The 57,671-nt window shown below is 43.4% G+C and carries 37 protein-coding genes (1 of these 37 running past the window's edge); 33 read left to right on the top strand and 4 right to left on the bottom strand.

Annotation, left to right across the window (positions count from 1 at the left end):
* The first annotated feature begins 563 nt into the window (after window positions 1–563).
* On the top strand, window positions 564–701 hold the full coding sequence (locus GC098_RS08160; RefSeq protein ID WP_171642703.1) for a hypothetical protein: 138 nt from the start codon (window positions 564–566) through the stop codon (window positions 699–701).
* Window positions 702–822: 121 nt separating this feature from the next.
* A complete protein-coding gene (locus GC098_RS08165) occupies window positions 823–1,548 on the top strand; it encodes an MtnX-like HAD-IB family phosphatase (RefSeq protein ID WP_171642706.1) in 726 nt (241 codons plus the stop codon).
* 59 nt (window positions 1,549–1,607) lie between these two features.
* Here GC098_RS08165 and sspI read toward each other — a convergent pair whose 3' ends face one another.
* Window positions 1,608–1,811, bottom strand: coding sequence for a small acid-soluble spore protein SspI (gene sspI, locus GC098_RS08170; RefSeq protein WP_171642708.1), 204 nt, complete (start codon window positions 1,809–1,811; stop codon window positions 1,608–1,610).
* A 158-nt stretch (window positions 1,812–1,969) separates the two neighbouring features.
* Between sspI and GC098_RS08175 the strand changes: the two genes are divergently transcribed.
* The 12 genes from GC098_RS08175 (at window position 1,970) to GC098_RS08225 (ending at window position 25,930) form a co-directional block, all read left to right on the top strand.
* Window positions 1,970–2,629, top strand: coding sequence for a potassium channel family protein (locus tag GC098_RS08175; RefSeq protein WP_171642710.1), 660 nt, complete (start codon window positions 1,970–1,972; stop codon window positions 2,627–2,629).
* A gap of 34 nt (window positions 2,630–2,663) precedes the next feature.
* Window positions 2,664–3,437 (top strand): TrmH family RNA methyltransferase, encoded by a 774-nt coding sequence (locus tag GC098_RS08180; protein ID WP_246358497.1) that lies wholly within the window; start codon window positions 2,664–2,666, stop codon window positions 3,435–3,437.
* A 306-nt stretch (window positions 3,438–3,743) separates the two neighbouring features.
* The gene (locus GC098_RS08185; RefSeq protein ID WP_171642714.1) at window positions 3,744–6,086 is read left to right on the top strand and encodes an AraC family transcriptional regulator; all 2,343 of its coding nucleotides are present in this window, start codon (window positions 3,744–3,746) and stop codon (window positions 6,084–6,086) included.
* 215 nt (window positions 6,087–6,301) lie between these two features.
* Window positions 6,302–7,210 carry an ABC transporter permease gene (locus GC098_RS08190; protein ID WP_171642716.1) on the top strand — a complete coding sequence of 303 codons (909 nt, stop codon included), beginning with the start codon at window positions 6,302–6,304 and terminating at the stop codon, window positions 7,208–7,210.
* Between the two features lie 14 nt (window positions 7,211–7,224).
* A complete protein-coding gene (locus GC098_RS08195; protein WP_312880017.1) occupies window positions 7,225–8,100 on the top strand; it encodes a carbohydrate ABC transporter permease in 876 nt (291 codons plus the stop codon).
* A 64-nt stretch (window positions 8,101–8,164) separates the two neighbouring features.
* Window positions 8,165–9,709, top strand: a complete 1,545-nt coding sequence (locus GC098_RS08200) for an ABC transporter substrate-binding protein (protein ID WP_171642718.1) — start codon at window positions 8,165–8,167, stop codon at window positions 9,707–9,709.
* A 108-nt stretch (window positions 9,710–9,817) separates the two neighbouring features.
* Entirely contained in the window at window positions 9,818–15,397 is a 5,580-nt protein-coding gene (locus GC098_RS08205) for an OmpL47-type beta-barrel domain-containing protein (protein WP_171642720.1), read from the top strand.
* Between the two features lie 320 nt (window positions 15,398–15,717).
* The gene (gene galA / locus GC098_RS08210; RefSeq protein ID WP_171642722.1) at window positions 15,718–18,093 is read left to right on the top strand and encodes a beta-galactosidase GalA; all 2,376 of its coding nucleotides are present in this window, start codon (window positions 15,718–15,720) and stop codon (window positions 18,091–18,093) included.
* Between the two features lie 417 nt (window positions 18,094–18,510).
* On the top strand, window positions 18,511–18,684 hold the full coding sequence (locus tag GC098_RS08215; protein WP_171642724.1) for a hypothetical protein: 174 nt from the start codon (window positions 18,511–18,513) through the stop codon (window positions 18,682–18,684).
* Between the two features lie 24 nt (window positions 18,685–18,708).
* Window positions 18,709–24,264 (top strand): OmpL47-type beta-barrel domain-containing protein, encoded by a 5,556-nt coding sequence (locus GC098_RS08220; RefSeq protein WP_171642726.1) that lies wholly within the window; start codon window positions 18,709–18,711, stop codon window positions 24,262–24,264.
* Between the two features lie 655 nt (window positions 24,265–24,919).
* Window positions 24,920–25,036, top strand: coding sequence for a helix-turn-helix domain-containing protein (locus GC098_RS41490; protein ID WP_376773849.1), 117 nt, complete (start codon window positions 24,920–24,922; stop codon window positions 25,034–25,036).
* Window positions 25,037–25,324: 288 nt separating this feature from the next.
* Window positions 25,325–25,930: a DUF1003 domain-containing protein gene (locus tag GC098_RS08225; RefSeq protein WP_171642728.1), complete on the top strand. Its 606-nt coding sequence runs from the start codon at window positions 25,325–25,327 to the stop codon at window positions 25,928–25,930.
* A gap of 218 nt (window positions 25,931–26,148) precedes the next feature.
* On the opposite strand, the gene GC098_RS08230 is transcribed toward GC098_RS08225, so the two are convergent.
* Window positions 26,149–27,507 carry a phosphodiester glycosidase family protein gene (locus GC098_RS08230; RefSeq protein WP_246358498.1) on the bottom strand — a complete coding sequence of 453 codons (1,359 nt, stop codon included), beginning with the start codon at window positions 27,505–27,507 and terminating at the stop codon, window positions 26,149–26,151.
* A gap of 363 nt (window positions 27,508–27,870) precedes the next feature.
* Here GC098_RS08230 and GC098_RS08235 point away from each other — a divergent pair, with 363 nt between their 5' ends.
* The 10 genes from GC098_RS08235 (at window position 27,871) to GC098_RS08275 (ending at window position 42,389) form a co-directional block, all read left to right on the top strand.
* Window positions 27,871–29,547 (top strand): S-layer homology domain-containing protein, encoded by a 1,677-nt coding sequence (locus GC098_RS08235; RefSeq protein WP_171642731.1) that lies wholly within the window; start codon window positions 27,871–27,873, stop codon window positions 29,545–29,547.
* 84 nt (window positions 29,548–29,631) lie between these two features.
* Window positions 29,632–30,459: a polysaccharide deacetylase family protein gene (locus GC098_RS08240; protein WP_171642733.1), complete on the top strand. Its 828-nt coding sequence runs from the start codon at window positions 29,632–29,634 to the stop codon at window positions 30,457–30,459.
* A gap of 572 nt (window positions 30,460–31,031) precedes the next feature.
* Window positions 31,032–31,670 (top strand): Gfo/Idh/MocA family protein, encoded by a 639-nt coding sequence (locus tag GC098_RS39895; RefSeq protein WP_246358499.1) that lies wholly within the window; start codon window positions 31,032–31,034, stop codon window positions 31,668–31,670.
* 16 nt (window positions 31,671–31,686) lie between these two features.
* Window positions 31,687–32,100 (top strand): hypothetical protein, encoded by a 414-nt coding sequence (locus GC098_RS39900; RefSeq protein WP_246358500.1) that lies wholly within the window; start codon window positions 31,687–31,689, stop codon window positions 32,098–32,100.
* 169 nt (window positions 32,101–32,269) lie between these two features.
* Window positions 32,270–33,910, top strand: coding sequence for a response regulator (locus tag GC098_RS08250; RefSeq protein WP_171642735.1), 1,641 nt, complete (start codon window positions 32,270–32,272; stop codon window positions 33,908–33,910).
* Window positions 33,894–35,726 carry a cache domain-containing sensor histidine kinase gene (locus tag GC098_RS08255; RefSeq protein ID WP_171642737.1) on the top strand — a complete coding sequence of 611 codons (1,833 nt, stop codon included), beginning with the start codon at window positions 33,894–33,896 and terminating at the stop codon, window positions 35,724–35,726. The genes GC098_RS08250 and GC098_RS08255 overlap by 17 nt, the downstream gene beginning before the upstream one ends.
* Before the next feature lie 189 nt (window positions 35,727–35,915).
* Window positions 35,916–36,842, top strand: a complete 927-nt coding sequence (locus tag GC098_RS08260) for an ABC transporter permease subunit (protein WP_171642739.1) — start codon at window positions 35,916–35,918, stop codon at window positions 36,840–36,842.
* 31 nt (window positions 36,843–36,873) lie between these two features.
* Complete coding sequence (locus tag GC098_RS08265; protein ID WP_246358501.1) at window positions 36,874–37,770, top strand: carbohydrate ABC transporter permease; 897 nt, start codon at window positions 36,874–36,876, stop codon at window positions 37,768–37,770.
* A gap of 92 nt (window positions 37,771–37,862) precedes the next feature.
* On the top strand, window positions 37,863–39,647 hold the full coding sequence (locus GC098_RS08270; RefSeq protein WP_171642740.1) for a type 2 periplasmic-binding domain-containing protein: 1,785 nt from the start codon (window positions 37,863–37,865) through the stop codon (window positions 39,645–39,647).
* Between the two features lie 120 nt (window positions 39,648–39,767).
* A complete protein-coding gene (locus tag GC098_RS08275) occupies window positions 39,768–42,389 on the top strand; it encodes an OmpL47-type beta-barrel domain-containing protein (protein ID WP_171642742.1) in 2,622 nt (873 codons plus the stop codon).
* A gap of 112 nt (window positions 42,390–42,501) precedes the next feature.
* Here the strand turns inward: GC098_RS08275 and GC098_RS08280 are convergent, their stop codons facing one another.
* Complete coding sequence (locus GC098_RS08280) at window positions 42,502–43,386, bottom strand: helix-turn-helix domain-containing protein (RefSeq protein ID WP_171642744.1); 885 nt, start codon at window positions 43,384–43,386, stop codon at window positions 42,502–42,504.
* Window positions 43,387–43,503: 117 nt separating this feature from the next.
* Between GC098_RS08280 and GC098_RS08285 the strand changes: the two genes are divergently transcribed.
* The 3 genes from GC098_RS08285 (at window position 43,504) to GC098_RS08295 (ending at window position 47,428) form a co-directional block, all read left to right on the top strand.
* Window positions 43,504–45,396, top strand: a complete 1,893-nt coding sequence (locus tag GC098_RS08285) for an ADP-ribosylglycohydrolase family protein (protein ID WP_171642746.1) — start codon at window positions 43,504–43,506, stop codon at window positions 45,394–45,396.
* A 40-nt stretch (window positions 45,397–45,436) separates the two neighbouring features.
* Entirely contained in the window at window positions 45,437–46,507 is a 1,071-nt protein-coding gene (locus tag GC098_RS08290; RefSeq protein WP_171642748.1) for a Gfo/Idh/MocA family protein, read from the top strand.
* Between the two features lie 150 nt (window positions 46,508–46,657).
* On the top strand, window positions 46,658–47,428 hold the full coding sequence (locus tag GC098_RS08295) for a sugar phosphate isomerase/epimerase family protein (RefSeq protein ID WP_171642750.1): 771 nt from the start codon (window positions 46,658–46,660) through the stop codon (window positions 47,426–47,428).
* A gap of 414 nt (window positions 47,429–47,842) precedes the next feature.
* Here GC098_RS08295 and GC098_RS08300 read toward each other — a convergent pair whose 3' ends face one another.
* Window positions 47,843–48,631, bottom strand: coding sequence for an AraC family transcriptional regulator (locus tag GC098_RS08300; RefSeq protein WP_171642752.1), 789 nt, complete (start codon window positions 48,629–48,631; stop codon window positions 47,843–47,845).
* A gap of 170 nt (window positions 48,632–48,801) precedes the next feature.
* Here GC098_RS08300 and GC098_RS08305 point away from each other — a divergent pair, with 170 nt between their 5' ends.
* From GC098_RS08305 to GC098_RS08330, 6 genes are all read left to right on the top strand, one after another.
* Window positions 48,802–50,244 carry an L-fucose/L-arabinose isomerase family protein gene (locus tag GC098_RS08305; protein ID WP_171642754.1) on the top strand — a complete coding sequence of 481 codons (1,443 nt, stop codon included), beginning with the start codon at window positions 48,802–48,804 and terminating at the stop codon, window positions 50,242–50,244.
* Window positions 50,241–52,739, top strand: coding sequence for a hypothetical protein (locus GC098_RS08310; protein ID WP_171642756.1), 2,499 nt, complete (start codon window positions 50,241–50,243; stop codon window positions 52,737–52,739). The genes GC098_RS08305 and GC098_RS08310 overlap by 4 nt, the downstream gene beginning before the upstream one ends.
* Window positions 52,740–52,764: 25 nt before the next feature.
* Complete coding sequence (locus tag GC098_RS08315; RefSeq protein WP_171642758.1) at window positions 52,765–53,760, top strand: SGNH/GDSL hydrolase family protein; 996 nt, start codon at window positions 52,765–52,767, stop codon at window positions 53,758–53,760.
* A 19-nt stretch (window positions 53,761–53,779) separates the two neighbouring features.
* Window positions 53,780–55,588: a sensor histidine kinase gene (locus GC098_RS08320; protein ID WP_171642760.1), complete on the top strand. Its 1,809-nt coding sequence runs from the start codon at window positions 53,780–53,782 to the stop codon at window positions 55,586–55,588.
* Window positions 55,589–55,601: 13 nt separating this feature from the next.
* Window positions 55,602–57,278, top strand: a complete 1,677-nt coding sequence (locus GC098_RS08325; RefSeq protein WP_171642762.1) for a response regulator — start codon at window positions 55,602–55,604, stop codon at window positions 57,276–57,278.
* Between the two features lie 124 nt (window positions 57,279–57,402).
* On the top strand, window positions 57,403–57,671 hold the start of the coding sequence (locus GC098_RS08330) for an extracellular solute-binding protein (RefSeq protein ID WP_171642764.1). Its footprint extends 1,420 nt past the window's final position; 269 of the gene's 1,689 nt are visible here — the first part of the coding sequence; the start codon lies at window positions 57,403–57,405; the stop codon falls past the right edge of the window.

A 57,671-nucleotide genomic window follows, 5' to 3' on the forward strand; every position in this document is an offset into this window, starting at 1 on the left:
AGGCATCTGGCGAAGCAGAAGGGCGCGCTCGGTGTCTCCATTTTTCAACGTAAAAATGCTATTTATTTAGCCATCTGTCCATATTGGAGGAACAGGCGGTCTATGAAAACGCTTTTCTCGACAGTCTGAGTTACTCCAATAGAAGCACGAATTTCGAAACCTGAAGATCAGAGATTCTATTGGAAAAATCCAATGGAAGTATGAACTTCTTTTGAATACCGATTCGAATGTCCCAGAAGGTCAATGACCTTAAGGGGCTGTCCCAAGTAGATACATTTGGGACAGCCCCTTTTTTGTGTTGGCAAGGTGGTAAAAGTTTCGGGGTATGAGAATAACCCCAATATAGAGGCAACTTTTTTGAGAGATAGGTCGGCAGCGCAATGAGCGCAAAGCGCCTCATCCGATTATCGGTGAGGCGCTTAATTTTGTTGGACACAAATGCTAGCTTGCTGTTTTACATTTAGAACATCAACCCTTGACTGCACCTGCGGTAACACCTTTGGTAATCTGCTCATTAAAAATAGCGTAGATGAAATCCGTACACGCTTTATGAACTCCCGTCTATGCCTACGATGATTAATGCATATAACGCTACTTTGGCGGTACAGAAGGAAATTGTTAGATGTATGGTTGGCAAGCAGCCATTTCGTGGTGAGTCTCCAATTGATGCTTTTTGCGGTTTAGAATGGGCCAAGTTATAAGTAGAAGTGATGAAAGTAGAATAGTTAGCGTAGGAACCTGTCCTTTGGGCAGGTTTTTTTGTTGTTATATAGAAAACAATGATTATCGGATTCTGAGTTTAAAAGGGGGGACAAACAGGCCATGCAAAAAATTGCTGTCGTGACAGACTTTGACGGAACATTGATGGAGCAGGATGTTGGCGATGTGTTGATGGAAGGATTGGATGTGCTAGATGAACCGCAGGTAATTGAAGCCTCAAGACTTTTTCGAGAGAAAAAGGTCGGTTCTTTGGCTTGGATTGAAGCCGCATACCCCATGCTAGCAGATCGTCAGGAGCAGGTTGATAAGTTGATTGAGAGTGTTCATTTACGGGATGGTGCGAGGGAGTTCATTGATTTTTGCCAGCAGAAAGATGTGCCCGTTACGGTTTTAAGTGATGGGATGCTTTATTATATTGAGCAAATTTTAGGTCGTCACCAGGTGAAAGTGGACCGAATTATCGGGAATCCGATTACCTATTTGGAGGAGGGTCAATTTCAGTTCGGGGTCCAGAATACGAATCCAGTATGTAAATGGTGCGGGTGCTGCAAGGCAAGTGTTGTTAAGCAGCTAAAAGAGGAAGGATGGCTTGTCATTTACATTGGTGATGGCAGCAGTGACTATTATGGCTCCGGCTTTGCCGATTGGATTTTTGCGCGAGCGAGTCTTGCTAGATATTTGAAAGAGGAAGGAACGGTCTATTATCCATTTGAGACGTTTCATGATATTTTAAACATACTAAGAACAGATTGGGATTCATTTCTGAGTGGCACTGCGAATAGCCGTCTTCAAGGGAGATTTCCTGCTGCCTGTAAGTTCCCAGATTAGGATAAAACCAGCTAAGGGAATGCCACAGGCAACCCCCTAGCCAGCTAGATGTTGTAGAGTCATTCGAGATGATCTTTGAGTGTTTCTACAAGTTGGTTTTGAATATCTGCTTCACTATGCTGCCATATGATTTCGAAAAGCACACCAAGTCCGGGCAAAACCCTTTCTTCTCCGCCGATGGAATCCTCAATAACTTCCTGAAGCTCATTATTCGATTTATTCTGGACTCGCTGGACGATGGCCTGTCTTAAGGTGATGTTCATTCGTGGACCTCGCTTCCATTTCGTTATCGATATTAATATGCGCAAGTTTCAAGCGGTTCATCCTTCCATACTTCGCCACCTATCCATGCATAGTGAGTTGCGGCCCGTGAGTATGTTATAATTATAATCATCTTAGGAATTTGGAGGACACGCCAACAGTGAGAAAGCAATTTGCGATTATTGGAATGGGAAGATTCGGGTCTAGCGTCGCTAAAACATTGTCACAATTAGGGTTTGAGGTCCTTGCTATTGATCATCGTGAAGAGACGGTTCAAGAGGTTTCAGCTTTCGTCACACATGCCGTTCAAGCAGATTCTACGGATGAAGAAGCGCTGCGAGCTCTAGGTATTCGAAATTTTGACGTTGTGGTTGTGGCTATTGGAGAGGATATTCAAGCGAGTATTCTGACTACATTAATCCTCAAAGAAATGGGCATACCTACGACTGTAGTGAAAGCTGTAAATGATCTGCATGGAAAAGTGTTAAAAAAAATTGGCGCAGACAAAGTCGTTTATCCGGAAAGAGATATGGGACAGCGTGTGGCGCATCATCTGATCTCATCTAATATTATCGATTACATAGAACTATCTGCCGATTACAGTATCGTTGAGATTAAGGTTTCCAAACAAATGATTGGTAAAAGCCTCAAACAGTTGGATATCCGGGCTAAATATGGCTGCAATGTCATTGCGATCAAACAAAATGAACAGCTCATTATTCCGCCGAGTGCGGAAGAGCCGCTTAGAATGGACGATATTCTGGTTATTGTAGGAAAAAATTCAGATCTTCAAACTTTTGAAGTGACTTTCGCAGAGTAGGTAAAGATAAATGACAAGTGCACATACGGAAATTATGTCTGTTCAGAATGCCAGAGTCAAAGAATGGGCGCAGCTTTTAGAACGCAAGGGCAGGGACAAACAAGGGAAATATATCATTGAGGGTTACCATCTGGTTGAGGAAGCATTGCGTGCGGGAGCTCCGGTGGAGACCATTATTTATAGCTTGGAAAAAGGGGTTCCTGCTGGGTTAGCTGAGCAGGTCTCCCCATCTGTGGAATGGGTCGGCGTCAGCCAGGCTGTGCTGGAAAAATGCTCAGATACGCAGACGCCGCAGGGGGTTTTGGCCGTTGTGGCTCGGCCTCAGCTTGGCATGGACGAGCTGCTCGCCGGCGAGCATGATCTTGTAGTTGTCCTGGACGGCGTTCAGGACCCGGGCAATCTTGGCACGATCATCCGCAGCGCGGATGCTGTCGGGGCCAAGGCTGTTGTGCTCGGCCGCGGCACGGTCGATCTGTACAATCCCAAGACGATCCGCTCAACGATGGGATCGATGTATCATCTGCCGATTGTGGAGGCAGATCTGCTTGCGCTGCTGCCGCGTGCGCGTGAGCGCGGCGTGCGGCTTGTGACCACGAGCCTGCAGGCGCAGCGCTCGTGTTACGACACGGACCTGCGGCAGCCGACGTGGCTGATCCTCGGTAACGAAGCCAAGGGCGTGTCGCCGGAGGTCGCTGCACAGTCGGATGTGCAAGTGATTATTCCGATGCAGGGCAAAGCGGAATCGCTGAACGTCGCGATGGCTGCGACGGTGCTGCTGTTTGAGGCTTCACGGCAGCGGTTGGTTTAATCAAACAATAATTCCTGCCTTGTGTGAGTTGTAATTCAGTTTGTCACCGTTTGTAATTTATTTTGTCATCGATTTGGAACGTAGATTTGTCACAACTAAGACAGTCCCGATGTGGCTCAAAGCCTTGATACATCGGGATTTTTAATGCAATTCATAAAATAAGTTTTTGTTTTTTTACTGAATTTTGTAGATTAATTGGAGTTTCTCAAGGGAACTTGAGGAATCTTCGTCTATATACCTTGTCGATATCATCAGAATAGCATTATAATAGATCGAAATTACAACTTTGGGTGTGGTGGTATTCCTGTGAAATTGAAATCATTTCAAAAGAAGAAGTTTTTTAACGGCATTTACCTATGGATAACGGCAGCTATCTGTTTTCTTGTAATCGGTTTTTCGGCTACTATTTATTATAACGTTAGAAAAAATGTCGTAGAAAACAACTACGAATTGAATAAACAAATGCTTTATCAAATGAAATATAATATTACATATATGAATGAGACTGTCAGACATTTGATTTCCTCCATATATTTTAGCGCAGATGTGGATTATTTATTGCATGTCAAAGAGACAGACAGTAACATTTTTGATTTGAATCTTACTTTGAATAAAATGACTACTTCCGTCATTAACAATAATCCACTTATTCATTCTATCTATCTATATAATAATGAGGCTAAAACTTTTCTATCGACCTACAATGGCATGTTTTATCAAGATGAAGAACTGAAGGATACTTTAAATTCCTATAAGACCCTTCCTATTTTGCAGCCTATTTCGAGGGAAATGAAAATGGATGGTAAATCAACAGAGGTATTTACTTATGCAATGTATAAGTCTTCGAGCGTGAATGGGGTATATGACGGGGCTGTGTTTGTAAATGTGAATGCGGATTTGGTTATTAACAATATCAAAACCATTAATGCTACGGATACGAAAGGGGACTTATTTTTACTAAGCGATAAACGACAGGTTATGAACAGCGATTTGAACACAAAAAGTCTGAAGGAGCCTGTGAAACAACTATTTGTGAGCAAAATCGAGGAGAATATTAAACAGGGCCAACAATACGGGTATATGATTAATAAGATACTTGGAGAAAATTATTTTATCACCTATATGTACATTGAAGGCGCGGATTGGGTTTTAATAAAAACTCAACCCCTCTCAGACGTATTAAGATACATGAATAAGATACAATTAAGTATTCTTATTATGACTTTAATTTTCCTCGCACTAAGTATACTTATTTCGTTCGCGTTATCAAAACAGATCTATAGGCCGATTGGCAATTTAGTGCAGAGGATGAGTTCTGGAAGATTTGGTTCAAATGAAAACAACTCTACAATTCATCATGATGAGATTGGCTTCCTAAACCAAACGTACACAAGAATTGTTGAACTCGTTCAAACTGCCCAGAGCAAAGAGCACGAGAATGTAAATCAATTGAAAAATTATTACCTTAGAAACCTTTTGATTGACAGTGTGGCTATGCAAGAAAAAGAATTGCTTAGCTTAAAGGAACATAGTCAGCTTATGTTAAGTTCAGATGGAACGTTTATCGTTTGTGTTATGAAAATCGATAATTATCAGTTTTTTAAAGAAAATAATACGGCTAAAGATATCGAACTTTTTAAATATTCTATTATCAATATTACATCCGAGACTATATCAAAAGCGTTTACCACTGAATCATTGGATATGAAAAGGGATCATTTCACGATTATCATTCATTCGGAAGTTCAAGATAAAGATGAGATTTATCAGGGTCTCTATGATTGCTTATTGGAATTACAGGGTAATATCTCTAAATATTTAGGCTTGTCGTTATCTATATCTATAGGAATTGCTGTAGACAAAGTTAATCATTTATCCCAAAGCTATAACGTTGCTCTAAACAATGCAAACTATCGGTATGTATTCGGTAAAAGTTCAATTATCACTTTGGATATGATCGAGGAGCAAAATCAAATAAAGGAACTCCACTACTCGGTTAATCTGGAAAAAAAGCTAGTTGACGAAATGAAGTCTTTAAACGTAAACGCTGCCGAGGATATGATATTTGCTATTCTAAAAGAAATATCCCAGCAATCTGGCAGCCACATTCCTTTTTCGATTATGCAATTAATAAGAACAATAATGGCGACCGTGTTTGAAATTAACGAACCCAACATCAACCAACCTGTAATCGATTTTAATGAGATTTACGGTAGCGTTATGACGCTAGAAACCATTGATGAGATATACGATGAAATGAAGAGCTTGCTTCGTCGGTTGATAAGCACGGAGAAATATCAAAGTCATCAGAAACATATTGCTATTGTTCAAGCCATCAAAGATACGATTGAAAAAAATTATTCTGAACCCGATCTTTCGCTCCAAAAATTAGGTTCGATGTACAAAATGTCACCGGCCTACGCAGGACAAATATTTAAGGGTCAAATGGGAATGTCGGTAGCATCCTATATTAACGATGTGCGAATCCTAAGCGCTAAAGAATTGTTAGAGACATCCCAATTGACTGTGTCACAGGTCATGGAGAAGGTCGGGATTCCAAATGAAACGAGCTTCTATCGATTGTTCAAAAAGAAGTTCGGGAGTTCACCTAAGGAGTATGTTCTCATGCAAGCGATAAAAGAGAATTAATAATGAAAACAAGCGGATAACCGGGTGCAATATGCATCCGGTTATCCGCATTTTTTGTGATTTGTTAGAAAATCGTAAAATTGATAGCCCCATTATTCGCTAAATCGCAGGGAAATCTACACTTTTGCCAGTTTATTCGTGGGGAGCGAACAGTATATAGTAATGGCATCAGCAATGAAGAAATAATCACACAATGTAGAAGGTAGGAGGATAAAATGAAGGCATTGCGCACATTCCGCAAAAACTATGAATTGTTTCTTTTGACAGTTCCTGGCATGTTATTTTTATTCGTTTTTTGTTACATCCCTTTATATGGTCTGGTGCTTCCATTTAAAGATTACCGATACGATTTAGGTTTTTGGAAAAGCCCGTGGGTAGGCTTTAAAAACTTCCATTTTCTTTTTTCGAGTGAAGATGCTTTACGTATTACCCGAAATACAGTACTTCTCAATGCACTATTTATTGTTGTGTTACTAGTGCTCTCTATCATGTTTGCTTTGATGTTGTATGAAATGTCGCGCAAGTTTGTTAAGTTATATCAAACAATCATGTTTTTCCCTTTCTTTTTATCTTGGGTGGTCGTAAGTTATGTGTTTCTCGCTTTTCTTGATATGGAGCATGGATTTATTAATATGTTGCTGCAAAAAATGCATATTAGTCCGGTCTTATGGTATAACGAACCTTCCTATTGGCCGTCATTGCTTGTAAGTGCCAATACATGGAAGAACATAGGTTATTTCACGATTATTTATTACACGGGATTATTAGGAATCGATAGCGAACTATTCGATGCAGCTGACATTGATGGAGCAAGCAAGCTGCAAAAGATTAAGAATATATCAATTCCGATGTTAAAGCCGATGATCACGATGTTGCTTTTACTCCAAATTGGAAAAATATTTTACGGAAACTTTGATCTTTTCTATAATTTGACTCGTGATTCATCCTTGCTGTATTCAACAACTGACGTTATTGATACTTACGTCTACCGTTCATTAAAAGGTGTTGGTGATTTTGGGATGTCTTCTGCAGCGAGCGCTTACCAGTCCTTTGTCGGGTTTATCCTTGTTATTGTTTCTAACTGGATTATTAAAAAATATGACAGAGAAAACGCATTATTTTAAAGGGGGGAGAACGGGTGCGAGTTAGTCTTTTCAATACGATGATTCATATTGTGATGGCGGTTGTTTCCATTGTATGTATTGCGCCGATCATACTTGTATTTTCAATTTCGATATCTAGTGATATGGATATTCTAAAAAACGGATATTCGTTTATTCCAAAGCATATTGATTTGGCAGCCTATCGATTTATTTTTCAAAACCCAGGTCAACTATTTACGTCGTATATTGTTACAATATTCGTTTCGATTGTGGGTACAGTAATTGGACTGTTATTTACCTCAATGCTGGCTTTTGCAATATCTAGGAAAGATTATGCGTATGCCAATAAAACTTCGTTTTATGTGTTTTTCACAATGCTGATTAACGGCGGTTTGATTCCTTGGTATATCCTCGTGGTTAATCAATTGCACATGAAGGATTCTATATTCGCCTTAATTCTTCCGTATTTGGTCAGTGCATGGTTTGTTATGCTTATGAAAGGATTTTTCACGAACATTTCATCCGCGATTATTGAATCTGCAAAAATCGATGGAGCAAGCGAGCTCGGAATATTTTTTAAAATTGTTCTTCCGATAGCCAAGCCAGGCCTAGCTACGGTTGGATTGTTCTACCTGCTTACGTACTGGAATGACTACTACTTAAGCTTAATGTTTATTCAAAACAATACTGAAATAATTTCTTTACAATATATGCTATTTAAAATTCAGTCTAACATGGATTTTCTGAAAAGTGCTTTTGTTCCACCATGGATGATTAACAAAGTGTCATTGCCGGATTTATCGGCAAGAATGGCAATGGCTGTTTTAGCTGCAGGTCCGATGCTATTTGTTTTCCCGTTCTTCCAGAAGTACTTTGAAAAAGGTATTACTATTGGTTCGGTAAAAGGATAGGCCACGTAACTTGATTGTTACTGCGAAAGCAGTCTCAATATAAAACAACAGGAGGGTTTAAGAAATGATGAAAAAGAAGCTTTCACTTTGTACGACCTTGGTTATTGGGGCATCTTTGCTTCTCAGCGCATGCGGATCCAATGCAGCTAAGTCAACAAATGAAACGGCAAGTGCATCACCAACGTCTTCTGCATCTGCGGGAGCGTCTGCTTCACCAGCTGCATTAAAACCGGTTGAGTTGACTTGGTACACAGTCGGCACTCCACAAAAAGATCAACCTGCAGTTATGGAAGAAATAAACAAAATACTGAAGGAAAAAATCAATGCCACATTAAAGCTTAATGTCATCGACTGGGGGGCATACGATGATAAAATGAAAGTCATCACTTCTACAAATGAGAATTATGATTTGGCATTTACGTCTTCATGGGCAAATAACTATGCGGCCAATGTTTTGGCTGGAGCTTATGTGCCGTTGGACGATCTGCTTAAGAAGTATGGTCAAGATATTTTGAAGCAAGTTCCGGCAAAATATTGGGATGCAACAAAGGTAAGCGGCAAAATTTATGGTTCACTGAACTATCAAACTTACTACATATCTCGTGGACTAGCTTTTAATAAAGGACTTGTAGAGAAATATAATTTTGATGTAAAGAGCGTCAAAAAGCCGAGCGATTTAACTCCATTCCTGGAGAAGGTGAAAAGCGGTGAGCCAGGTACGACAGGTTATTTGCCTGCCGTGACCGGATTCCCTGAATTGTTCAATATGGAAACAGGATTTACAATAGATGCCGTGCAAGGAAATAGCTTGTTTCCGCTAATGATTAACGTTAACGACAAGAACATGAAAGTGTTTGACGGAGTGGAGAGCAAGGAGTTTATGGATTTGATGAAGGTTTATAGAGACTGGTATCAGAAGGGCTACATTCGAAAAGATGCAGTCTCATTAAAAGATTACAAAGCCGAGGCAAAATCCGGCAAGTATGCGGTATGGGCACGCGGCGGCGGTCCTGGTGCCAGCGAAACAGCAACTGCTGAACAAGGATATCCTGCTGTAGTTGTCGATAGTGTTCCTAGTTATATAAATACAGGCGGAGTCATTGCAACAATGACAGCAATTTCTAAAACGAGTAAAAATCCAGAGAGAGCGATGATGTTGCTTGATTTGCTTTACAGCGACAAACAATTGTATCGGTTATTGTCCGATGGGATCGAAGGCAAGCACTATAAGAAGGTTGATGACAATACAATGGAAGCTATTGCAGATAGTGGCTATGCTCCGGGCACGAACTGGGAGTTTGGAAACATGTTTAATGATTATGCGAGCAAAGGGTCACCGGTCACGCTCGATCAACTCAAACAATTGAATGATACATCGGCCACTTCACCATTACTAGGATTTTTGTACAATCCAGATTCCCTAAAACAAGAATATGCACAAGTAAATGCAATTATGGGAGAAATGATCCCTGCTCTAATGACAGGTACTGTAGATCCAGAAACGAGTATTCCTAAGTATGTGGATCGCATGAAGAAAGCAGGATTAGACAAGTTAACGGACGATGCTCAGAAACAAATCAATGATTGGAAAGCAGCAAACGGCAAGTAATTTGTGTAGAACCGCCTCAATCCAAATGACGGAGAAAGGTGGTTCTACTAAAATAGAAGGCCCTGCGAGTTTTCGAAAAAATACTTAATTATGTGAGGGGACGAGGAAATGAGTAAGTGTACTCCTAGAAAAATATTACGTGTATTTTTATATTTCACATTGATTATGTACTCTTTCTGTGGCGCTATTCCAAATGTAAGCGCTAACGCGGCAGGAAATATAATTTATAAAGAGTTTTTTGTATCTACAACAGGTAGCGACAATAATGATGGGACTTATGAGCAGCCGTTTCTGACCATTGCAAAAGCCCAACAAACTGTTCGTCAATTCAATCGAAATATGACTGGCGACATTTATGTTTTTATTGCACCGGGCAATTATTACATCCATGACCGGTTGAACTTCGATGAACAGGATTCAGGTTTTAATGGGCACCAGGTTTATTATAGAAACCTCGGAGCTCCCGGAAGCGCGCATTTAATTGGCGGCGACCCTATTTCAGGCGGTTGGATGCAGACAATGGCTTCCGATGCGGTGGGTACGGATTATTTAAGTGAATTGCCATCATCTGCGGTGGGCAAAGTTTATAAAGTTCAACTTGATCCCGCAAAATATAACTTTAACCAACTTTATATTGGCTTCCAAAAAGCCATCATGGCTCGTACGCCCAATAAGGTGGAGGATCCTAAATTCCAAGCGTCTAATGCCCCATATTTATTTTCAACAAGCGGTTCAAACAAAGATATGGGTTACAAAGCGGGTGACCTAACTCCGGCTCAAATAAAGGCTCTGAAAGATGCTCAGGCAAGCGGTCGGTCAGAAATTGCTCAACTTTTCGTCTTTGACGCCGGAGGAAGCGCTTTCGAGTCTAACATTCTTCCTATTAGCAGGATCGACACAACGAATAATAAATTGTATTCACCGTACGATTCTGCGCATCCTGAACTGTATATCACAAAATATAACATTAATTCCAACGCACGCTATTTCTTGCAAGGGAACATTTCTTTTTTGGATTCACCCGGTGAGTATTACTATGATAAACAGACAGGTTGGCTTTATTACTATCCGACAGACACTGATAATGTTGCAGGCGTCGATGGTATGAACAACTTGAATGTTGTGGTTCCGACAACGAACGAAATTATTCATTTGCAGGGAACTGATAAATCCGCAATTTCGGATTGGGGCAAAACACCGGATCCTGCAAAACAAGTTAGTAACATCACTTTTGACGGATTTACTCTCGAATGTACAGAATCAAGTAATTATATCGTAGATGGGTGGAGCTACGGTGAAACCTGGTATGCTGGCGGTACGGCAATTCCATACCCACCGCCAGAGGCAGCGGGTAGCACACAGCCATATTATTCTGACTATGCTGTTCGTCCGGCATATATGCATGGCGGGTTTACATTGATCAATACCAACCATATCACGATTCAAAACAGCCGCATTACCAATATGGGGATGTTTGGAATCATCGTTTGGCGTGATAACGCATACAATACTTTCCAAAATCTTGTTATAGATAACACCGGCATGGGCGGCATTAATACGGATGGCGGTTATCCGGGCGTTGGAAAATACAACAACAACCATACCTTCTATAATCTGTCCATTCACCATGTTGGACAAAGCGATGCTTTTGGTGCTGGATTGCAAGTTATGAATACAGGTTTTAGCAATTTTAAGAATCTCGAAATTTACTATGCTCCACGACGTGCGATTTCGTTTGTCGGCCAGGCACAGACTATGCCTAGTGCTAGTCCTAATTTTAACCCTGTGACAGACGTTTATAACTACGGCAACCATTTTGAATATATCTATGTGCATGATGCTGAACAAGATACAGCTGAGGATAGCGCCATATTCATTGGAGCCCTTTTCAAAGGCAGTGATGTGAATAAATTTTACGGCACAAACGACCCGACAAAAGTTACCAATCCAGCAACAGGTCAGCCATACGGTGACTTAAAGGCCAATTTCTTTAATCAAATTGTAACTTCGGATATCGGTAGTGCTCCCGACGTTCGCGATATGAATACGGTTCATGGTTTGGACTTGGCAATGGGCGCTTCGGGTACGCATCTTTCTAATATTGAAGGCATTAACAATCAAAGCGCTAATTTACGTGTCGAACCCACACAAAATAATGACAAGTTTTATGTGGATAACATAAACAGCGATTATCCATCGTCAGCTTATAATCCGAGCCTATATTATACGTTTGACAACTCGAAGATGGATTATGCCCGTATCGGCATCAACCGTCAAGAGTTTCCGTTCACTTCCGAATTGTATAATCCGACCTCGCCGAAATTGCAATCGGATAGCTATTTTTCGGATGACTTTGAGAGCGGAAAGATTGACTCAACAAAATGGTCTATTGAAAAAGGCAATCCTGTTATTTCCACCGCTTATACAGCCGAAGGTCCGTTTAACGGTCAATACTCTCTCTTCATCAACGGCGGCGCTGCAGGAAATTCAAGCGGCGTTGCATTAAGCAGAACATTCAGCAACAACTTAAACAAAATCGTAACTGGCTGGTTCTTTGATAAACGTCGTGATTATGCCAATCATGACTACAACGAAGGCTTGAACAATTCGGATGTTATGGTTCAATCTTTCATGAGGGTTGATGACCATACTTCTGCTAACCAAGTCGGGTTAGGAATTAACGGTCATACTAGCAAGGACTATTTCAGTTATCTTGAAGGTACTACTGAAAAGTTAACGACGATACCACGTAGTTTTGGTTGGCATCAGTTTAAGTTTGACTACTCGACTCCTGGCCAAGTCAATCTTTCTATTGATGGTCAGTTTGTAACAACCCTCAATAGAGCATCATTCAATTATATTGGCATGGGAAATTACAACAGCACTGGCGCTCCTGGTACGAACACGGGTATGTCATATTATGATGATATTGATGTTTACGGCGGTGTGGACGCTCCGGCAGTGCAGCCTGTTCAATCACATCCAGCCTCAATACCATCCTATACGCCACCGGCAGTACCTGCTTCGTTAATCAACTGGAATTTTGAAAACGGCAGTATGCCGGTAACTGAAATTGCAAGTACGAATAACGGACAGACTGCAGCATATAACATTAATGGTTTTACAACTTTCTGGGGATCTAATCCTAATTTAAAAGTTGTAGCAAACCCGAAGAAGGATCCGACAAACGGTAGCGATAAAATTATGCAAGTAAATAATGAGTCTTCGCAATATTATGTTTCTACGAATAATTGGAGCAATTACACCCTTACGTCTAAATTTACACTTGCAAGCGATTATACAGACACTGCACACCCTTTACGTTTCTTTATTTATACTCAGCCGATCATCAAATCCGGTACTTACGCAAATAAAATGACATACCAACCGGCCGGATACAATGTTGCTTTTAATAAAAGTACTAATAAAATGGAATTATACCGTGCTGATCAAAATTCTGATGCTACCCATACCAACACAATAATTCCTGGATCGACAAAAGCTAATTTGCCTGCTGGCCTATTCAATGCCGTCACTGGTAGTGGCAGTTGGCATACCTTGTCCATCACTGTAGGTGAAGGTACCATAACCGCAACACTTGACGGAACTACCACGATTACAGGGCAGGACTCAACATATACAAGCGGCTTCTTTGGTTTTATTCCTTGGGATGGCAGCAACGCAAAGTTTAACTTATGCTTAGACGATATTAGCATAAAGACAAATCCACCGAATATGGTGTACGACGCGAATCTCAAACTTGGTAACGCAACACTCAACGGAAATTTCAACCCTAGTTATACATCATATCAGGCGTCAATAACCGATACAACAGCGCAGGTCACACTTATTAAGCCTTCTTCAGAAAATGGCGCAACATACTCCATTTTACTGAACGGCACAGATATTACGAGCGATTTCGGGGATACGACAACGCCCCAAACACTGCCTTTAATATACGGTCCGAACACGCTTACAATCGCTCAGAAATCAAGTGACGGCGCAACCATTAACTATACTGTTGGCATTTACAAGCCCTATACAACTGCAACAATAAACACATTTTCACCGGTATCAACAACGGCCGGCACACCGCCAACACTTCCGGCAACGGTTGCTGTGACATTTGATGGCAGCAATACCCAACAAATTCCTGTTAAGTGGGATATGATGAACAATTATGTTCTTAATACTCCGGGAACATACACTGTAAATGGCTCATTGGTGGGAATGTACGGCAAAGCTAGCATCCCAGTCAATATTAACGGTGTAACATCAATAGACTCTTTATCACCTATATCAACAAGGAGTAAGGTAGCACCTGTATTACCAACATCAGTTTCGGCACAAACGATAGAAAATGGTGTGACCGGAAGCACAACATTACCGATTACTTATCTTGATCTTGATCCTTCTTTATATTCAAAAGCAGGAACAATTTTAGCTGTAGCTAATGTTAACGGACGTAGTGCTACAATACTGCAACATGTTGTTGTCTCAGAATCAAAAACCCTTGTAAGCATAACAACACCCGCAGCAATCACAGAGTTAGAAAACGGAGCAGCCAAGACGGCAGAAGCTCTTGGATTGCCTGCTACAGTAGAACTGGTTACCGATGCGGGCAGTGTGAATGCTAGTGTGACATGGGATGTACATGCTTCAAGCTATGATCCGTCCGCACAGACAGGACAGACGTTTACGGTTAGCGGAACGGTAACCCTGCCTGACGGGGTTGCGAATCCGAACAACGTGGCACTGACAACAAGCATTAATGTGACTGTTTTGGCTGCAATTCAAGTTCCTGATGCACCGACGGGATTAACAGCAGCGGCAAATGCGACCACTGATGTTACGCTGAACTGGTCGGCAGTGCCTGGGGCAGAGAGATATAACATTTACCGTGCTGATTCCAAGGGCGGAATCTTTGAGAAGGTAAACGATGCTGAAGTGCTTGCTGCGACATTTACAGATCTCAACTTGAATCCGGATATGGTATATGTTTATCAAGTGACTGCTGTTAACACTGCGGGCGAGTCGGGCTACAGTAACGCAGCCGAGATTAATTTAAACGTTCCTCCTGTAACTGTCGCAAAGCTGGATGGAACAAAGCTCGGTGAGTGGTATCGAACTCCAGTTACAATAACGCTTAATGCAACTGATAATTTTTCAGGGGTAGCTGATACCTTCTACACGGTCGACGGCGGTACTGAGCAAAAAGGTACTTCCGTTACCATTAAAGAAGAAGGCAGTCACACCATCTCTTATTGGAGCGTTGACAAGGCAGGCAATGTTGAAACGCCGCATACAGCAGTCGTGCAATTGGATAAGACGGCCCCAACACTTCATGTAGTTTTGGATAAAACTATTTTGTGGCCGGCAAACCACCAAATGATTACGGTAAGTGCGTCTGTGTATTCCGAAGATAGTCTTTCCGGTATCGAATCTGTCGTTCTTACATCCATAATAAGCAACGAGTCGGATAATGGATTAGGTGATGGTCAAACGTCAAACGACATTCAAGGTGCAGAGTTAGGCACTTTGGATACTAAATTTTTGCTTCGTGCCGAAAGATCTGGCAAAGGGAATGGACGCATATACACGATCACCTATACGGCTTTTGATCGTGCAGGTAATAAAATTTCTGCTTCATCAACCGTTACGGTTCCTCACGACATGAATGATAAATAATGTAATAAATTCGAATCGAAGTAAAAGAAATTGTTTACTATGTAAATTTTGGCCTCATGGATAGGTTGAATGAAGGAATCAAGCGGATAACCGGGCGCAAGTTGCATCCGGTTATCCGCATTTTTTTGTGATTTGTTAGAAAATCGTAAAATTGATAGCTCCATTATTCGCTAAATCGCAGGGAAATCTACACTTTTGTCAGTTTATTTGTGGGGAGCGAACAGTGTATATTAATGGCATCAAGCGAAGGAACTATCACACAAACTAGATCTGGGGCACATGACAGACTATATCAATGATCTGCGAAGCGAGGGATAACGATGAAGACAACGCCAAGAACGGTACAAAGCTTTGACTCCGATTGGCTCTTTCATTTAGGCGATTTGCCTGTTAGGCATGCTGTTAAAGGAGGTATGACAGGGGGATTAACCGACTGCGAGCAGATTGCTGAAGGGGAATGGCTGAAGATTGCCTATTTTGATGAAAGAGAGCAGGCTGCCTTAGATGAGCGGGATTGGAAGACAGTCAATCTTCCACATGACTGGTGTGTGGAAGGAAATTACGTTTATGACGGAGATATGGTTAAGCACCATAAGAGTCACGGATATCTCCCGGTTGGGATTGGCTGTTACCGTAAAGTGTTTGAGATTCCTGCGGGAGATTTAGGGAAAAAGATCATAATCGAATTCGATGGCGTAATGCGAAACAGTACAGTATGGGTAAATGGACATCTAATGGGAACTCACCAAAGCGGCTATACAGGCTTCTGTTATGACATTACTGATATTGCGCGCTATGGAGAAGAGGGACAAAATGTCATTTTCGTCAAAGTGGATGCCAGTGATTATGAAGGTTGGTGGTATGAAGGATGTGGTATTTATCGCCACGTGTGGCTGATTAAGACGGATAGACTTCATGTTGGCAGGCACGGAACGTATGTGACCACACCGGTTGTAAGAGAAGATGAAGCCCAGGTCAACATCAAAACTACGATATATAACGAATACGCTCAAACGATGAGTGGTATACTCAAGACTTCAATTATGGACAGAACAAAGCAAGTTGTTGCTTCCTTTTCAAATAAGATAACAATCGAAGGAGACAGAGATACCGAGGTTGAAATGGTAATGGCATTGATGGCACCTAATCTTTGGTCACCAGAGCAGCCTTATCTATATGAAGTGGTTACAGAAATCTATGATGCTAACGAAAATCAAATAATTGATATATATAAGACACCACTAGGTGTAAGAGCATTACAATTTACTGCAGATAATGGCTTCTATCTAAACGGCAAGCCGTATTTGATAAAAGGAACATGCAATCATCAGGATTTTGCAGGTGTTGGTGTTGCTCTACCCGATCAAGTAACGGAATATAAAATCAAACTTCTCAAAGAAATGGGATGTAATGCCTACAGGTGTGCTCACCATGCTCCGTCACCGGAGCTTCTGGATCTATGCGATAGACTCGGAATGCTCGTGATGGACGAGAACAGGAAGCTAGATATATCTCCGGATGGGATTGCAGACCTGAAAGAGATTCTCTATCGTGATCGAAATCACCCTTCCATTATTATGTGGAGCATGGAGAACGAGGAAATATTGGAAGGTACCATCATGGGTTCGCGCATGTTGGATACTTTGTCACGAATTACGCATGTCATCGATCCTACTCGTCCAACCATTGCTTGCATGAATCACGGCTGGAATGACGGCGGTTACAGCAATTCCGTAGATATTACCGGATATAACTATGGCCAAAGAGAGGATCAATATATTCACGATCACGAGCAATTTCCAGATCGGATCATGATTGGCAGTGAGAGCACCAGTTGTACGACCACTCGCGGAATTTATGAAAATGATACTGTGATGGGGTATTGTTCATCCTATGGAGATCAGATTCCAGAGTGGTCCTGTTCGCATGAAAAATCATGGCAAGATATCGTAAAGCATCCTCATTTGACCGGTATATTCGTTTGGACGGGTTTTGATTACAGAGGAGAACCGACACCTCATCAATGGCCATGTATTGGATCGCATTTCGGGATCATGGATAGCTGCGGATTTCCAAAGGATGCTTACTTTTACTATAAAGCGGCCTGGACGGATGAGCCGATGGTGCATGTGATGCCCCACTGGAATTGGTTGGATAAAGTAGGGCAAGAGATTAATGTATGGACGTACAGTAATTGCGAGACCATGGAGTTGGTTCTTAACGGTCAGAGTTTGGGTGAACAGGTTGTTGACCGGAACTCGCGTATGGAGTGGAAAGTCAAATATTCCCCTGGAGAACTAATAGCTATAGGAAAAACTGCTGATAAGGAGATCGTAAGAAAGGTTATGGTTACCGCAGGTCATCCATCCATTATTACGTTGAAATCGGATAAAATAACGCTTAATGCCAATGACACTGATGTAGCGATGGTTAAAGTATCCATCGTGGATCACGCGGGTATAATTGTACCGACCGCGGACAATGAAATCCTGTTCACGATTGAAGGTCCGGGTAAGATTCTCGGCGTTGGTAATGGAAACCCGAGCAGTCATGAGCCCGATAAAGCGACTCGCAGATGGGCGTTTAACGGACATTGCTTGGTCATTATTCAAGCAGCTATAGGGAAAGGAGAGATTATTTTAAGAGCATCTTCAACCTCTATTGAGTCTGCCGCTATTGTTATTGAAGCCATTTAAGCTTGTGCAGAGTGGGATTTCGGTGGACTTCCTTCGTGGCTGCAGTAGGGTTGTTTATTCTTAAGAGCTATCATTTAGATGGAAACATGTCTGAATACATTATTTGCATGGAGCTCCTGCCAATCAATCTTGGATAAGATCTAAAATTATGAAGTCATATCGTGAATAGTGCCACTTACTTTGAATTCCAACACCAAGTAACAAGCATCATCATTCGATGGTGCTCTTTCTTTTGCCCATTAAGGTAGTGATACTGGCAAGAATCTCAACCAAATCTCATTAAAGAATCACTTTTTAGAGATTTTTCAAATTTTGGAGTGATTCATTTCTTGGAAATGGTAGTTTTTTCTTATTTTTGTTTGTTTCCAAATGTGATGAATCCAACTTATGATTGGGGTACATTTAAAGGACTTCTACATGAAGGAGAATGCCGATAGATTGACACTGTTGAGTGATTTTGTTCCTCTATTGCGAAGCGATGGTGACGAGGCAGGACTTTCGGGCGCACGCGTCTCTGTACCAAGTCATTTGATCGCCTTTGCCGCCGAAAAATCACGATTGGAAAGTCGCGTCATATCAATGATTGACTAAATCAATTGAAAAGTGGGGAGAGCTATGAAGATAATAATCAACACTTTCAAGGTGGGCAGACTCAAGAAGAAAGCTTTAATAAGTGTCATGATGGCAGCCTGCATTTCTTTTACCGGTATTCCAAGCCTATTTCCGACAGGAATGGCGCATGCGGCAACTACTATCACTTACACGGACTCCGCACAGCCTCCGGCGCAATATTATGTCTCCACAACAGGTAGCGATTCTAATCCCGGAACGATTAGCAGTCCTTTTAAGACCATACAGAAAGCATCAAATCTCATGGTAGCGGGAGACACGGTGATCCTGCGCGGTGGGACTTATAACGAAACCATTACTCCGCAAACCGATGGTACATCCGGCAATCCAATTACTTATAAGGCATATCCGGGTGAGACGGTAACAATCAGCGGCAGTGCACCTGTCACAGGCTGGACACTGGATTCGGGAAGCATCTACAAGGCGCCGATGAACTGGGATCTAGGAGACGATAACCAGGTATTTGTAAGCGGTGAAATGATGCGTTTGGCTCAGTACCCAAATTGGACAAACGATTCAAATATTTTTGATGTTGGGTTCGCGTCAATGAACAGCGGCAATGCTACTTCAATTACGCATTCTGCCATCAACAAGCCTGCCAACTACTGGGCTGGAGCTACTGTAATCGTAAAAGGATGGTGGTCCACTCAATCAGCGAAAGTTACCAGTTCCAGTGGGTCGACAATAAATTTCAATAAACTTCCTTGGTCAGATCAATATACGAATCCAAGTGCTGGCGTGAAGTATATGATTTCTGGAGTAAAAGGGGAGCTTGATAGACAAAGAGAATGGTATTATGACAAAAATACTGCAACACTGTATCTTTGGGCGCCTGGCGGGGTTGATCCAAATACATTAATTGTAGAGGCGAAACAAAGAAAATACGCGGTAGATCTTACCGGACGTTCCTATATTAATATAGAGGGTGTCAACATAATTGGCGCTTCCATAACAACAAAAAATGCAAGCTTTAATACAATTAAAGGGATTAACGCACAATATCTGTCTCACACTATTGGTCTTCAAACTGCGTATTCATATGACGATACAGGGATTGATTTATCTGGAAGCTACAACACTATAAGAGACAGCCAAATTGCATACAGCTCAGGAAATGGCGTTGTCATAAGAGGAAATAATAACAATGTTATCAATAATTTAATTCATGAAACCGACTATCTTGGGACTTATAACGCAAGTGTTTCATTGGCAGGCGGGAAACAACACTTAGTCTCATATAATACGTTCTACAACACCGGTAGAAGTATTATTGGAGGGGAGAAATTCTCAGATTCTATTATTGAATTTAACGATATGTCGCGCACTGGGATATTAAGCTATGATCTTGGTGGTGTATATTTTGCCCGTGTAGATGGAGGCAGTACGGAGATAAGGAATAACTGGATTCATGACATGGACAGTCAGCATTGTAATGGTTGTGAGCTGGGGATTTACATTGATTCTAATACTCATAATTTTCTAATACATCACAATACGGTATGGAATGCTGCAACCAGCTACTACGTTGGCGGACGTGCTGATAATGTTCAAATCTATAATAATCAGGCGAAGCCAAAGATTATAGTAAACACTGGAGATTATAAGTACAACGATGAGGTTACAAATAATATATCTGAGGGAGGCGTATCATTACAAAATGGTGCTTCATCTATTAGCGCTTTCATAGCTGGCAATGTAACGACAGGTTATAACCAGTCTGCTTTTGGAACTGCCGGTCATAATTTTACAAACCCACCAAACCCTATATTTGCACATTCTTTTCCGGAATTCAGTAACCGATCCCTCAACTACGGCTTTGAAGCCGATCTTGAAGGATGGACCTTGACAGGAAACAGTAACGTCACTTATCATTTTGCCCCGATGCTTTCTCTTGGAGATCAATTTGCAACTACTAGAACTGCAGATGGCTCCGCTTTATTTGGCTCAGGACAAAATGGGATAGAGCAGGTTGTAACAGGATTGCAAGCCAATACGGTATATGAATTCTCAGGATGGGCTAAGGTTGCAACAGGTGAAGAAGCATGGCTGGGAGTAAAGAATTACGGCGCTTCTGATCGTCACTCTGTAGTAACCAATACCAGCAATGGTTGGAGACATGTACAAATTCAATTTACAACAGGTGCAAGTAATACAAGTGCAACTATTTATATGTTGAAAAATTCAACAGGTTCTGGTGCTGTTTATGGAGATGATATTGGCCTTAGAAAAGTCAGGTCTTCGGAGCTTCCTGACCCTAATAGGATTGAACAGTCTCAAATGACTGCAACAGCTTCCAGTCAGGAAACGGTTCAGGAAAATGATGCAGCATCCAAGGCCATAGATGGTGACACATCGACAATTTGGCATACAAAATGGAATGGTTCTGATGCTCTTCCGCAATCCATCACTTTAAATCTCGGTGGAACTTACAACATTAACAAGTTAACTTATCTACCAAGACAGTCGGGTACTGGTGGAATTATTACGGGATATAAAGTGTATGTAAGTACTGACGGCACAACCTTTACATCTGCTGGGAGCGGGACATGGTCATATGATAGTAGTCTGAAGACGGTAACTTTTCCAACAACAAGCGCATCGTATGTAAAACTTGAAGCTACTGCTAGCCCAACCTCATGGGCATCAGCTGCAGAGATTAATGTATTTAAAAGTACTACGCAAGTTGAAGTACCCACAGCGCCAACAGGATTGACGGCGACAGCGGGGGACGGCCAGGTGACTTTAAGCTGGAACGGTGTTACGGGAGCCGATACCTATAAGGTTTATCGAGGAACATCATCCGGCACGTATGATGCTACTGCAATTGCGACAGTAAGCGGGTCGACTACCAATTACACAGTAACGGGTCTGACTAACGCCACGATTTATTATTTCGCTGTTAAGGCAAGCAACACGGTAGGCGACAGCTCGTTTTCAACGGAAGCCAGTGCAGCTCCGCGAGCGATTTCAGGGAGCAGTAAAGTTGTAAATTCCGGATTTGAGACAGGTGACAAAACAGGATGGATTGGTTTTGGTACATGGTCTGTCGTAAACAGTAATCAGTATTCCGGAGCTTACAGCGCTCAGGTCAATGCTAATGCGTCTGCCGAACAATCTCTCACAGGATTAAGCCCCAATACAACTTATGTGCTTAAGGCACGGGTGAAAGTTAGTAATTCAAGCAATCCGGTATTTCTAGGCGTCAAGGGGTATGGCGGCACGGAGAAGAATGTGAATATTACAGGAACAACATTTCAGCAGTATACGGTTACGTTTACCACTGGGGCGAGCAATACCAGTGCGGCCATTTACCTGTGGCGGAATGGAACTGGCACCGGTTATGCCAATGGTGATGATTTTGAGGTGATTGGAGCACCCACAGCGCCAACAGGATTGACGGCGACAGCGGGGGACGGCCAGGTGACTTTAAGCTGGAACGGTATTACGGGAGCCGATAACTATAAGGTCTATCGAGGAACAACCTCCGGCACATATGATTCGACTGCAATAGCGACGGTAAGCGGGTCGACCACCAATTACACGGTAACGGGTCTGACTAACGCCACGATTTATTATTTCGCTGTTAAAGCAAGCAACACCGCAGGAGACAGCTCGTTCTCAACGGAAGCCAGTGCAGCTCCGAAAGCGGTATCATCCGTTACATCGATCTCAGTAAATGGCGCAGGTGGTGCAATCACGCTCTCCGTGAATGGTACGCTGCAAATGCAGGCCAACGTACTCCCTTCAGATTCAAACAGCAGAGTAACATGGAACGTCTTCGAGGCTGATGGTATCACAGCAACGGATAAAGCAACTATAAATGCCAATGGATTACTAACGGCAATAAGAGGAGGTACAGTAAAAGTAGTCGCAGCGGCTACTGACGGCAGTGGCGTACAAGGATCAACATCGATTAAGATTGAATCCGACCAGATGGACGTAGCATTGGATAAAGCGAATCTTGCAATCGGCTTCGAGGAGGGAGACAGCGAAGTAGGTGTAACGAAAAACATTCATTTGATAACGAGCGGTGCGAACGGGACAATAATTACTTGGAGCAGTGACACTACATCTGTCATCGACGCGAACGGTAAGGTAACCCGCCCGTTATCGTCCGAATCTGATGCGACTGTAAGGCTATCAGCAACGATCACCAAAGGTACTGTTTCGGACACAAGGACGTTCGTACTTAACGTATTAAAGGGGGTTCCTCCGGTCGACGCCGTGTTGTCTGCAGACATTACAGCACCAACCAATAGGGACGTTACCGTTACAATCAGCTATCCGTCCGATGCGACGGTGAAGGAATACAAAGTAGGCGGTAACGGCACATGGACAGCGTACACCAAACCGGTGGTTGTATCCGCCAACGATACCGTGTATGCACAGAGCAAGGACGCAGCAGGCAACGTATCGAATGTGACCAGCTATACGGTCAGCAACATCGACAAGACGCCTCCAGCTGACGCAACGTTATCAGCTGACGTTACAGCGCCAACCAATAGGGACGTTATTGTAACAATTAGCTATCCGGACGACGCAGCGGTAATGGAGTACAAGGTAGGAGATAACGGCGCATGGACGGCATACGGCGCTCCAGTGGTTATCTCCGAAAACAGCACGGTATATGCAAGAGGAACGGATGCTGCGGGCAATGTGTCGAATGAGACGAACTGCACGGTCAGCAATATCGATCACATAGCACCTATCGATGCAACCTTGGCTGTAGATACAACAGCGCCGACCAACCAAGGCGTCACCGTAATGATCAGCTACCCGGCAGACGCTTCGTTGATGGAATATAAAGTGGGAGTAAGCGGCGCGTGGACATCATACACCGCTCCAGTGGTTGTTTCTGACAATGACACCGTGTATGCAAGAGGAATTAATGCAGTAGGAAATGTATCGAATGTAACCGGCATTACGGTAAGCAACATTCATAAGATAGCTCCTGTAACCACCGCAACGTTAAGTCCGGCTGCGCCTAACGGCAAGAACAGCTGGTACACAACGGATGTGACCGTAAGCTTATCCGTAAGCGCCAGTGTTTATGGAGGCTCCGTAACAACGGAATACCAAGTGAATGACGGTCAATGGATCATATACACCGGCTCCATTCCAGCTTTCGGTGACGGAACTTATAAGCTCGGATACCGCAGCAAGGATCAGGCAGGCAATGTAGAACAACTCAAAACCGTCGAATTTAAAGTTGACAAGACAGCTTCAGCGCTTTCCGTCCAGTTGGATAAGACGTCGATTTGGCCAGCGAATCATAAAATGGTTACGATCAATACCACGCTGAATTCTAGTGATGCTACATCGGGCGTTGAATCCGTGGTATTAACGTCCATCACCAGCAATCAACTAGATAGCGGTCAAAGCGACATCCAGGCCAATTTCGGCACAGCGGCCACTTCCTTTAGCTTACGAGCCGAAAAATCACGCATCTATACCATCACGTATACAGCTACCGATAAAGCGGGGAACAAAACGGTTGAATCTGTGACCGTCACAGTACCTCATGATCAATCCAGCAATTAGTAAGAAAAAATAACATTACAGGAGGAAGGCATTAGCGCCTACCTCCTAGATGTTATCCTAATTAATCGATTATTAAATTTGTAGGTTCAAAAACAGAGAACACGGAACCCAATAGGGGATATCGTGTTTTTTGTTTTTAGGATTGGATGTGACCTTAGGATTCTACCCAGGATGGGATTTTGCGTAATGCATGCTTAGGCCCAGTTCTGCTATCATAGACGATTCCTCCGGTAAGGAAACTTGGAGCATTTAGGCTTGGGGTAAGGAACTATCGAATTGTGACAATAATAAGTACAGAGAAATACTGTTTGTGACAATTCTCATTACAAAGAGTGCCAAATAGACATTACAAAATACCCCAAAATGAGGTGTTTTCAATGACAAAGTGAATTACAACTCACACCTGTCATTGTTGTGAGTTGTAATTCAGTTTGTCACCGTTTGTAATTAATTTTGTCATAGAGTTGTAACGAAGATTTGTCACAACTAAGTCAGTCCCGATGTGGCACAAGCCTTGATACATCGGGATTTTTTATGACCATTTGTGGAGAGAGTTTTTAATAGCGTATTACCTTGTTGAAAATTACTTTAAAATTTGGCCTCTAAATCTCTGTAATAAACGTTGTCATAATTCGTATCGATTTGGAGGTTTTTTTTGAATGTCATTGGGGATAACGTAAGACGACTCAGAAAAATACATAACCTTAATCAAATAGAATTTGCTAAGTTAATTGGAGTTTCCCAAGGTAGTTTAAGTGAGCATGTCGGCTAGATTTTTATGTCGTACAAACAAGCCCCTAGGATATTCAACAAATATATTCTTTAATAAACAGTAGATATTAAACTAAAATGAAACCCTTAAAGTAATTCACTTTAAGGGTTTTTAGTTGTTAATTCGTACTAAGAAATTTTATTATTTTTCTTCCTACCCGGAACAACAGCATAGAAAAAGGCTGCTACTCGAGTCAAGCCTTTCGCTCACCGAGGGACGGGCAGTTTAGTGGAATAGATTGTGGTAAAATATTGTTGATAATATCCTTTTGGATTGGGTAGGGGGATAATGAGTGATTTGCATGAACAAATTCAAAAAGGACTATATTGCGACCTCTCAGTAAAGGATGAATTAAACAAATACAATGGGAACGGTGATAACATGGAGAAGGAAAACACAAAGGATTTAAAAGATTACGCAGGACGAATTCAACGATTGGTTGAAAATTTTCAAAGCAATATACATGAACATTTAAACGAAGATTATGCAAAATCAACAAAATGGTCAGATAAACTTGCTGATAATGTAGCGGAGTTTGTTGGAAGTTGGAAATTTATTAATATTTTCATTGTATTTTTGGTAGCATGGGTTATCTTAAACACATTGGCGATCACAAAGGTCATTCATTTTGATGAACCTCCTTTTATTTTGTTAAATCTTTTATTATCCTTTCTTGCTGGATTCCAAGCTCCAATTATCATGATGAGTCAGAATAGACAGTCAGCAAGAGACAAACAAGAAGCTATAATTGATTTTGCAATCAACTATAAAGCAGAGCAAGAAATTGATGATATGCAGGGTCATCTGCATAGACTTGAGGCAGATTTTGCTGAGTTTAGGAATGAAGTGAAGGAAGATTTGGCTGAGATTAAAAAGCTTTTACAGGGGAAATAATAAAACTTTTTAAGAGGAATACCGAGGAAGTAACGGGCAGAAATAGTGAGTTAAATATTGCAAGAAATTTACTCAGCAGATATTTCTCAGTACAAATTGCCCCATAAATTCAATGACTTTTGGATATACTGGATTTACAAGTGGTGTAATCCGAATGTTATCAATCTGTATATATAAAAAAAGGCCCAAGCTTATTTAAACAAGCTTGGGGCTTGATATTATTTATTTTTTCCCGACGGCGTACCTGTTGGCGTTTCCCCTGGAGTAGCGCCTGGTGTTGGCGATACGGAGGGCCTGCCAGTTGGAGTAACGGCTGGCGTTGGCGAAACGGTAGGTTTGACTGATGGTGTTACGCCAGGCGAAGGCGCCAAGCTTCCTTCTGGCGATGGAGACGGCGTCTCGATTACGCCAGGCGTTTGTGTGGGCTCAGGTGTTCTTGTAGCAGAAGCCTTGGCATTTGGAGTAGACGTTGTTTTGGGTTTATTGGAATGCTGCTTTTGCATGTCCGCAATATAACCCGGATTGTCGTAAGCACCGCCCGGATCAATCTTCGTCAAACCATCCCAGATATTCGGAACTTGAATCTTATCCGGATGTTCAAAGACGAGCAGGGCTGAAGGCAGTCTGCGTTCGCCATATTTACTGGACGGCTTAGTAATGAGTTGTCCGTTTACAACCATCTCGGAGGAAGCGCCACCGTCTAGGAAGCCAGCGTTAATACATCCCTCTGCCAGCAACAAATCCTGTACTTCCTTCAGCGTCGCTCCTATACTGTAAGGAGGTTGACGCCCGTCGATGACCACGAGAATGATGACGCCGTCAGCACGTTGACCAATGGCTGTCCGCGGGTTGAGACCATCTCCTTCGATCGGTAAAGCTTTACCGTTCGCAATCACGCGCGGATAGAACGACACTGCATCTGTAACGTGCATCTGCAATAGTTGGTCAATCGGATATTTACCTATAACGAGCTTTCCTTCTTTAGTGAAGGCAACTACGTGCTGTGGAACGGTTCCGTCCACGCCAGTGTACAGTATTTTGCCTCCTGACATTATGACGCCGACCGGAGCAAAACCGTTGCCAAGCCCTTGCGGATCGTCGAAGCCGCCGCCGTTCACTCCGGCAATCGCGCCCGTTCGCTGTACCATGGAAGTTATGCGTTCTCCTTGGCCTACCGTGTTGGGTACGACAACTCGCAGAGCTCGCGGGTCGTAGACATACATTTTTTTGCCAACCCAACCATGACCTGAGATGTCTTCGACTTTAGTTAATTCACCTTCATGTTTGCGGATCGTAATTGCGCTCAAATCCTGCGCTTCTTTGGCGTTTGCATCGCTCATTAAGCCTATCGCGTTGATCATTTCATCGCGTTTCTTGGCACCGACGAAGATCCAAGCCCAGTCGCGGTGTTGCGTTTCGATGACAGTATTAGCCAAAAACATGCGGATATTCGTCCCTAGTGGAGTCAAATATAGGAAGCTAGAGCTAAGGAATCCAAACAGCGCGACAGCGCCCAAAATTCGCTTCAGCCAGCTCCAGCCCTGTATTTGTTTATACGTAGTTGTTGCAATATTCATGGTAACTCCTCCTATTCTATCGATTTATGCCTCTTCTATCTTTCTAAAAAATCTCACTAATGAAATGTTAACTTCAGCAAGCCAAATTACATTTTAGCACTCCGTTATTTTAATGACATTGGTATTTTTTTGGAATAATAGTACTCGGGCTGCTGATGAAACGTTGAAAAGTATCGTGGCCATGCATATGAATAAGTAAAGGACAGACCGAATTTAATCATTCGTCTGTCCTTTTTATTTATCAATAAATTATTTGCGAAAATTAATTTAACTTTAATTCGAGTTTAATTTAGTTATGTTATGTTAGGGGTTAGGAGTGGGCTCATCTATGCGCTTATATAAGAAAATGAGGAGGGCTACAACATGAAGAAACTAGGTCTAATCGCATCTATGGTCAGCCTGATCTCTCTTTGGAACGTAACGGGAGCTTCCGCCAGTAGTTTTGCCGATGTCTCTAGTTCAAGTCCCTATATATCCTATATCAATGATCTTGGGCGGTTAGGTGTCACGGACGGTGTTGCGCCGGAGCAGTTCGGTCCGTCTAAGACGCTGACTCGCGCACAGTTCGCTAAGTTTGTGGCAGTTGCTTTTCAGTTGAAGGATGACGGTTCGTCTGTACCTTTTCAAGATATTCAAAGTCATTGGGCTGCTCCGTATGTACGCGCGGCTTATCAAGCAGGGATCATTGAGGGTACGAGCGCTAGCACCTTCACACCCGAACAGCCGGTGAAACGGGAAGAAGCTGCCACAATGATATGGCGGTTAGCCCAAAGTAGAGGCATCGCCGCACCCGCTGCTCTTAAGTTTCAAGACTCGCCCGATGCATGGGCGGTCCCTGCGGTTAGCGGTGTACTGTCTAAAGGCTGGTATGCTATTGATGCCCGTAAATCAGGGGAAAGTTGGTCTTACCGTCCGCGCGACAATATGACAAGACAGGAAATGGCTGCTTTGCTAGCCCAATCTATGAAGGATGTGCCGGATAGCACTTGGACGTCAATTGCTTCAGATACGGGGACAACACAGGAGGCTGCTTTACCATCATGGCAGCAATCGCTCAAGGACCATTTGCTGAATCAAGAAACTGATTTTCAAATTACATTAGACGATCCGAACGAATTCCAACAGATTAAAAGCTATGTCAATGCATTGCTAGCGGACAATGATTACTTGCATTATATTTATAATGGCCTGAATTATGAATATGACGGTGTAGCGACGGTTACGTTCAAACTCTCCTATTTGGAGTCTAAAGTGCAAACGGATTATGTTTCCGAACAGGCTAAGACTATAGTAGCTTCAATCATCCATGCCGGGATGAACGATTTCGAGAAGGAGAAGGCCGTGCATGATTACGTGATCTCCCACCTGGCTTATGATCAATCTTTGGTCGAACATACAGCATACGGCGGATTGACTAAAGGCACAACCGTCTGTCAAGGATATGCTTTGCTCACATATCGGTTGCTTACCGAGGCTGGCATCCCGAATAAAATTGTGGAAGGCCATGCCGGAGGCCAACTGCATACATGGAATTTGGTCAAGCTTGACGGTAATTGGTACCATCTGGATACGACATGGGATGATCCTGTTCCTGATGTGAAAGGTAGACTGATGTATCATTACTTTAATTTGACAGATGCTCAAATGAAGCACGATCATACATGGACAGGGACTTACCCGGCTGCGTCTCAAGATTTTATTCAAGCGCTGGGACAAGAAGTACAGTCGGGCGCTATGGATGCAGCCGCTTCTCAAGCATTGCTGAGTTCTACAGGACTCTCCGGAGAGACGGCTGAGAACACGGCCGATTCCATATCCGCGGTTCAGGCCTTACTTCAAGGAGGGATTTCAGCCCGGCAGAGCCAGATCACTTTTCGTTATAAAAGCTCTTTAGGGAGTGCGCAGTCCGTTATGAAAGCTGCGCTAACCAATGGTATAGTAATGAATAACAACGTTGGAAGAGTGACCTACGAATTTGGTGCTGATACTAGGTTAACAGGCTATACCACACTAACAGTAAATGTCACTTATGGATCATAGAATGGGCTTTTCTCAAATATAATTTACAGCCAATATTACATGGGTAGGTTGAATATGAAACTTTCTCGATGCTCAATAATTAGTATGCTTACTATCCTTTTGTTAACGGGGTGTGAGCAAGCTGCTACTCCCGGCGTTGCTAGTGCCCTTGCTTCAGTAAGTCCCGCGGCTTCGCCCGATCCCAATGTTGCACCTAAACCTGTATCCGATACTGGCGTGCTTCCTACGAACAATACATCAGCCGCTACCCCGATTAAGGAGCCGGTTGGATTTGAGAATGGTTCCCCAAAGGAAGAACCCGTGGTATCTGATGAGAAGAAGCAGACGAAGAAGTCAGCCTTAAAGCCCATTTATTCGGTTGGTAAAGGTCAAGTAGCCATAACCATTGATGACGGTCCGACGAAATATACGGAGGAACTACTCAAAGTTCTAAAGGAACAAAACACTCATGTCACTTTTTTCTTCATCGGACAAAATGCGGCTGCTTTTCCGCAGTCTGTGACCGAGGCTGTGTATGAGGGTCATGAGGTTGGTTATCATTCGGACACGCATCCTCACATGTCGCAAATGACCTATGACGCACAGGAAAATGAGTTTAATAGCGGTCTAAATAAACTTATAAAGTTCAATAAGCACCCGGTCACATTATTTCGTCCGCCCTACGGTGCCTATAACAACGATACCAAGCTCGTAACGGAAGAACACCACATGCAAATGGTACTGTGGAATGAAGATCCCAAAGATTGGGCAACAACGGACCCTTCCAAAGTCGTTAAAAGTGTGTTAGCCCAAGTTCAATCTGGCAGCATTATCGTTATGCATGATCATCCTTCTACCATAGCGGCTTTGCCGGATATTATTAAAGGCGTAAGAAAGAAGGGGTATACATTAGTAACGGTGCCTCATGGATAGGGAATCTGGGGCTAGTGTCTTTTTTGCATTTCTCGTGCTTAAGCCGGTGTAGGGATTTGACGACAAGGTGAGTATGCGCACTTATTGGGAGCTGCCGACCCATGATAGCAGGTGTGGAACCTATCAAACTGCGTCCTGTCGGAGGAAAAGGACTTTAGATAAAGGTGATCCCTCATATGATGATGTTCTTCCTGTGCTGAGTAGAGGGTGGACTGAGGATGAAATGATCAATCCGTAGGGGCGCTGAGAGAAAATAAAAACACCACCTACTGTGATTCAACGAAGGGCGGCATTGCCTCAACTCACATTAACACTTCAGGAATATGCTGTAGAGAAGAGAAAATTCTATATAAAAAAAGAGCTCAATCGGTCAATAAATGACCAATTGAGCTCTTTTTTTATTCTTTCCCCCCGAGTCAGAGTAAATATCGGATATAAAGGCATTAATTGAAGCTCATGTTCCTCAAGATTGTCATTATTCAAAGAAATCAACAAAGTTCGAAATATACATTTAAATCCTAACTATCTAAAGTAGGGGTATCACAGGTTGTGACGTCGGAGGAGATTGGATAATGACAAAGATTAAAGTAGGAATTATTGGTATAGGAGAAGTAGCGCAAATCATTCATTTGCCGATTCTGGAATCCCTGCCGGAGCTTTATGAGATGGTTGCTTTTTGTGATATTTCCCCAAAGCTTCTTGCGAAGATGGGGGAGAAATATCGCGTTCAACAACTATATCTGAACGCAACAGACATGTTTGAACAGTCTGAACTTGATGCTGTTTTTGTACTGAATAACATGGAATACCATACGGAGTGTACCGTTGCGGCGTTAAACAGGAACATACACGTTTTTGTAGAGAAGCCAATGTACGTCACCCAAGCTGAGGTTAAAGAGATTATCGATGCGCGAGATGCCACAAATGTACATGTGATGGTTGGTTATATGAGGCGATTTGCTCCCGCCTATCTTCGGGCATTAGAAGAGGTGAAGTCGCTTGGACCGATTATCTATGCACGAGTGCGTGATATCATCGGGCCAAACGGATTCTTCACGGGTCAATCCAGCAATGTTCATCGTTTCAATGACATTCCAATTGAAGCTGTACACGACCGAAAGGAGCGAAACACCAGATTAATGAAAGAAGCGGTCGGTGAAGCGCCTGATGACATCTATGGAGCCTATGGATTATTGCTTGGATTAAAATAGTCATGATATTTCGGCCATGCGGGAATTGATCGGAACGCCCATTCGTGTTAAGGCGGCTTCATCTTGGTTGGGTGGGAGATTCAAGAATGCGATATTTGAATTTGATGGCTTCAACGCCACATTTGAAACAGGGATGGACCAACAGGGACGATTTGACGCTCATATCGAGGTTTATGGTGAACATAAATTGGTTCTAATTCAGTATGACACACCCTATATCCGACAATTGCCAACGACGCTGCATATTAGTGAAACAATCGGGAATAGCTTTGAGGAATCGGTTATTCGCCCGACCTACAAGGATACTTATGTGTGTGAGCTTGAGTATTTCTATGAGGTAGTCACGAAAGGGATGCCGCCAAAGACGACACCGGAAGATTACCTGCAGGATCTAGTGATCTTCAAGATGATGATTGAAGCAATGAAGTAATAGAAACGGCAGGGAATTATCTTCCCTGTCGTTTTGTTGTTTTTACACCACTCATATCCTTAGGAGCTACTAGCAAAGAGAATATCTTGTGTTAAAGTAAAATCAAAGAGTTCCATTTTTCCAAATAATGACTATACAAAAGTCTTAACTGAGAAATGAGGTTTTGCTGTTGTTTAAAGTTTTGATAGTAGAAGATGAGATGTTGGTGCGGATTGGTCTGAAAAGCTCCATTGATTGGGGAGAATTGGGCATGGAAGTGATTGCGGATGTTTCGAATGGACAAGCAGCCTGGGAAGTTTATCATGACCAAAAACCAGATTTGATTTTAACGGATATTAAAATGCCAATCATGGATGGATTGCAGCTTATTTCTCAAATTAGAGAAAAAGACTCAAAAACGAAAATTATTATTTTGACAGCCTATGACGAATATAATTTATTGCGCAAAGCCGTACAATTGGGAATTTCCGATTATATTCTCAAACTAAAGATGTCCATTGTTGAAATGGAATCTGTTTTGAAAAAAGTACAAACTGAATTACTGGAAGAAAATATACATACTACTACCGCGCAAGAAGATTTGAAAGCGAACATCATTCATCTCAAAGAAAATGCCGTGAAGGATTATTTGTTCTACGGCCGATATTCGGAAGCGGAATTTGCTGAAGTGACGAATAAATTACATTTTCGAATAAGTCCGGAGCGGCTGGTCCTATGTGTACTTGCGATTGATAAATTTGAACAAATGGAGAGTAAATTAAAGGACAATCAAGGAAATCTGATCCGATTTAGTATTCTGAACATCATCAATGAATTGTTAGGCGGATACCTTCGAGGGGAAGTTCTACATGAGAAAGATGAGAAATATATGCTTCTTTTCAGCTTTCCAGATATGGTTAGCGAGCAAACGATTTACCAGAATGTCCAAGAAATTCTCTCGCATATTAACAATATTATTAAAAAATACCTAAATACATCCATTTCCTGTGGAATTAGCACAATTAATAACGGATACGCTTCGCTTAAACAAATGTATCGTGAATGTGTATCCGCGCTGGAGCAACGATTTATTTTGGGGAATGAGAGATTCATCCAATGGCAAGATATGGGGAGAGATAACTTACTGAAAGATATTAGCATGAAGCTCGAAAAAATGTGGCAAGATTCAGATCAATTTAATGAGAGGTACGCGAAAGAAATAGAAGCGGGAATAAAGACCCTTACCCAGTCAGCGAGTATCTCTAAAGCAGAAATCCAAATCATGGTGATCCGATGGATCCATTGGCCAACCGTTTATTTAAATGTATACATGGATGATATTTCCAATATGGCGCTTGATTTTGCGGGCCAAATTCATAAATGCACGACGTTAGATGAAACGATAGATATTTTTAAACAATTTCTCTCCGAGCTTAAAAGTAGTCATGCGAAGAAGAAATTCATCGACAAAGAGATCGCAGAAGCGGCGAAGTTTATTCAACTACATTACCATCAAGATATCTCGTTGCAGCAAGTAGCGTATCAGGTGAAATTGAGCCCTAATCATTTCAGCAGTTTATTCAAAAAAAATTTAGATTTGAGCTTTATTGAGTATTTGAACCGTTTCCGAATAGACATGGCCAAGGATATGTTGGTAAACACACATCTTAAATCCTATGAAATCGCCGAAAAGGTAGGGTATATGGATTACAGCTATTTTAGCCGCGTTTTCAAAAAGGTCACGGGTATGAGGCCGAATGAGTTTCAGAAACAATGGTTTGTGGAGAATCGGGCAGAAAGGATGGATGGGGACGATGAGAACGTTATTTAAAAGGAGATATCGAAATTCCTTGTCCAATCTCTTGTTTGTTTCTTTCTTGGTCATGTTCCTGCTTATCTTCACCATAAGCTCGATTTTTTCATATTCAGGGATATTAAATATATTAAAAAACAATGCGAAGGAAAATAGTCTGCAGCAGTTAAAACAATATGATTACAATTTATCTATTTTTGCGGGTGAGGTGGATCAGGCTTCCAGGCAGCTTGTTTTGGACAGCGAATTGCAAAATTTGATTGATTACAAGAATATGACAGAGATTGATCGTGTTCTTCAAATGGAGAAAGCATTCAAAGATTTTGCCCAGATGCTTTCTAATTATAAATTTATCGATTCCATTAGCTTTTATGGGGAAGACGGATTCGTCATTAGGGCTAGTTCGAATAGTAACGATATTCTTTATGAATCTTCGAGTAAACAGAATCAATTTTATAGGTCGGAAATTTATCCTGTGGTTAAATCGAAAGCGCTAACACTGACTTGGTTTGGTGGCTTTACGGCTCAGGATTTCAACATAGCGACAAGCAATACGCTCTCTAAAGAAGCAGCAGATTCAAGGCCGACTTATTACATATCTGCAGCCAGAAGCATATTTTCGAATAGTCAGACGGGTACCATCGTGATTAATGTGGATATGACGTATTTTACTGATATTTATAATCATGCAAGCGATAACAGGAACAGAGAAATGTACCTCGTGGATGGTTCGGGTAAAATAGTTTCTCACAGCGACGTAGCCAAAATAGGCAATCAAGGTACGATACCGCTGCAATTCCTATCTGCTGCTAACGGCGGCGATAAGTTTTCTAGCTATGAACACGATAAGAAACAAATCATGTCTTACAAAAGCAGCAGCTTTGATTGGATTTTAATTTATGAAATTCCCTTGAGTGAATTTACCAAGGATATTTTTACATTAAGACAGATCGTGACCATCATGTTTATATTTAGCTTGGTTTTTGCAGCTATCTTATCCAAGTACTGGATCCGTAAGGTTACGATGCCGCTGAACCGATTAACCACGGTCATGAAGAAAATGGAACTAGGGAATCTAGGTCTTACACTTGATCTGGATGTGAGAAATGAGTTTGGGATTCTGATTGTGCAATTTAATAAAATGTCGAAAAGTATCGTGGAACTGCTTAAGCAAAAGGAAACGATCGAGGAAGAGAAGAGAAGGATAGAAATTGGTGCTTTGCAGTCCCAGATTAATCCCCATTTCTTCTACAATACGTTAAATACCATCAAATGGATGGCCATCATGGTCAAAGCGGACAATATTGTGGAAAGTCTCACAACGTTAGGTGACATCTTGCATCCCATGTTCAAAAAAAATGATCTATTATGTTCCATCCGTGAAGAAATCGAATATCTCGAGAATTATATCAAAATTATGAATTATCGCTATGCTGGGGAGATTAAAGTCAAAATTAGCATACCCAATGATGTCATGGAATGCCAAATCCTTCGTTTTCTCCTCCAACCGTTGGTAGAAAATGCGATTTATCATGGTCTTAACAGTCGCAATGGAGGCGAAATCATCATCACAGCCGAAGAACAGAACCATGAAATTGTATTGTTTGTTTACGATAATGGCGAAGGCATGTCCAACATGAAGGTTCAAGAAATTAAACAAATTCTAATGAGCAAGGGTAGTGAAGATAGCCAACAAGAAACAGGAATCGGCTTAATGAATGTAAACCGAAGAATACTGCTTCATTTCGGCGATCCTTATGGCATTCAAATCGAAAGTGAACAGCATAGAGGGACTAAATTGAAAGTAACAATCCCAAAAGTCCAAAAATCGTAAAAAAGTACCACCTAATTGTAAACGCTTTTTTTATTGGGGCAAAGTGCTCATATTTGTTGTGTATTTCGTAAAATTGTTCATTTTTATTTCGTGTTTTTAACATTACTATTATGAATGTACCCAAGTATTGAATAGCACCTAATGAAAAAAAAACGCTTCGTGGAGGGAACTATGCAATCAGAAATATCCATGACTGTAGTAAAGCCGTTACATAGAACCAGAAAGAAAAATAGAGCAGGATTGAAATATTTTCTCATCGCGATTCCGTTTAGTATTTTTGTGTTTGCCTTCAGTTATGTGCCGCTATTCGGCTGGATCTTTTCTTTCTATGATTACAATCCGGCGTTGAAATTTTCGCAGCTGCATTTTTTAGGCTTTGATAATTTTGTGAAAATATATGCGGAACGAAGTGAGGTTTTCCGGATCTTAAGAAACACCTTAGCGATGAGCTTTCTGAATCTCATATTCGCGCCATTGCCGTTGATCGTGGCCATTATGCTCAATGAAATAAAAAGCAGCAAGTTTAGAAAAATGATTCAAACGAGCACTACACTTCCTCATTTTATTAGCTGGATTGTCGTATTCTCGCTCTCTTTTTCGATTTTTTCAACGAGTGGCCTCTACTATACACTGTTAAAAAACTTGCATTTAAGTGTTCCAGTGATCGGGCTTTTGGGCAATAATGATGCCGCATGGTTCTTTCATTTAGGGTTAGGAATATGGAAAAACTTGGGTTGGGGCGTGATTATTTATATTGCTACGATAGCAGGCATAGATGCGGGGCTTTATGAGGCCGCACGAATAGACGGCGCTAACAAATTTGGATTGATGCGGCATATTACATTGCCTGGACTCGCCCCAACATTCTTTGTTCTTCTCTTGTTATCGGTCAGCAATCTCTTGAATAATGGGTTTGATCAATATTTTGTTTTCTATAATTCACTTGTAGCGGATAAAGTGGAAGTTTTGGATTATTACGTTTATAAAACAGGATGGATCATCAACGATTATTCTTACGCTACGGTTCTTGGCATGCTGAAATCCATCATTAGTATTATTCTCTTGTTCTCTGTCAACTATCTTTCCAAGAAAACAAGGGGCGAATCGTTAGTGTAAACAATCTATTGAAGATAAGGAGGTCTAGGACATGATGGTACGCAAGCAACACAGTTCAATTTGGGAACGATTATTTGACCAATTTAATTATGTATTTATGACGCTATTTACACTTGTTTGCATGTATCCATTCTACTATGTCTTTATCTATTCGATCAGTGACCCAAGAACTGCGGCGAGGGGAATTTATTTCTTCCCGACTAAAATCAGTTTCGACAGCTATATCAACATACTTGCTCTAGGAACAGTACCTCAGGCATTTGTAGTGTCCGTCGTAAAAACAGTATTGTTCACCATGATATGCGTTTATTTCTCTTCTATGTTCGCCTATCTATTAACCAAGCGGGAGATGCTTTACCGTAAGGTCGTGTATCGATTTGTGATTTCGTCGATGTATCTGAGTGCCGGGTTGATCCCATGGTTCATTACTATGAAAACGTACGGATTACAAGACAATTTCCTTCTATATATCATCCCCGGAGCCATCAATGCTTTTTATATTATTCTCGTCAAAACGTATATCGAGCAAATCCCAGATTCACTCGAAGAATCGGCTCAAATAGATGGTGCTGGATTTATGGCTTTATTCAATAAAATTATTTTCCCTTTATCCAAACCCATTGTTGCAACCGTTGCCGTCTATGCGGCGGTCGGCTGCTGGAACACATGGATGGATAACTACTTTCTGGTTCACAAACCAGGTTTGCAAACGATTCAGATCATTTTATTCAATTATCTCAATGACTCAAAAGCCATAGCTGAGAACGCTGCGCGACAGACTGCAGGATCTGGTTTGGAAGTTCAAGTTTCAGAAGAGACGATTAAAATGGCCATTACCATGATTTCGGTTCTTCCGATTATGATGGTGTATCCATTCTTGCAGAAGCATTTCATCAAAGGCATTATGCTGGGTGCTGTCAAAGGCTAATATTAAAATGCAAGCATTTAACAGTGGATATAATGGTTTTTCTAGAAAGCCATTTATATTATAGATTTTACCTATAAATTAGGGGGTATAGAATGAAAAAGCTAAAAGGTAGATCAAGTCTGGTTCCGCTCACGCTAATCACGGCGCTTCTTGTACTGTCCGCATGTTCCGGCAAAAGCGGTACACCAGCTACAACGCCTGCTAATTCAGCTTCACCGAATGCAGTAGCTTCGAGTTCAACACCGGGCTCGGATCCGAAGCTTTCCATGGAACCTATCACTTTAAAAGTATTTGTCGCTCCGTCTTCTAAAGCTATACGTGAAGGTATTCAGAACAATGCTTTTGGGGATGCCATCAAGCAGAAATTCGGAATTTCGCTGGATATCATAACTGGTGACGATGTGAAACAAAAAACCATGATTGCAGGCGGAGATTTGCCGGATATCCTTGTTTTTGTTGGATCTACTTACACATTGGCTAATTCGATGATTAAAAGCGGCCAGGTCATCCCTCTGGATGATTTGATTGCTAAATATGGACCTAATATTACCAAATACAGTAAAACATCTTTAGATGTATTCAGAAAATCGTTCAGCAATAACACGAATAAGGTTTATTTCTTATCAGCGTCACAAGTGAAAGCGAATAATGATCTCATAAGCCAAACTGCTTTTGTCAATTTCAATACAAGATGGGATTTGTACAAAGAAGCCGGTTATCCGGAGATGAAAAATGAAGATGATTTCTTGAAGGTCATGAAGCAGATTCAAGATAAGAATCCGACAACGAAAGACGGGAAAAAAGTGTACTCGTTCTCCGCATGGACAGATTGGGGAACATGGCCTTACATTATTACCTATCCTTTCGTAAATGGCTATAATAATTTGGCAAACGGTCAAGAATTGAATCTGAAAACCGGAGAAGTGGAAGACCAATACACGAAGGAAGACGGAATATTCTGGAAAGGTATTTATTTTTACAACAAAGCTCATCGGATGGGTCTATTTGATCCGGAAGGCTTCACACAGAAGAGTCCGCAATATCAAGAAAAGCTTGTAACGGGGCAATTGCTGAATTCACATCTCTCTGTATGGTCAGGCGGCGCTGATTTAGTGAAATATACAGGTAAAGATGATGCGCAAATGCTCACAATTCCGGGTCCATTTCCCGTAATTTCCGGTTTGTACAATATCGAGACCCCTTTGGGCTGGGGTATAGGGATCGCTAAAGCAATCACCTCGCATAATAAGTATCCGGAACGGACCCTGCAGCTGTTGGATTACTTAAATTCTCCGGAAGGAGCAAGATTTATTTACAATGGGGTGAAAGGCAAGGATTGGGATATTGTGGATGACAAAGCGCAATTAATTGGAGAAATGGCAAAGCCGAATAATTCAGAGTATCTTCAAGCCAATGGTCTTGGAGGTGCGTTTAAAAGGTTGGCTGCATTTGAAGAGAGCTACCCGACGGAAGATGGTACGCCGGTTGACTTGCGCAAACAGGTGAATCCGGGACTTGTCTCAAACGCTGAAAAGGATTTCGCGAAACATTACAATAAGGACTTGTTATACCCAGGGCAGGTATATGACAAGTTGGTGAAAGAAGGAAAATTCGCAGCGCTAACGAAATTTTGGCCAGTTCCGGCGCTGGTGGCCCAACCTTCAGACGCAACTACGCAGATCTTTACGAAAGCAGACCAATATTTTATGGCGAATGTCGCGAAATTTATTATGGCCAAGGATGATGCGGAATTTGACGCTGCTAAGAAAAAGGCCATTTCAGACCTCAAAAACCTCGGCATAGATAAAGCCTATGATGAGTTACATCAACTGTTAGTCGACGCTCAACAAACCGCTAAGGATTTGAATCTAAAATAGCAATCAACTAATTTGAACTAATGTTTGCATCTGTTGCCGCTCAGTTTCCCGGGTGGGAAGCTGAACGGTAACTGTATATACTAGCGCAAAGAGTTATGATAAAACGAGGAGGAATTAATGATGTATTTTGTCAAATGGAAAAGGACATCCTTGCGCACGATTGTCACCCTTATGGCGACCCTACTATTTGTCTCTTCTGGCCTGTTTATTAGCGGAAGCGCAAACGCTTTCAATCAGGATGAACTCGGGCCGAATGTATTCGGTCCGACAGCCATCGGTGAGGCGCAGCCATATAATCTTCTTTCTCCCAGTTTTGATGACGCGTTACGATCGACTAGATGGATACCGGCTGGAAGCCAGCCGGGGTACAGCTTTACCTTCAACGATACAGCTGGAATCAATAATAGCGGAGCGGCTGTTATCGAAATCCCCACTAACGACGCTGTCAACACATTCCCCTCATATACCCAGACACTCACTGTCAACGGAACCAACCTACAGGTCGGTAAATCAATCGCATTCAGCGGGTGGCTGCGCACGGACAATGTCCAGTGTAAGCAGATTGGCAGCCAATGCTTTGGTGTTGGTGCGTATATCGCTATTGAATATTACAACGCGAGCGGGGGGCGCATAGCGTTTGATCAATCGGGACCCATACAGGGAAATCAAGGCTGGACGTACCGCAGAGCAGTCGGGGTTATTCCCCAAGGGACGACTTCCATAAAATTGAATTTTATTCTTAACGGCATGGGGAAGGCCTATTACGACGATGCTGCGCTTGCTTACTATTCGGACAGTTCGGTGATCAATGCTGTCTACGCGCAGCAGGTTGAGTTGAACGTCACGAATAGTTTGCTCAATACCGATATACGCGGACTAGGCGTGAATTTGAATCCGCATTTCGCAAGGCCTGGGAGGCTTTCGACTCAGGACGAACAACTGATTACAGAGCGATTGCAGCTGATTAAACCGGCCTGGGTGCGAGTATTTACCGACACGCGTTGGTGGGTGACTGCCACTGGCAACGACTTCACGACGCTTCCTTTGATGAATGGACTGGTGAAAGATTTGCAAATCATCAAAGGTCTTGGGGCAAAAGTTAATCTCGTTATGACTTGGCCGAATTATTTACAGCCCAAGGAGGTAATTGCGGATCATATGGCCGATCTCATCGAGTGGCTGCTGCAGAACAAGCAGCTGCATATCGATGGACTTACGCTCTATAATGAACCGGATAACAGCAACAGCTTTCCGGGCACTGTTGCGGACTATGTGGCGCTGTATCAGGAGATGGCTGATGTTTTGGCAGCCCGCGGTCTTCATGATGTGAAATTGATTGGCGGAGATGTGTCGGCAAGCGATACCTTTACCGAGGCGATCGCCGGGCCGCTTCAAAGCGACTTGGGGATGTTGTCCTTCCATAGCTATGTCCATTACAAGAAACCGATGGCTTCTACGGTATTGCGCACTGCTATGGTGGCAAAGTTTGCACAGTCAAAAGGACTAGACGAGTTTCTTTGGGAAACCAATGTGGGGTACGGAGTTGGTTTTGCTGCATTTACCCCAGGTACCGTAGATGGCGTGCTGATGCCGAAACGGTATCCATCAATGCTGAAGATGGCGGCCTATATGATGCAGACACTTGCGGTTGGCGTGAAAGGCCTTTCGTATTGGGAAGCTTTTGACATGAATTACGGGGAACTGGGGGAGACGGGCTGGATAATGAGTTATGGGATGTGGGGAACCAAGGAGCAAGGCTACCCTCTTCGACCAGCCTATTATTCGTATCAGCTCCTTTCCAGTCAAATTCAGCCTGGCGCATCCATCCGCAAGGTTACATCGACTTCTGCCGATTCGACTCTGCTGTCGTACATGATCGATAAACCCGATGGCTCTCAAGCGCTGTTCCTGTTGAATCCATGGGATAAACCGGTTAGCGTGACAGCTAATCTCGGGGATGCAAGCTACACGAATCAAAAGGCCAAGCGAATTAGCTACAACTCGACTGAAGTTGCTTCAGCAATCGCAGAAGGCAGGCTATCTTTAGGCGAAACAGAAGTGAACTTGTCTGGCGGTTCCTATAATGATGTGATCCAGCCGGAGAGCATGATGATCATCCAACTGGATAAAGTACCGCCAGTCACTACAGCAACCTTATCTCCTGCACAGCCAGAAGGGCAAAATGGTTGGTACGTGAACCCAGTCACGGTAAGCCTTACAGCGACAAATAATTTGTCCGTCAGTAGCGGATCAGAGGTAGCCGCAACCTATTACACCATAGACGGCGGCGCACAACAAAGCGGGAATTCCGTTACGCTGACAACTGACGGCGTGCATACGCTAGCTTATTGGAGCGTAGACAACGCAGGTAACATTGAAGAGCAACATACGACAACCGTTAAGATCGACAAGACGGCACCATTATTAACTGTACAATTAGATAAAACGTCTATCTGGCCGCCGAATCATAAAATGGTGACTGTTCATGCCACGCTGAATTCGAGTGATGCTACATCAGGCGTCGCATCTGTGGTGTTAACCTCCATTACGAGCAATGAACCGGATAGTGGTCAAGGTGACATTGAGGCCGCTATTGGGACATCGGCCACTACATTTAGTTTACGTGCGGAAAGATTAGGTAATGGAACAGGACGTATATATACAATAACTTATACGATAACCGACAATGTAGGCAATAAATCAACAGCAGTAAGTACAGTTAGCGTTCCACATAACCAATAAGTCAAGGTACACGCTTTTTATATGGATGAGATATGCTGACGCCTCCCGGATCCAGTTGGATTCGGGAGGCATCGGTTGATGGACATTGCCGCATTCATGCGCTACTTCGATCTCACTGTCCACTGTTCCGATACTGCTGTGGGGCGATGCCTGCGATCTTTTTAAACATCCGACTGAAGTAAAAAGGATCTGGATACCCGACTTCCTCAGCAATTTCCTTTACGCTTTTTGCTGTATTGCGCAGCAGGTGTTTGGCATGTTGGGTTTTAAGCTGGTGGATGTAGTTATGGATGTTCGTTCCAGCATATTTTTTAAACACCTGACAAAGGTATTCATATTTTCGCTCCAGCACCCGCTCCAACGTTTCTTTGGAAATGTCCGACTCATAAAAATTGTTCAAATGGTTGACCAGCTTGCGGAATGTGAGGTAAGAAGCGGGGAAAGCCGTGTCCAAGTGGCTTTGCTCCAAGAAACCAATCGCCATGAGCCGAAGTATTTCGCCAAGCAAAAGGGTAGCATGAAAACGAAAATAGCCGTTCGGTTGTTTCATTGTCTCCACTAGTTCTTCAAACAAGCCCAGCAGCTTATAACGCTGTAAGGAAAGAAACTGACGAGGCACTACAAGTAAATCCTCGTGAAGGATTTCAGTGGTTCTTAGTTCCGTACGTTCGGCATGGACAATACTAAGCTCAGACGCCCGATCCAGCACGAATTCATTCAGGCCGGGTTCACAGGAAAATTGCACCCAAAAAAATTTGCCCTGTCTTTCATGGGGATTCCAACCGGAATGTGACTCCCAAGGCATCATAAGCAGCGATTCACCGGTTTGTAGCGTCGTGCGGGTTTCGTTAGTCTGCAAATGAACCGTACCGTCGGCAATGACGATCAGTTCGTAGTAGGGATTATGATGCCGAGCAAAGAAGGTGTGGGTATTCGCGTCGAAAAGATCCGCCCATTTGACATCGAGCTTGGACAATCGAGACAGAGCGTAGTACATGACTTGACAACCTCCGATGTTTTTTCTTTCGAGAACGTAACTATGTACATGGCTCCGTAATGGTGCCGTTCCAATAATAAAGTCATCACCATTATATCAAATGACGGAGGAATACACATGAGCATCAGCATTTTAAATGAACAGGATTACTATCGAATCGTATACGGGGGATGGCTCGGGAAAAATATTGGGGGGACGCTTGGGGGACCCGTTGAGGGCAAGAAAGAGCTGTTGGAATTGACCTTTTATTCTGTGCTGCCTGACGGTCCGCTGGAGAACGATGACTTGGATCTGCAATTGGTATGGTTGCACGCTTTGGAACAGTATGGGCCGGGATTGACCTCCCGTGAGCTTGGGCAGGAGTGGATGGAACACATCTTTTTCCCTTTTGATGAATACGGTTATGCCTTGGCAAATCTACGAAGAGGTCTTCTCGCGCCAGTTGCAGGCTGGTTCAACAATCCGTTCAATGACTGTATGGGATCACCGATTCGTTCCGAAATTTGGGCAATGGCAGCGCCTGGAGCGCCAGCAACTGCGGCTCACTATGCTTATCAGGACGCGATAGTGGATCATGCCGGAGGAGAAGGCGTATACGGTGAAATGTTTTTTGCCGCTTTGGAGAGCGCCATTTTCTTTGAGAAGGACCGAGATACATTAATTGAGATCGGAATGACATATATTCCCGAGGATTGCCGAACCGCTAAAGCTTTAAAGGATCTCATCCGTTGGCATTCAGAGGGGAAAAGTTGGGTAGAAACACGTTCGCTTATTCTAGAGTACCATGGCAATGACAACTTTTGCGACGCTCCGCAAAATATTGCTTTTACGATCCTGGGATGGCTGTATGGCGAGGATTTTGAGGATGCGATATTGAAAGCCGTCAACTGCGGCTACGATACTGATTGTACCGCTGCGACGCTGGGCGCGATATTGGGTATGCTGCTCGGGCCGGAAGCGCTGCCGGATAAATGGGTGAAGCCGGTTGGCGACCGTATTGTTGTCAGTCCCCCAGTTAAAGGATTTCCTGCACCGAAGGATTTGGATGAGTTGACTATCCGCACCATCCGCATGGGTAAACAGATCTTGGCCGCTTGGGACACGGGGATTCTAGTGCATCCCGACCTGCCTACGTCTTGGAACCGATTGGAGACGTCTGCAGCAGAAACGGCAGGAACAATAAGGGAGTTGTGGGATAGAAAAGTTACATCCAATCAGTATTTGCTGCCGCAGGGAACTCGAAGCTGTCCGGACGCCGAACTGGTGATTGACTTCGGCTCAGAAGGTCCCGCCATCGGAGTAGGTCAAAGGAAGACATTGCAATTTACCATGACGAACCGATCGCTAATCCCTATTGATGGAAGTATAACATTGGAGCTGCCTAAGGACTGGGTTGGACCTAATGAGCTTGAGGTCAGCCTGCAGCCTGACGAATCCTTCCAGTGGGACGTAGAAATTCGGGCTTCTGCGGTTGCGGCCACAAGTCATGAGCTTACTTTTTGCTGGACGCGAATTCATGATCATTCGATCTGGGCTGTTCAGAAGGTGCCTTTCGCCTTGATAAGCGCATCCAGATGGATCGTCTGGGGACCAGAAAGCGATGCGGGAAAAGAGATTTATGTCCCAGGGAACCGATTGGCATGGGAGGAGGTTCTTGGATTAGATTCTGTTGGGTTTATTGTTGACGGTGTATATCGGGCGGAAACGACGCTCACGAACCCAATCGAACGGGAGCTTCGTCTCATTGCAGCTGCAAACAGTCCCGTAACACTGAAGTTGAATGGACAAACTGTGATTGAATGTAAAGAAACGTTGGAGTTCATGCCAGCATATAATCGTTGCCATAAAGAGCAATGGGTGGAGTTAACTTTGGCTGCTGGAATCCATAAGGTGGAATTGGAAGCTACCAGGAATGGTTATCCGCTGGAGGTGTATGTCTTACCGGTAGCGCTTCGAAACACCACATCGCCTGGTTCATACTATTACCATACGGATATATTGTTGGGGTAAAAAATGAGAATCGATTTGCATTAAATGAAGGAGATCAAAAATGACAAGAATAAAAGTGGGAATTATTGGTTTGGGGGAAGTGGCGCAAATGATTCATTTGCCGATTCTGGAATCCCTGCCGGAGCTCTATGAGATGGTTGCTTTTTGTGATATTTCCCCAAAGCTATTGGCGAAGATGGGGGAGAAATATCACGTTCAGCACTTATATCTGAATGCAACAGATATGTTTGAACAATCTGAGCTTGATGCTGTTTTTGTACTGAATAACATGGAATACCATACCGAGTCCACGATCGCGGCACTGAACAAGAGAATTCATGTATTTGTAGAGAAGCCAATGTGTGTCACCCAAGCGGAGGTTAATGAGATTATCCAAGCGAGGGACGCGGCAAATGTACAGGTGATGGTTGGTTATATGAGGCGATTTGCTCCCGCCTACCTCCGGGCAATAGAAGAGGTTAAGTCGCTTGGACCGATTATCTATGTAAGAGTGCGTGATATTATCGGTCAAAACAAATTTTTCACGAGTCAGTCCAACCCTATATATCGTTTCAATGATATCCCAGCTGAAGCTGTGCAGGACCGTAAGGAGCGAAACGCCAGGTTAATGAGAGAAGCGGTCGGTGAAGCGACTGATGACATGTATGGAGCCTATGGATTATTGCTTGGATTAAATAGCCATGATATTTCGGCCATGCGGGAATTAATAGGAATGCCCATTGCCGTGAAGGCAGCTTCATCCTGGTTGGGGGGCAGATTCAAGAATGCTATCTTTGAATATGATGGCTTCAACGCCACATTTGAAACGGGGATGGACCAGCAGGGGCGTTTTGATGCTCATATCGAGGTTTACGGTGAGAATAAATCTGTGCTTATTCAATATGACACACCTTATATTCGACAATTGCCAACGACGCTGCATATAAGTGAAACAATCGGGGACAGCTTTGAGGAATCTACTATTCGCCCGACCTATAAGGACGCTTATGTGTATGAGCTTGAATATTTTTATGAAGTGGTCACGAAAGGGTTACAACCAAAAACGACGCCTGAGGACTACCTGCAGGATCTTGTGATCTTCAAGATGATTATGGAAGCTATACAACAATGAAGCTAATCAACAATAAAGAAGCGACAGGGTTAGTCCTACTCTGCCGCTTCCAAAGTACAGTTTTCATAGTAAATGACGCATATTGAAGTATACATATTGGCAAAGGACAGCTACATTTGGTTTATAAACGAATGAAGGGGAAATTTATAAGTGAAGCAAAAATTCGCCGTACAGTTATTTACATTGCGCAAAGAGTGTGAACAAGATTTTCCGGGAGTTCTTAGGGAAGTTAAAAGGATGGGCTGGGTTGGGGTCGAGATGGCAGGACTTTGCGGTTTTTCCGCGCAAGAGATCGCCGAGGTGCTGCAGGAAACCGGATTAAAAACCGCAGGTATGCACGTTTCATTCGAAAGCTTGCTCAATGATGTAGAGAATGTAATGGCTCAAGCGCGTCTCTTTCATACCTCATACCTTATTTGTCCATCTGTTCCACATGAGCTAAGAAACGAAAATGGTTACCAACAATTTCGCATGGAACTAAATGAAATTGCGAAGAAATTGCAGCCGGAGGGCTTTACAATTGGCTTTCACAACCATGCTTTCGAGTTTGAAACAAGCGTTAACGGCATGAATGCTTTGGAATATGTGATTGAGCCTTCTGCTGAGAATGCCGTTTTGGCAGAAATTGATGTCTATTGGGTGAAGAAAGCAGGGAAAGATCCAGCTGAATTTATTCGTCCGTATAGCCTCCGGATGCCGACAATGCACTTGAAGGATATGACCAACGATGAACGAGGGACGTATGCTGGAATTGGCACTGGAGTGATCGATTTCGACCCTATTTTGATATGGGGAGAGCAGAATGGCGTAGAATGGTACGTTGTGGAGCAGGATGTATGTCAAGGCAATCCAATGGACTGCGTGAGTCTTAGCTTAACGAATTTACACCGAATAGCGGACCGACTTTTAGAAAATCGATAGTATTATAAAGAAAGAGCTGAAAGAGCTGCCTTGTGGCAGCTCTTTCTTCAACAGAATTTATATGTTTTGGGGTATGGGGTAACTATGCTGGGTTGAGGTTGCTGGATCAAAGAATCCCTACTCGCGGTTGAATGATGTTGTAAAAAGTGCAACAATTGCTGCCTAATTCTCGCCTCTCTCCCTTCGTTGTTGCATTATGTACAACAATTTGGTCCTCTATAGGCCATTTCGCAAGAAATGGGCTCGAAATGTTGTACAAACTGCAACTTCAAGTTGCGAAATAGCCTTTTGGCGTGTGAATTGTTGTAGAGAATACAACATTGGTAACCACTATAGCCCATTTACCCTCTCGACTAAGGCCGGCGTAAGCTGGTTATTTTCTTAGAAGCGTGTCTTGACTTTTGTCGAGACAGCTTAAGATTTCCATATTTTCACCTTTTCCTTCATGTAGGTCGAGGGCAGGGTGCCAGTACATTTTTTAAACACTTTGTTAAAATACGACTGCTCGCAATATCCGAGGAAATCGGAGATTTCTCCTACGTTCATCTGTGAGTTGGTCAACAGATCGCAGGCTGCGGCAATGCGGATTTGCTGGATGTAGTCAGTGACGGATTGTCCGGTAACCTGTTTGAAAATGGTGCTGACATAGTTAGGGGTTCGCGCCACGTGTTCAGCTAATTCGGTCACGGAGATGGTGCGGTGATAATGGTTAAGAATATAGGCTTGTAGCTCCATAACGATACTATAGGATTTGCCCTGCGTTGATTGAGAATCGATTTCTTCGTTGATAACAGCAAGCATTTCAAGTAGGATGCTGTGACAGATTGTGTCTGAATAGGCGGATTTGCGCAGCCAGTGCTGGGTCAGCAGTGAAAACCTCTGCTTCATATAGTCAAAGTTAAAAGGTCTGGTTAAAGAACGTTTGGGCTCGAACAACATGGGAAGTCCATCCCCGTCACCACGATAATGAAAGTGAGCGACATACATGTCATGAGCTTCTTTGGTCGATTTCGACGCGCTGCGCCAAACCCCTTGGGGAACAAATATAAGATCGCCTTTTTGCATAGAAAAGGGTTGGTCTTCAACCGTGTAGAGAATGCTTCCACTTGTAATGAGTATTAAAATATGGTTGTTCGTCTTACTTTTTGGTACATGCCAGTTTGGCTCACAATGCTCGAAATAGATAGCAACTGGTTCGATCATAGAAGGCTCCTTTCGGCAAATTCTCCCGTCTCAGTTTAGGTGGGTGATTATATCTATATTGTAACCGAAATCGTAGAATTATTTAAATAATTATTGTATTGTTCATTGTTTCAATAGACTGATTTTACTAAGCTTAAGAGGAAAACTTACCAGGGAGGATGATGGGTGAAATGAGTAGTTTATTCAAAAAAACAAAAGCGCGTGTAGGCGTTATGACGGTTGGTCACGAGCCTTATTGGGCACAATTTCCGGGATTAAAAGAGGAGTTGGAGGGCTACGGCCGTGAATTTGAGGAAATGCTTCGCAAGAATGACGTCGAGGTGGTCTCGGCAGGCTTTGTCGATAGTGTAGATAAGTCCTTCGCCGCATCGACTTATTTGAAAAGCCAAGATGTTGATTTCCTATTTTGCTTCTTGAGCACATATGTGACGTCTTCGACGGCTGCTACCCCGATCCTGAACTTGTCCGTTCCGACGGTACTTGTTGCTTTGCAGCCAAGAAAGCGTCTTGACTACCGCAATACAACGACGTATATGCAGTTAGTCAACGATAATATATGTTCACTCCCTGAAATAGGCGGTGTGCTTGTGCGAGCAGGAAAGCCTGCCGCAGGGATGATCGTAGGAACGCTCTATGATGATGAACGTGCGATGAAGGAATTGCAAGGCTGGTGCCAAGTCGCCAATACGCGCAGAGCATTCAAATATGCAAAAATCGGTTATATGGGGCATACCTACGAGGGAATGTATGATATGAACTCCGATCCGACGGCTTTTACGGCTTCCTTTGGCTCCCATGTGCAAATGCTGGAGATGTGCGATTTAGCCAAGCTGGTAAATGGGGCAACACCTAAGGAAACGGCCGACAAACAGGATGAAATTAAAAGCGTTTTCAAAATATCCGATCCATTTATCGATCCGGTGACAAGACCGATCAAGCAGGAAGATCTGGAATGGTCAGCGAAAGTGGCAGTCGGGCTGGATAAGCTGATATTGGAATTTGGGTTAACTGGCTTGGCCTATTATTACCGGGGGCTCGACAATAATGAATATGAACGAATCGGATCGAATATGGTGCTCGGCAACTCACTGTTGACGGGTAAAGGGGTTCCGCTTGCCGGAGAAGCCGATTTGAAAACGTGCGCAGCGATGTTAATCATGGATCGTCTTGATGCAGGGGGCTCGTTCGCGGAGCTGCATCCATGCGACTTCGTCGATGATATCGTGCTGGTCGGACATGACGGACCGCACAACATCAAGATTAGCGACGGGCAGCCGGTCATTCGCGGATTGGATCTGTTTCATGGCAAAAGCGGTTCGGGAATCGGCGTCGAATTCAGCATCAAATCAGGCCCTGTTACTTTGCTCAGCATTTCACAAACCGCTGACGGCAAATTCAAAATGATCGCCACGGAAGGTGAATCCATCAAAGGGGAAATTCCGCAGACAGGAAACACGAATACTCGCTGTAAATTTAATTACAGTGTTGCAGAATTCGTGGAAAGATGGTGTTCGGCTGGTCCTACGCATCACTTTGCACTCGGAGTGGGGCATGTGAGTTCGAAGATCCGTAATGTCGCCAAAGTACTAGGCATTGAGGTGGAAATCGTATGAGTATGAGTATGAGTATGAGTATGAGTATACCAGTTAACCCAAAACGCACCTTGCAAAGAGTCACATTGGAAATGAGCCTAAAGCCATTCAAAAGTATGGCGCCTGAGGACATCGAAGCCGTGTGTGCGGAAGCTATTCGGCAGTGGCTTCCACTCATCGGCATGGCAGAAAGTTGTTCCATGCTGCTTTGGGTCGCTGACGGAAGCGAGATCCTAGTCTGGGACGGCGATTTGCAGCGTGAGATCGAATGGGCACGCTACATTGGATTCGCGAATGAGGAGTACTTCGGCCACATCAAGGATGATAAAGACCCGCGAATCGCTAGACCATACATCAGCGAACCAGCGCGAATCACCTACGGTGATTTGCAATTCATTATCGCATCCTTTAAAAAAGTTGCAGCTGAGCGTTACGGTATTCGCATGGAGGTTGGAGCCACCTTTGACGCAGGACCGGAGTTTGCCTACTCAGATTTCAAATACAAGCTGCACCCGGAAATCAATCGCGCCGAAGTAAACGGGCAATTCATCTCGCTGAAGGCGGACTATACGGTCGTATGTGGTTGGTCGAAGCTGAAAGCGGATAACGCCTCTTATGCGTCGTACCCTGACGGTATTCCCAATGACACAGCGTTTGGAGAGTTTCTGGGGCGGCAGTGTGCAAGCTTTTTACCGACACTAGGCTTTGATTATATTTGGTTTTCCAATGGATTCGCGCTGTCGTACTTTCCCTGGACGTATCTGGGGGCCAATTACGATGGCACGCAGCTTGCTTTGGCGGACTATGAAGAGCTGTCGTCGAAGATGCTGTCGTTCTGGGAACTATTCAAGCAGGAATGCCCGAATTACCGGACTGAAATACGCGGGACGAACTACGGAACGGGCATGGATCTGGCCAAGGACTGCATTCCTTTGCTTGAACTTTATGAGAGAAATTATATCGAATTTCCACCACCGAACTCACCGTGGGGAGCCCTTAACTACGATTTCGGCCTAGAGTTGACAGGTTACATGTCGCGCATTGCAGTGCTGCCGGGAGAGACTTACCCGTACCGCTTCTATGCCAATGACCCTTGGTTCTGGCAAAATCCGTGGTGGGATCTGTACGACCGAGAGCCGCATGACATTTATTGTCCGCTCTCTGTTGCTCGTGTTAACACTAATGGAGAGTTGGAGAGCCCACGTGTCGTGGAAATTTTGACCATTGATACGGAAAAAGGCGTGCTAGATGAAAATGTACCGATGGAGGTTATTCCTCATATCAAGAAGGCCTTCAAGGACGCGCCCGATCAGCCGGGGATTCTAACTTGGTTGTATCCGTTTCGAGAGCTGCATGAAGCGATGGCTGAATCGGGCGAGCATTCGACCGACGTTTTCTTCAATGATTGGTTTGTGCGTAATGCGATTAACCAAGGGCTGCCGCTTAATACGGTTCTAAGCACCGATGACTTTTTCGCCATGCAGGACGATGCCATCCATAAGCTTCAAGATACGATTTTGTTTACATCCGCCTTTTGGATAAAAGGGGAGAAAGCGCAGCGAATCGTCGAATATATCCGTCAGGGAGGAAAGATACTCATCTACGGCACTGTCGAAGATCCGGCTCTACGCCAACTGATGAATCTCAGATCCGAGAATGCGCTTGAAGGTACTTTCTCTGTAAACTTGTCATTGCCGGAAGATACGATCACGAGTGTTGAACAACAGAGGGAAAATGGGACTCATCTGATTGATCACAGCTCGCACATCTCTGGCGGTGGTTTAAGTGAGGTAGTGGATGATGCAGCCGATCCTTTTACGCAAGTACATGCAACAGTGAAGCAGGATGGGCTAGAACGTACGTTCACGCTCTCTAGAGCGTTGCCTGAATGGAACGGAGGAAAGGTTGGTTGGGTACGCGGATCGCTGCCGTTTCAATCGGCCGGAGTGACGCATCTGCCAGTGCGGCAGGAGAAGGAGTTCATGGATAGCTCAGTTATCGTGCGTTATTTGCTGCAACAATTCGATTATTCCTTCTTACAAACAAAGGATGAGGAAGATGCTCATCATGCGCTATTTTTCATCGCCAGACACGACAACGGGTTCATACTTACCGGCTGCAAACAGGACACATCCGTAACGCTGCAGCTTCGCTTTCCAGATGGTGCTCCAGTCATCATTGGACAATCAGCCATTATTGGGGAAGGAATGGCTACTTATGCGCTTGATCGAACGTTTCATGACGATTGCCGAGTTTTTGTTAATCAAAAACAATCGTCCCGCATTACGTCCAGAGAAAATCAGCCGTTTCCAACATCGAAGAAACGAACTGTCCGTAATATTAGCGTTTACAATCTAATTGAGGCAGACGTGACCATTTACCCGCCAATTGCAGCGCTGCAGGCAGGCATTGTCGAAGTGAAGAACGGTGAACAATATTTGGATTTATCAGGTAAAATAGTAGGAAATCGACTACTCTTGTCTAAGATTAGCGGTACAATTGATATATCATGGTAAAGGTCATCTTCTAGGGAGAGAAAATATGAATATTCGTAATCAGGTAAGTGAATCGATTGTTATGATGGCTACAGAACCACATAAGCTGCGTTTCCGTTCACTGGTGAGAGAAAGCCTACGCTTGCGCAGCAAAGCATCTTCCGAATATCCGGATCAAGTACTGTACTCGGAAGGAACAGACTACATCGTCGATTATGAAAGCGGCACGATAAAGCGTACGGCAGCCAGCTCCATCCCGGATTGGAGCAAGCATCCGACTTACGGGAAATCGGACTTTAATCATAGCGATTACCCTGATATCACGAATCAGACGTACATCCTTTATGCTGATTATGAATATTTCGATCCGACTGCGGCCTCAGACGTCGCAGTCGGATCAGAAGCGCTATCACGGATTCTCGCAAAGCTGGCAAACAGTGAGCCAGTCACCTACGTCGTGTTCGGCGATAGTATTAGTACAGGCGCGGAAGTAAGCGAGGAAGCTAATAAATTTCACAACAGATTCGCAGAAACGCTCAGAAGGCGCTTCCCCGGGGCGGCTATCGATGTGCGAATGAAAGCCATCGGCGGAGAAAGCAGTGAGGGAGGGCTAAAGCGGCTGCAAGATGATGTCATCGCGCAAGCACCTGATTTGGTAACGATTGGTTACGGGATGAATGACCAAAATAAACAAGCAAATGGAACGAATGCGATTTCCCCCGCGCAATTTGAACGGAATATAGCAACAATGATCGAAGCAGTTCAAAAGCATACGGAAGCAGATATCGTTCTCATCACCCCCTGCCTTCCGAATCCGTTATGGACATATGCCAGCCCGAATGTGACTGACTACGCCGATAAGCTGCGAGAGCTGGGCTTCAAATATCGGGTCGGGGTCGCTGATCTTCAGCGGATATGGCTTGACGAGCTTACTGCGGGTAAAACACACGAAAGCTTATTAATCAATAATGTGAACCATCCGAATGATTATGGTCACAGCTTATATGCACAGGCATTAAATAGTCTTCTAAGTTCAAATTGATAAGTGGGTGGTTGATCGCATGGTCATACAGTGGAGGAAATGGCGGTTTTCGATATTTACTAAGCTTGTCCTGGCTTTCTTAATTGTGATTTCGCCGCTGTATGCGCTTGGAACCCGGATCAACGAATGGGGAGCGGATATCGTCAAGAATGAAATTTCCAAATCGCTGCAGTCTCAAGTTCAATTTTACCGAACCTTATTGGAGAATGAGATTGATAGAATGGTAAGTTTGCAGCGAGAGTATGTGAATGACGATGATTTGCTTGCTTTAAGTCTAACCGAGGACAGCATGTCAACCTATCAGCGCATAGAAGCGATGAAGAGGTTTCAGCGCAAACTCGAGCTCATGAAGCAATCAAGCATATACGTGGAGCGGGCTAGTGCCTATATTCCTCTCATTTCGCGTATAGTTGCTACGGACGATTTATCCGGTGACCTGCCGCAAGAGGAGTTAGAGAAATTAAAGCAAAGCGTGCTTCAATCTAAATCGCTCATTGTCCAATCGAATAATAAGCTATTCATCCGTGAGCACTATCCGAACCCGCTGATATCAAGTACTCGTAATCCCATATTTGTGCTGGAGCAGGAAATTTCGATCCCAGCTTTGAAACGCTATTTGCAGCAGCTCTCTGGCTATGATCAGGGGGGTGCTGCTTTGATGCTTCCAGAATTAACGGTCGTGAATACGAATAATACAGAAGTACCGACTTTAATTAGAAATAAAATTGAACAGCAGATCGCTCTTTCGGAGGCTAATCTGGGATCATCAGGAGCGTTGAAGGAACAAAAAGCGCAAACGTTATCGATCCGTATTGAGAAAGAAAGCTATCTGACCGTTTTCGCCTATTTGCCAAAATTGGAAGCGACGTTACTTGTCTATGTGCCTGAAAGTGAAGTTATGGGCCCTCTAGAGAAATACCGGAGCTACCTGTGGATGATTTCCTTTGTCGCATTGATTGTGATTTTGTTGTTCGCCTACTGGATATTTCGCATCATACACCGCCCACTTACGAAACTGGTACGCGCATTCCACAAGGTGGAATCAGGCAATATGCAGATTATGCTGCAGCATAGCAGCAACGATGAATTTAGCTATTTATATGAACGATTCAATTTCATGGTAGCGTATTTGAACAAGTTAATTTATGAGGTATACGAGCAGAAGATACATGCTCAACAATCCGAGCTGAAGCAGCTGCAATCGCAAATCAATCCTCATTTCCTATATAACAGCTTTTATTTGCTGTATCGTATGACGAAGGCTCACGACTTTGACAATGCGACGCAATTCACGAAGTATTTGGGTGATTATTTTCAATACATTACACGCAGTGGAAGTGAGAATGCAGCACTTGAACAGGAATTCAATCATGTACGTGCTTATGCGGAGATTCAATCCATCCGTTTTTCCAATCGTATCCAATTTATATTCGACGAGATTCCTGAAGTGTGCAAGCAGGTAATCGTACCGCGGTTAATCCTCCAGCCGATTGTTGAAAATGCCTATCAGCACGGTTTTGAGGGAGCCTTATCCGACAGGCTTCTGCGCATTAGCGTAGAGCTTGATCATTCCATGGATGGCACGGAGCTCTTGCTCATTCATATCGAAGACAATGGTAAAGGATTAACGGAGCACGAACTGAATCAATGGAAGATAAGACTTCTAGAGCAGGACAATCCGGAGGAAGTAACCGGCATGCTGAATGTGCACAGACGACTGCGGCTAAAATACGGCACAATCGCCGGTATCGTATTAACACCGATTGAAGCAGGAGGGCTAAGGGTTACCATCAAGCTGCCCATCCATATACCGCCTATTAAAACCTGAGGAGGCAAGTACGATGATCCATATGATGATTGTGGATGATGAACCGATTGCCGTTAATTATTTGCTGGAAACGCTGCAAGAGCTGGAGCATCTTGATCTAGAGCTATCCAAAGCATACTCCGGTTATGAAGCGCTAGAGAAACTAGGTGATCGTAAAGTCGATATTTTACTGACAGATATTCGAATGCCGGGTATGACAGGGATGGAGCTTGCAGATCAAATATTAAAGCGTTGGCCCCGGTGCAAGGCCATATTTCTGACGGGTTATGATGATTTTGCCTATGCACAGTCAGCGATACGCAAAGGCGGCGTGGATTATGTATTGAAAACAGAAGGCGATGAGGCCATTGTTCGAGCCATTGAAAAGGCGATTGCCGATATTCGGCTGGAAATTAATGAGGAACATATTTTACAAAAAGCGAAGCAGCAGATTCATTTGGCGCTGCCCTCGCTGCGACGCGAATATTTAGTTGAATTTTTGCAAAATGAAGTGGATTCTCTCGCTAACCGCAAAAAGCGATTTGCCAATCTGGCGATTGATTTGGATCCCGAGCTTCCCATCATGACGGCTGTCGGCAGAATCGACGAATGGGGTGCTTTTGCTCTGCCCTCAGAGAAACCGCTGCTATTTTATTCGATCCAAAATATCGCCGAAGAATATTTGTCCTCATCTGTACGGTTTGTTGCGATTCAAGATGACCGTTCCCGGTTCATTTGGTTCATTCAGCCGAAGGACGGAGAGGACTGGACAACGACAACGCATAGGCTCGGTGACAGCGCGGAGCTTGTCCAGTCATCATGTAAACGCCTTCTGAAGGTGCCTATTTCATTGGCACTTGAAGCTGATCCATGTCCTTGGGAACATGTTTCGGAGCGGGTTGAAACGCTCAAGCTGCAGCTTGGGCTTGGCATCGGTCGGGGGAAGGAAATGCTGATTACCGGACAGCAAACAGATCCTGCGCAGGGGGAGCATAGATCGAGCCGGATCTTTTTTGCTGAAAATGATATGAGGTCCAAGGTCCGTAAGCTCGATCTGCTTGAAACGTACATGGACAACGGAGAAAAAGAGCCATTCACACAATTGTTTATGGCGTTATTCCAAATAGATGAGATGCTTTTATCAGGAAGCGAGGGGAAGTTTCTAGCGATGGAGCTATTTTCCCATCTGTCGGCTTTCTTTCTCTCCTATTTAAACAGACGTCGGCTGTTCGCGCAGCTCGGAGCTTCTATTGATCCGGAGCCATTGCTCGAGTTAAGCAAGCATGCTTCCTGGCACGAGGCGATCCGCTATTTCCGAGAACTGGGCGAAACGCTGGCAGATTTCAATGGAAGAAAGCAAGTCGAGCGGACCAATGATATTATCGGCCGAATCCATCATTATATCCATGAGTTTTTACATGAAGACTTATCTCTAACGAAGCTCTCTGAGTTGGTTTATCTGAGTTCCCCTTATTTGTCTCGGCTCTATAAGCAGATGACCGGCAAAGGGGTTCTGGACTATATCACGGAAGTACGGATCAACAAGGCAAAGCTTTTGCTCAAAACCGGAGATCGCAAAATTAACGAAATCGCCACCGAGATCGGCTTGGAATCGGCTCACTATTTCACTCGTTTATTCAAAAAAGTGACCGGATATACGCCACTCGAGTATAGAGATTCGGCAAAAGCCATGGACGAAACAAACCGCTGATCAAACGTATTATGAACTCGTTAATATAAGTCCATCATCGCAAGAAAGTCCCATTTCGATCGCAGAAGCCTCATTTTATAATAAAGGTGTAAGGAAAATCGTACATTAGCGAGGGGACAAAGCAATGAAAAAAAGAAGTCTGATGACGGTCTCATTCAGCACATTGCTCATGGCAAGTATTGTCGTAAGTGGTTGCACGAAGGATACGAAGCCGACGGTATCATCCTCACCTGAGACAAAAGCGACCGCAGCAGCGGAAGTCAAAAAAGTCGATCCGTTAGGTAAATACGATCCTCCGATTGAAGTGACGACAGTTAGGCAGGTCGATGCGACATTTAAGTATGCAGAAGGCGACTCGATCGACAGCAACATTTGGACGAAAATTTTCGAAAA

Source organism: Paenibacillus phytorum (assembly GCF_013141715.1).
GTDB lineage: Bacteria > Bacillota > Bacilli > Paenibacillales > NBRC-103111 > Paenibacillus_E > Paenibacillus_E phytorum.

Bases quoted from the DNA above. Each gene is read 5' to 3' on its own strand.
- GC098_RS08280 (WP_171642744.1), bottom strand. From the start codon at position 43,386: ATGTACTACGCTCTGTCTCGATTGTCCAAGCTCGATGTCAAATGGGCG.
- GC098_RS08205 (WP_171642720.1), top strand. From the start codon at position 9,818: ATGAGTAAGTGTACTCCTAGAAAAATATTACGTGTATTTTTATATTTC.
- GC098_RS08285 (WP_171642746.1), top strand. From the start codon at position 43,504: ATGAGCATCAGCATTTTAAATGAACAGGATTACTATCGAATCGTATAC.
- GC098_RS08305 (WP_171642754.1), top strand. From the start codon at position 48,802: ATGAGTAGTTTATTCAAAAAAACAAAAGCGCGTGTAGGCGTTATGACG.
- GC098_RS08275 (WP_171642742.1), top strand. From the start codon at position 39,768: ATGTATTTTGTCAAATGGAAAAGGACATCCTTGCGCACGATTGTCACC.
- GC098_RS08160 (WP_171642703.1), top strand. From the start codon at position 564: ATGCCTACGATGATTAATGCATATAACGCTACTTTGGCGGTACAGAAG.
- GC098_RS08215 (WP_171642724.1), top strand. From the start codon at position 18,511: ATGAAGGAGAATGCCGATAGATTGACACTGTTGAGTGATTTTGTTCCT.
- GC098_RS08240 (WP_171642733.1), top strand. From the start codon at position 29,632: ATGCTTACTATCCTTTTGTTAACGGGGTGTGAGCAAGCTGCTACTCCC.
- GC098_RS08310 (WP_171642756.1), top strand. From the start codon at position 50,241: ATGAGTATGAGTATGAGTATGAGTATGAGTATACCAGTTAACCCAAAA.
- GC098_RS08300 (WP_171642752.1), bottom strand. From the start codon at position 48,631: ATGATCGAACCAGTTGCTATCTATTTCGAGCATTGTGAGCCAAACTGG.
- GC098_RS08200 (WP_171642718.1), top strand. From the start codon at position 8,165: ATGATGAAAAAGAAGCTTTCACTTTGTACGACCTTGGTTATTGGGGCA.
- GC098_RS08180 (WP_246358497.1), top strand. From the start codon at position 2,664: ATGTCTGTTCAGAATGCCAGAGTCAAAGAATGGGCGCAGCTTTTAGAA.
- GC098_RS08320 (WP_171642760.1), top strand. From the start codon at position 53,780: ATGGTCATACAGTGGAGGAAATGGCGGTTTTCGATATTTACTAAGCTT.
- GC098_RS08190 (WP_171642716.1), top strand. From the start codon at position 6,302: ATGAAGGCATTGCGCACATTCCGCAAAAACTATGAATTGTTTCTTTTG.
- GC098_RS08315 (WP_171642758.1), top strand. From the start codon at position 52,765: ATGAATATTCGTAATCAGGTAAGTGAATCGATTGTTATGATGGCTACA.
- sspI (WP_171642708.1), bottom strand. From the start codon at position 1,811: ATGAACATCACCTTAAGACAGGCCATCGTCCAGCGAGTCCAGAATAAA.
- GC098_RS08220 (WP_171642726.1), top strand. From the start codon at position 18,709: ATGAAGATAATAATCAACACTTTCAAGGTGGGCAGACTCAAGAAGAAA.
- GC098_RS08225 (WP_171642728.1), top strand. From the start codon at position 25,325: ATGAGTGATTTGCATGAACAAATTCAAAAAGGACTATATTGCGACCTC.
- GC098_RS08235 (WP_171642731.1), top strand. From the start codon at position 27,871: ATGAAGAAACTAGGTCTAATCGCATCTATGGTCAGCCTGATCTCTCTT.
- GC098_RS08165 (WP_171642706.1), top strand. From the start codon at position 823: ATGCAAAAAATTGCTGTCGTGACAGACTTTGACGGAACATTGATGGAG.
- GC098_RS08230 (WP_246358498.1), bottom strand. From the start codon at position 27,507: ATGAATATTGCAACAACTACGTATAAACAAATACAGGGCTGGAGCTGG.
- GC098_RS08290 (WP_171642748.1), top strand. From the start codon at position 45,437: ATGACAAGAATAAAAGTGGGAATTATTGGTTTGGGGGAAGTGGCGCAA.
- GC098_RS08270 (WP_171642740.1), top strand. From the start codon at position 37,863: ATGAAAAAGCTAAAAGGTAGATCAAGTCTGGTTCCGCTCACGCTAATC.
- GC098_RS08255 (WP_171642737.1), top strand. From the start codon at position 33,894: ATGAGAACGTTATTTAAAAGGAGATATCGAAATTCCTTGTCCAATCTC.
- GC098_RS08265 (WP_246358501.1), top strand. From the start codon at position 36,874: ATGATGGTACGCAAGCAACACAGTTCAATTTGGGAACGATTATTTGAC.
- GC098_RS39895 (WP_246358499.1), top strand. From the start codon at position 31,032: ATGACAAAGATTAAAGTAGGAATTATTGGTATAGGAGAAGTAGCGCAA.
- galA (WP_171642722.1), top strand. From the start codon at position 15,718: ATGAAGACAACGCCAAGAACGGTACAAAGCTTTGACTCCGATTGGCTC.
- GC098_RS08325 (WP_171642762.1), top strand. From the start codon at position 55,602: ATGATCCATATGATGATTGTGGATGATGAACCGATTGCCGTTAATTAT.
- GC098_RS08260 (WP_171642739.1), top strand. From the start codon at position 35,916: ATGACTGTAGTAAAGCCGTTACATAGAACCAGAAAGAAAAATAGAGCA.
- GC098_RS39900 (WP_246358500.1), top strand. From the start codon at position 31,687: ATGCGGGAATTGATCGGAACGCCCATTCGTGTTAAGGCGGCTTCATCT.